Annotated in this window: 63 protein-coding genes and 1 tRNA gene (2 of these 64 only partly in view); 21 read left to right on the top strand and 43 right to left on the bottom strand. The window is 56.0% G+C overall.

The genetic code is table 11. From position 1 onward, the window contains the following. On the top strand, positions 1 to 139 hold the end of the coding sequence (locus N7220_RS18155; protein ID WP_283148938.1) for an NAD(P)-dependent oxidoreductase. It extends 746 nt beyond the left edge of the window; the window shows 139 of its 885 coding nt (coding positions 747–885); its start codon lies off the left edge, out of view; it ends in the stop codon at positions 137 to 139. A gap of 256 nt (positions 140 to 395) precedes the next feature. Here the strand turns inward: N7220_RS18155 and N7220_RS18160 are convergent, their stop codons facing one another. Together N7220_RS18160 and N7220_RS18165 are read right to left on the bottom strand one after the other, a co-directional pair. Further along, positions 396 to 884, bottom strand: coding sequence for an AtaL-like protein (locus N7220_RS18160; protein WP_283148939.1), 489 nt, complete (start codon positions 882 to 884; stop codon positions 396 to 398). Positions 885 to 977: 93 nt separating this feature from the next. Further along, entirely contained in the window at positions 978 to 1559 is a 582-nt protein-coding gene (locus N7220_RS18165; RefSeq protein WP_283148940.1) for a TetR/AcrR family transcriptional regulator, read from the bottom strand. Positions 1560 to 1701: 142 nt separating this feature from the next. On the opposite strand from N7220_RS18165, the gene N7220_RS18170 reads away from it, so the two are divergent. Continuing rightward, positions 1702 to 2646 carry an NAD-dependent epimerase/dehydratase family protein gene (locus N7220_RS18170; protein ID WP_283148941.1) on the top strand — a complete coding sequence of 315 codons (945 nt, stop codon included), beginning with the start codon at positions 1702 to 1704 and terminating at the stop codon, positions 2644 to 2646. A gap of 15 nt (positions 2647 to 2661) precedes the next feature. On the opposite strand, the gene N7220_RS18175 is transcribed toward N7220_RS18170, so the two are convergent. The 12 genes from N7220_RS18175 to N7220_RS18230 form a co-directional block, all read right to left on the bottom strand. After that, on the bottom strand, positions 2662 to 5040 hold the full coding sequence (locus tag N7220_RS18175) for an autotransporter family protein (protein WP_283148942.1): 2379 nt from the start codon (positions 5038 to 5040) through the stop codon (positions 2662 to 2664). Between the two features lie 108 nt (positions 5041 to 5148). Continuing rightward, positions 5149 to 5580: a hypothetical protein gene (locus tag N7220_RS18180; RefSeq protein ID WP_283148943.1), complete on the bottom strand. Its 432-nt coding sequence runs from the start codon at positions 5578 to 5580 to the stop codon at positions 5149 to 5151. 245 nt (positions 5581 to 5825) lie between these two features. Beyond that, the gene (locus tag N7220_RS18185) at positions 5826 to 6575 is read right to left on the bottom strand and encodes a YdcF family protein (RefSeq protein ID WP_283148944.1); all 750 of its coding nucleotides are present in this window, start codon (positions 6573 to 6575) and stop codon (positions 5826 to 5828) included. Between the two features lie 119 nt (positions 6576 to 6694). Then, on the bottom strand, positions 6695 to 7411 hold the full coding sequence (locus tag N7220_RS18190; protein WP_283148945.1) for an ABC transporter ATP-binding protein: 717 nt from the start codon (positions 7409 to 7411) through the stop codon (positions 6695 to 6697). Then, complete coding sequence (locus tag N7220_RS18195; RefSeq protein ID WP_283148946.1) at positions 7408 to 8178, bottom strand: ABC transporter ATP-binding protein; 771 nt, start codon at positions 8176 to 8178, stop codon at positions 7408 to 7410. Before N7220_RS18195 ends, N7220_RS18190 begins: the two co-directional genes overlap by 4 nt. After that, positions 8171 to 9322, bottom strand: coding sequence for an ABC transporter permease subunit (locus N7220_RS18200; RefSeq protein WP_283148947.1), 1152 nt, complete (start codon positions 9320 to 9322; stop codon positions 8171 to 8173). The genes N7220_RS18195 and N7220_RS18200 overlap by 8 nt, the downstream gene beginning before the upstream one ends. Before the next feature lie 120 nt (positions 9323 to 9442). Further along, the gene (locus tag N7220_RS18205; protein WP_283148948.1) at positions 9443 to 10372 is read right to left on the bottom strand and encodes a branched-chain amino acid ABC transporter permease; all 930 of its coding nucleotides are present in this window, start codon (positions 10370 to 10372) and stop codon (positions 9443 to 9445) included. 828 nt (positions 10373 to 11200) lie between these two features. After that, positions 11201 to 12685, bottom strand: coding sequence for an efflux transporter outer membrane subunit (locus tag N7220_RS18210; protein ID WP_283148949.1), 1485 nt, complete (start codon positions 12683 to 12685; stop codon positions 11201 to 11203). Further along, positions 12678 to 15830, bottom strand: a complete 3153-nt coding sequence (locus N7220_RS18215) for an efflux RND transporter permease subunit (RefSeq protein WP_283148950.1) — start codon at positions 15828 to 15830, stop codon at positions 12678 to 12680. Before N7220_RS18215 ends, N7220_RS18210 begins: the two co-directional genes overlap by 8 nt. 9 nt (positions 15831 to 15839) lie before the next feature. Beyond that, the gene (locus N7220_RS18220; RefSeq protein ID WP_283148951.1) at positions 15840 to 17045 is read right to left on the bottom strand and encodes an efflux RND transporter periplasmic adaptor subunit; all 1206 of its coding nucleotides are present in this window, start codon (positions 17043 to 17045) and stop codon (positions 15840 to 15842) included. Between the two features lie 199 nt (positions 17046 to 17244). Continuing rightward, positions 17245 to 18240 carry a ChbG/HpnK family deacetylase gene (locus N7220_RS18225; protein ID WP_283148952.1) on the bottom strand — a complete coding sequence of 332 codons (996 nt, stop codon included), beginning with the start codon at positions 18238 to 18240 and terminating at the stop codon, positions 17245 to 17247. A gap of 199 nt (positions 18241 to 18439) precedes the next feature. Continuing rightward, positions 18440 to 21250, bottom strand: coding sequence for a hybrid sensor histidine kinase/response regulator (locus tag N7220_RS18230; RefSeq protein ID WP_283148953.1), 2811 nt, complete (start codon positions 21248 to 21250; stop codon positions 18440 to 18442). A 274-nt stretch (positions 21251 to 21524) separates the two neighbouring features. Here N7220_RS18230 and N7220_RS18235 point away from each other — a divergent pair, with 274 nt between their 5' ends. From N7220_RS18235 to mscL, 4 genes are all read left to right on the top strand, one after another. Beyond that, on the top strand, positions 21525 to 22700 hold the full coding sequence (locus N7220_RS18235; RefSeq protein WP_283148954.1) for an oxygenase MpaB family protein: 1176 nt from the start codon (positions 21525 to 21527) through the stop codon (positions 22698 to 22700). Between the two features lie 46 nt (positions 22701 to 22746). After that, positions 22747 to 23472 carry a transmembrane-type terpene cyclase gene (locus tag N7220_RS18240; protein ID WP_283148955.1) on the top strand — a complete coding sequence of 242 codons (726 nt, stop codon included), beginning with the start codon at positions 22747 to 22749 and terminating at the stop codon, positions 23470 to 23472. A 492-nt stretch (positions 23473 to 23964) separates the two neighbouring features. Beyond that, entirely contained in the window at positions 23965 to 25014 is a 1050-nt protein-coding gene (rlmM, locus tag N7220_RS18245) for a 23S rRNA (cytidine(2498)-2'-O)-methyltransferase RlmM (RefSeq protein ID WP_283148956.1), read from the top strand. Positions 25015 to 25118: 104 nt separating this feature from the next. After that, entirely contained in the window at positions 25119 to 25550 is a 432-nt protein-coding gene (mscL, locus tag N7220_RS18250) for a large conductance mechanosensitive channel protein MscL (protein WP_283148957.1), read from the top strand. 74 nt (positions 25551 to 25624) lie between these two features. On the opposite strand, the gene N7220_RS18255 is transcribed toward mscL, so the two are convergent. Beyond that, positions 25625 to 25942 (bottom strand): nucleotide pyrophosphohydrolase, encoded by a 318-nt coding sequence (locus N7220_RS18255; protein ID WP_283148958.1) that lies wholly within the window; start codon positions 25940 to 25942, stop codon positions 25625 to 25627. Between the two features lie 122 nt (positions 25943 to 26064). Between N7220_RS18255 and ribA the strand changes: the two genes are divergently transcribed. After that, positions 26065 to 26733 (top strand): GTP cyclohydrolase II, encoded by a 669-nt coding sequence (gene ribA / locus N7220_RS18260; protein WP_283148959.1) that lies wholly within the window; start codon positions 26065 to 26067, stop codon positions 26731 to 26733. 200 nt (positions 26734 to 26933) lie between these two features. After that, complete coding sequence (locus N7220_RS18265; protein WP_283148960.1) at positions 26934 to 28454, top strand: fumarate hydratase; 1521 nt, start codon at positions 26934 to 26936, stop codon at positions 28452 to 28454. A gap of 77 nt (positions 28455 to 28531) precedes the next feature. Here the strand turns inward: N7220_RS18265 and N7220_RS18270 are convergent, their stop codons facing one another. The 9 genes from N7220_RS18270 to rbsK all read right to left on the bottom strand — a co-directional run bounded on the left by N7220_RS18270 (position 28532) and on the right by rbsK (position 38142). Then, positions 28532 to 30055 (bottom strand): pepsin/retropepsin-like aspartic protease family protein, encoded by a 1524-nt coding sequence (locus tag N7220_RS18270; protein WP_283148961.1) that lies wholly within the window; start codon positions 30053 to 30055, stop codon positions 28532 to 28534. Positions 30056 to 30343: 288 nt separating this feature from the next. Next, positions 30344 to 30733 carry a lysozyme inhibitor LprI family protein gene (locus N7220_RS18275; RefSeq protein WP_283148962.1) on the bottom strand — a complete coding sequence of 130 codons (390 nt, stop codon included), beginning with the start codon at positions 30731 to 30733 and terminating at the stop codon, positions 30344 to 30346. 220 nt (positions 30734 to 30953) lie between these two features. Continuing rightward, on the bottom strand, positions 30954 to 31931 hold the full coding sequence (locus N7220_RS18280) for a gluconeogenesis factor YvcK family protein (protein WP_283148963.1): 978 nt from the start codon (positions 31929 to 31931) through the stop codon (positions 30954 to 30956). Positions 31932 to 32051: 120 nt separating this feature from the next. Continuing rightward, on the bottom strand, positions 32052 to 33074 hold the full coding sequence (locus N7220_RS18285; RefSeq protein WP_283148964.1) for a substrate-binding domain-containing protein: 1023 nt from the start codon (positions 33072 to 33074) through the stop codon (positions 32052 to 32054). 173 nt (positions 33075 to 33247) lie between these two features. After that, a complete protein-coding gene (rbsB, locus tag N7220_RS18290) occupies positions 33248 to 34195 on the bottom strand; it encodes a ribose ABC transporter substrate-binding protein RbsB (RefSeq protein WP_283148965.1) in 948 nt (315 codons plus the stop codon). A gap of 134 nt (positions 34196 to 34329) precedes the next feature. After that, positions 34330 to 35268, bottom strand: a complete 939-nt coding sequence (locus N7220_RS18295; protein ID WP_283148966.1) for an ABC transporter permease — start codon at positions 35266 to 35268, stop codon at positions 34330 to 34332. A 66-nt stretch (positions 35269 to 35334) separates the two neighbouring features. After that, positions 35335 to 36846, bottom strand: a complete 1512-nt coding sequence (locus N7220_RS18300; protein WP_283148967.1) for a sugar ABC transporter ATP-binding protein — start codon at positions 36844 to 36846, stop codon at positions 35335 to 35337. A 10-nt stretch (positions 36847 to 36856) separates the two neighbouring features. Beyond that, positions 36857 to 37255 carry a D-ribose pyranase gene (gene rbsD, locus N7220_RS18305; RefSeq protein ID WP_283148968.1) on the bottom strand — a complete coding sequence of 133 codons (399 nt, stop codon included), beginning with the start codon at positions 37253 to 37255 and terminating at the stop codon, positions 36857 to 36859. Beyond that, complete coding sequence (gene rbsK / locus N7220_RS18310; protein WP_283148969.1) at positions 37252 to 38142, bottom strand: ribokinase; 891 nt, start codon at positions 38140 to 38142, stop codon at positions 37252 to 37254. Before rbsK ends, rbsD begins: the two co-directional genes overlap by 4 nt. Before the next feature lie 454 nt (positions 38143 to 38596). On the opposite strand from rbsK, the gene N7220_RS18315 reads away from it, so the two are divergent. Beyond that, positions 38597 to 38687 (top strand) — tRNA-Ser (locus N7220_RS18315). A 24-nt stretch (positions 38688 to 38711) separates the two neighbouring features. On the opposite strand, the gene N7220_RS18320 is transcribed toward N7220_RS18315, so the two are convergent. From N7220_RS18320 to N7220_RS18335, 4 genes are all read right to left on the bottom strand, one after another. After that, a complete protein-coding gene (locus N7220_RS18320; RefSeq protein WP_283148970.1) occupies positions 38712 to 39815 on the bottom strand; it encodes a tyrosine-type recombinase/integrase in 1104 nt (367 codons plus the stop codon). An 11-nt stretch (positions 39816 to 39826) separates the two neighbouring features. Next, a complete protein-coding gene (locus N7220_RS18325) occupies positions 39827 to 40063 on the bottom strand; it encodes an excisionase (RefSeq protein WP_283148971.1) in 237 nt (78 codons plus the stop codon). A 108-nt stretch (positions 40064 to 40171) separates the two neighbouring features. Then, positions 40172 to 40555, bottom strand: coding sequence for a hypothetical protein (locus tag N7220_RS18330; RefSeq protein WP_283148972.1), 384 nt, complete (start codon positions 40553 to 40555; stop codon positions 40172 to 40174). Then, complete coding sequence (locus tag N7220_RS18335) at positions 40556 to 40771, bottom strand: hypothetical protein (protein ID WP_283148973.1); 216 nt, start codon at positions 40769 to 40771, stop codon at positions 40556 to 40558. It abuts the gene before it with no gap. A gap of 502 nt (positions 40772 to 41273) precedes the next feature. Here N7220_RS18335 and N7220_RS18340 point away from each other — a divergent pair. After that, the gene (locus N7220_RS18340; protein WP_283148974.1) at positions 41274 to 42113 is read left to right on the top strand and encodes a DUF2971 domain-containing protein; all 840 of its coding nucleotides are present in this window, start codon (positions 41274 to 41276) and stop codon (positions 42111 to 42113) included. A 287-nt stretch (positions 42114 to 42400) separates the two neighbouring features. Here the strand turns inward: N7220_RS18340 and N7220_RS18345 are convergent, their stop codons facing one another. Then, the gene (locus N7220_RS18345) at positions 42401 to 42613 is read right to left on the bottom strand and encodes a hypothetical protein (RefSeq protein WP_283148975.1); all 213 of its coding nucleotides are present in this window, start codon (positions 42611 to 42613) and stop codon (positions 42401 to 42403) included. Positions 42614 to 42725: 112 nt separating this feature from the next. On the opposite strand from N7220_RS18345, the gene N7220_RS18350 reads away from it, so the two are divergent. Next, positions 42726 to 43052 (top strand): hypothetical protein, encoded by a 327-nt coding sequence (locus tag N7220_RS18350; RefSeq protein WP_283148976.1) that lies wholly within the window; start codon positions 42726 to 42728, stop codon positions 43050 to 43052. Here N7220_RS18350 and N7220_RS18355 read toward each other — a convergent pair. Genes N7220_RS18355 through N7220_RS18365 form a run of 3 tightly spaced genes read right to left on the bottom strand, consistent with a single transcriptional unit; the run spans position 43046 to position 44492 of the window. Next, positions 43046 to 43216, bottom strand: a complete 171-nt coding sequence (locus N7220_RS18355) for a hypothetical protein (protein ID WP_283148977.1) — start codon at positions 43214 to 43216, stop codon at positions 43046 to 43048. The genes N7220_RS18350 and N7220_RS18355 overlap by 7 nt on opposite strands. After that, a complete protein-coding gene (locus tag N7220_RS18360) occupies positions 43213 to 43536 on the bottom strand; it encodes a DUF4406 domain-containing protein (protein WP_283148978.1) in 324 nt (107 codons plus the stop codon). The genes N7220_RS18355 and N7220_RS18360 overlap by 4 nt, the downstream gene beginning before the upstream one ends. Before the next feature lie 5 nt (positions 43537 to 43541). Beyond that, positions 43542 to 44492 (bottom strand): phosphoadenosine phosphosulfate reductase domain-containing protein, encoded by a 951-nt coding sequence (locus N7220_RS18365; protein ID WP_283148979.1) that lies wholly within the window; start codon positions 44490 to 44492, stop codon positions 43542 to 43544. A gap of 117 nt (positions 44493 to 44609) precedes the next feature. Between N7220_RS18365 and N7220_RS18370 the strand changes: the two genes are divergently transcribed. Next, a complete protein-coding gene (locus N7220_RS18370) occupies positions 44610 to 45218 on the top strand; it encodes a hypothetical protein (RefSeq protein ID WP_283148980.1) in 609 nt (202 codons plus the stop codon). Positions 45219 to 45282: 64 nt separating this feature from the next. On the opposite strand, the gene N7220_RS18375 is transcribed toward N7220_RS18370, so the two are convergent. The 11 genes from N7220_RS18375 to N7220_RS18420 all read right to left on the bottom strand — a co-directional run bounded on the left by N7220_RS18375 (position 45283) and on the right by N7220_RS18420 (position 51987). Beyond that, entirely contained in the window at positions 45283 to 46218 is a 936-nt protein-coding gene (locus N7220_RS18375) for a flotillin family protein (protein ID WP_283148981.1), read from the bottom strand. 42 nt (positions 46219 to 46260) lie between these two features. Continuing rightward, positions 46261 to 46803, bottom strand: a complete 543-nt coding sequence (locus N7220_RS18380; RefSeq protein WP_283148982.1) for a single-stranded DNA-binding protein — start codon at positions 46801 to 46803, stop codon at positions 46261 to 46263. Continuing rightward, a complete protein-coding gene (locus N7220_RS18385; protein ID WP_283148983.1) occupies positions 46803 to 47417 on the bottom strand; it encodes a lambda exonuclease family protein in 615 nt (204 codons plus the stop codon). Before N7220_RS18385 ends, N7220_RS18380 begins: the two co-directional genes overlap by 1 nt. Continuing rightward, positions 47417 to 48199: a phage recombination protein Bet gene (gene bet / locus N7220_RS18390; RefSeq protein WP_283148984.1), complete on the bottom strand. Its 783-nt coding sequence runs from the start codon at positions 48197 to 48199 to the stop codon at positions 47417 to 47419. Before bet ends, N7220_RS18385 begins: the two co-directional genes overlap by 1 nt. Next, positions 48196 to 48438 (bottom strand): hypothetical protein, encoded by a 243-nt coding sequence (locus N7220_RS18395; protein ID WP_283148985.1) that lies wholly within the window; start codon positions 48436 to 48438, stop codon positions 48196 to 48198. The genes bet and N7220_RS18395 overlap by 4 nt, the downstream gene beginning before the upstream one ends. Beyond that, positions 48435 to 48587, bottom strand: a complete 153-nt coding sequence (locus N7220_RS18400) for a hypothetical protein (RefSeq protein ID WP_283148986.1) — start codon at positions 48585 to 48587, stop codon at positions 48435 to 48437. Before N7220_RS18400 ends, N7220_RS18395 begins: the two co-directional genes overlap by 4 nt. A gap of 20 nt (positions 48588 to 48607) precedes the next feature. After that, on the bottom strand, positions 48608 to 48742 hold the full coding sequence (locus N7220_RS18405; protein ID WP_283148987.1) for a hypothetical protein: 135 nt from the start codon (positions 48740 to 48742) through the stop codon (positions 48608 to 48610). 946 nt (positions 48743 to 49688) lie between these two features. Then, positions 49689 to 50201, bottom strand: coding sequence for a hypothetical protein (locus N7220_RS18410; RefSeq protein WP_283148988.1), 513 nt, complete (start codon positions 50199 to 50201; stop codon positions 49689 to 49691). Then, positions 50198 to 50713, bottom strand: coding sequence for a type II toxin-antitoxin system HicB family antitoxin (locus N7220_RS18415; protein ID WP_283148989.1), 516 nt, complete (start codon positions 50711 to 50713; stop codon positions 50198 to 50200). Before N7220_RS18415 ends, N7220_RS18410 begins: the two co-directional genes overlap by 4 nt. Positions 50714 to 50721: 8 nt before the next feature. Beyond that, complete coding sequence (locus N7220_RS20810) at positions 50722 to 50976, bottom strand: type II toxin-antitoxin system HicA family toxin (RefSeq protein WP_390901523.1); 255 nt, start codon at positions 50974 to 50976, stop codon at positions 50722 to 50724. 282 nt (positions 50977 to 51258) lie between these two features. Then, a complete protein-coding gene (locus N7220_RS18420) occupies positions 51259 to 51987 on the bottom strand; it encodes a S24 family peptidase (protein ID WP_283148990.1) in 729 nt (242 codons plus the stop codon). Between the two features lie 72 nt (positions 51988 to 52059). Between N7220_RS18420 and N7220_RS18425 the strand changes: the two genes are divergently transcribed. The 9 genes from N7220_RS18425 to N7220_RS18465 all read left to right on the top strand — a co-directional run. Further along, complete coding sequence (locus tag N7220_RS18425) at positions 52060 to 52305, top strand: hypothetical protein (protein ID WP_283148991.1); 246 nt, start codon at positions 52060 to 52062, stop codon at positions 52303 to 52305. Further along, on the top strand, positions 52302 to 52601 hold the full coding sequence (locus tag N7220_RS18430; RefSeq protein WP_283148992.1) for a CII family transcriptional regulator: 300 nt from the start codon (positions 52302 to 52304) through the stop codon (positions 52599 to 52601). Before N7220_RS18425 ends, N7220_RS18430 begins: the two co-directional genes overlap by 4 nt. Then, a complete protein-coding gene (locus N7220_RS18435) occupies positions 52598 to 52747 on the top strand; it encodes a hypothetical protein (protein WP_283148993.1) in 150 nt (49 codons plus the stop codon). The genes N7220_RS18430 and N7220_RS18435 overlap by 4 nt, the downstream gene beginning before the upstream one ends. 138 nt (positions 52748 to 52885) lie before the next feature. Continuing rightward, entirely contained in the window at positions 52886 to 53680 is a 795-nt protein-coding gene (locus tag N7220_RS18440; protein ID WP_283148994.1) for a replication protein, read from the top strand. After that, a complete protein-coding gene (locus N7220_RS18445) occupies positions 53643 to 54404 on the top strand; it encodes a hypothetical protein (RefSeq protein WP_283148995.1) in 762 nt (253 codons plus the stop codon). The genes N7220_RS18440 and N7220_RS18445 overlap by 38 nt, the downstream gene beginning before the upstream one ends. Continuing rightward, positions 54401 to 54829, top strand: a complete 429-nt coding sequence (locus tag N7220_RS18450) for a recombination protein NinB (RefSeq protein WP_283148996.1) — start codon at positions 54401 to 54403, stop codon at positions 54827 to 54829. The genes N7220_RS18445 and N7220_RS18450 overlap by 4 nt, the downstream gene beginning before the upstream one ends. Beyond that, entirely contained in the window at positions 54826 to 55191 is a 366-nt protein-coding gene (locus N7220_RS18455; RefSeq protein ID WP_283148997.1) for a Ref family recombination enhancement nuclease, read from the top strand. The genes N7220_RS18450 and N7220_RS18455 overlap by 4 nt, the downstream gene beginning before the upstream one ends. Next, positions 55188 to 55556 (top strand): RusA family crossover junction endodeoxyribonuclease, encoded by a 369-nt coding sequence (locus N7220_RS18460; RefSeq protein ID WP_283148998.1) that lies wholly within the window; start codon positions 55188 to 55190, stop codon positions 55554 to 55556. Before N7220_RS18455 ends, N7220_RS18460 begins: the two co-directional genes overlap by 4 nt. Positions 55557 to 55761: 205 nt before the next feature. Beyond that, positions 55762 to 56095 carry the 5' portion of a hypothetical protein gene (locus tag N7220_RS18465; RefSeq protein WP_283148999.1) on the top strand. It continues 134 nt past the right edge of the window, so the window shows 334 of its 468 coding nt (coding positions 1–334); its start codon is at positions 55762 to 55764; its stop codon lies beyond the right edge, outside the window.

Genomic DNA, 56095 nt, shown 5'->3' on the forward strand with positions numbered 1-56095 from the left:
AGAAGGGTTGAATGTGCCGCTGCCGTTTGCCAGCATCGTGCGGGATCGTTTTGTGCGAGCCAATGCGCAAGGCTTGGCTGGCGCAGATTGGTCGGCGATTGCCAGCTTGTCGCGGCAGGATGCGGGTTTGTCGGATTGACCGGAGTCAGATCATCGGTGAGGGCCGACTCGTAGCCCGGATGAGGCCGAAGGCGAGCATCCGGGATGCAATCGTGGCGGGCTCCAATGCAGTTGATCCGTTGACGTATTGTTACCCCGGATTCTCGCTCCGCTGCATCCGGGCTACGGTGCTTGGGTTGCTGGTTTTCTCTCTGGCTGAAACATCGGCAACCGGGTGTCAGATACTAAAAAGCCAAGGAGTAACCCGCCTGCCGGAGGATGAACTGGCCCAACGCTCAATGCCCCAGCGAGCCCTGGGCAGCCAGTTCACGAATGCGGCGTACGGTATCGATATCAGCCTCGTGGTAAGCCGACTTCACATAGGACGAGAAATACGCATCGCTGGCGTCATCGCTTCCTGCCGCCACGGTATCGGCCAGCGGGGTGTTGTAGGTGAAGCGTACAAATAACTGCGCTTCATCTGGCGTTTCTATGGCGATGGTCAGAATGCCGCCGTTGTGTTCGTCATTGGGCTGGGTATGAAAATGAATAGTGCGGCCTTCATCCCACTCGATATTGTCGCGCACATGCAGATTGCCCAGCCGGAACGAGCGCACCATGTAATCGTCGCCGCGCTCGTGGATTTTCACTTCAGACACGTCATCCTGAAAGTCTTGCGGTTTCTCGGCGCGCCACAGCAACGCTTGCCATACCTGTTGCGCGCTTAGCGGCGTCAGCAGCGGGTTCAGCGGGTCGTTGATCTGGACCAGATGTTCAAAATGCACAAGTAGCTCCTTTGGCCTTGGTGATCGGGCCAGCGCGATGTTGCTGCGCGCTGCTTCAATCGTGTTTTATCAAATATTGAGTCAATTATAGGCTCAGGCGGGTTTGAGCAAACCATGCAGCTGGGCGTCCAGCATTTGTTGGCCCTGTTCCTGGGCCGTGGCACTGGTAAAAAGCGGGCAGGTGAGTTTCAGGCTGACAACCCCATGTAAACCCGCCCACAACAACTCGGCCAGCGCCTGGCTGGGCAAGGCACTGGCCAGCTTGCCGGATGCGCGCAGCGCCTCAAACGCATTGATTAGCGCCATAAACACTTGCATGCCCGCGCTCTCTTCATCGTTGCCTTCGGTGACGGCGTTGGCGTATTCAGGTTTGGTCATGAAGATCAGCCGGTAAGTCTCCGGGTGATCCAGCCCAAACTGTATATAGCCCTCACTGAGCACCCGCAACTGTGCCACCGGCTCGGATTCGGTAGCCACCGCAGGCAGCAGTTCACGTGCGAATTCAGCATAACCACGCGTACATAACTGGTAGGCGATCGCGTCCCGGCTCTCGAAATGCAGATAGAGCGTGGCGGGAGAGTATTCAATCGCATCGGCGATTTTGCGCATGCTCAGCTCAGCAAAGCCCTCACGCACCACGATATCGAGTGCGGCTTGCAGAATGAGCTCACGCAATTCTGCCTTCTGTCGTTCTTTTCGGTCGGAAATAGCCATACCGCAATTTTGGACTTGACGACTTGAAGCGTCAATATAAAATGAACGATGTTCAGTAAACACCGTTTAGTAAATTTACATACGTTCACGGAGATGGCAAAATATGGAAAAAATCGCATTGGTCGGTGCCACTGGCGCCATTGGCAACAGCATCGCCCACGCCTTGCAGATAGAAGGGCGGCCGTGGCGTGCTATTGCCCGCTCGCAACCTGCTTTGCAGCAACAGTTTGGCGCCGATCGCAATGCTGAACTGATGACCTGGAATCCAGACAACGAACAATCCATTGAAGCCGCGCTGCAAGGCATCGATACCGTGGTGTACATGGTTGGCGTCAACTACTGGCAATTTGAACTGCATCCAGTTCTGCTGGGGCGCACGGTGGAAGCGGCAATTCGCGCTGGCGTCAAACACTTCGTGCTGATTGGTACGGTGTATCCATACGGTCTGCCGCAAACCGAACGTGTGCGCGAGGATCATCCACGCCAACCAAACTCGGTTAAAGGTGCACACCGTAAAGCGCAGGAAGACCTGTTATTGGCCGCGCACGCAGCCGGGCGCATTCAGGGCACCGTGCTACGTTTGCCGGACTTTTACGGCCCGGGCGTCGACAAGAGCTTGCTGGATGGCGTGTTCAAAGCGGCCGTTGCAGGTAAAACCGCCGACATGATCGGCCCGATTGAAACCGACCACGAATTTGTGTTCGTCCCCGACGTCGGCCCGGTAGTGCTGAAACTGATCGCTGAACCCCAAGCCTTTGGCCGAGTCTGGCATTTTGCCGGGGCCGGCGTCACCAGCCAACGGGCGATGGCGGAACAGATTTTTGCCACCGCAGGCCACAAGCTACGTACCCGGGCGATCGGTAAAACCGCCTTACGGGTAATGGGCTGGTTCAACCCGTTCATGCGCGAACTGGTGGAAATGCATTATCTGCAAACACAACCGGTCATCATGGACGACAGCGCATTGCAGGCCTTGATTGGGCCACTGCACAAGACCTCATATCAGGATGGTATCCGGCTGACTGTGCAGGCAATGACCAGAAGCTGAAGCTGGGTCCGCACTTTAGAATTGGTAGCGCAGCCCGGCTTGGGCAGAAAGCTGTTTTTCATCGTCACCATACAATGCGCCCAGTTGCAGATTCAGTGTCCATTGCGCGGTCAGGTTCTGGTTGAGGCCCGCTTTGACACCCACCTGGTTGCTGGCTCGATCCAGCGTGACGCTCCGATTGTTCATGGTCAGCGTGGTTTCGCCCCACCCATGACGCCAGTCAAGGCTTATAAAAGGGGAGGGTGACCCGGCTGGAGTGAGCGGATTAACCCCACCCAGACGCACCCCCAGCCGGCTGCTGAAGCCTCGCGGATCGCCGGTGTTCACGTGGGTGTTGGTGTCTTTTTCAAACACGTCACCGCCAAAGTAGCGGTTCCAGATGACTTGGGCGAACGGAGTGACCGAGGCTTGCGGATTATCGAACGGGTTCAGTGTATAGCCGCTTTCAATCGAGACGGTGGCGGCACCGGAGTTGTAATTCTGCGTAGACAAATAATCGGCACTGATCTGGTTGCGTTGCCAGCCATAAAGTAACCAGCTATCAACATAAGCACCCTGGCGATCCGTGTCATTCTGGAACCACGTCCCGTAAAGCCCGGCTGCGTAATTATCCAGGCTGCCCGTGGCGCGATTAGGGTTGCCGTTTGCTTGAGCCCAGGTGTCAACGTGCCCGTACCCAGCCATGACACCGAGGTGCAATTGTCCGGTGGCACTGGTAGCCCGATCAGCCAACTCTGTACCGCCATGGATCAGCCACTGGTGCGATTGGAATTGCACCTGGTTTTGCACCGCGCTGGCATTGCTGCGGGCACCTTCCAGCCTGATCCAGCTGGAACAGCGGTCATTACCTGCGCCGGTCACGGCATTGTCCGCGGTATTGCAGCCGACATTGTTCAGACGATCATGCAAATCGTGGTTGAAAAGGGTGGCTGCGGCATAAGCGTTGCCGATATAGGAGCCGATTTCTGGTCGATAGCGCGGCGTAAGACCAGGTACTGGCGGTATGGGCGCAGGAGCGGGCGCTGGCACAGGGGTTGGTGCTGGAGTTGGTGGCGGCACAGGTGTTGGCGTTGGCGCGGGAGTTGGTGCAGGCGCCGGTGTTGGCGCGGGAGTCGGTGGCGGGGCTGGCGGAGTGACCGTAGATTGTAGATACCACTGTTCAGTGAATGGATCGTGCACCAGGCCATATTCATACAACCCGGCCACGGCGCGCCCAGCCAGTGCAAATGAAGTGGTTGCCGACGCTGCACCATTTTGCAGTGCAACAACCAGAATACCCTGCCGTGTGATATCTCCGGTTCCACCGACGTTACTGACACGGACTGAGGTCTGACCGGTCGCCAGCGCGATGCCTTGAGCACCGTCCAACACCAGTTGGTCAGAGGCAGAACTGTCGCCGCCCAACGCTGTATTCAACAGCAAAGATCCCTGACCGTTCAAACTGCCAATTAGATGCAGTTGATTGCCTGGCGTTTGTCCACGCAGATTTATGGTGCCGTTATTAGTCAGTAAACCAGTCAGCGTGAGTGCACCGCGTCCCTCGACATCCAGTGCGGGCGCTGCATCTGCCACGTCGATGTGTCCCTGATTGGTCACATTTGCATTGATTTGGCCATAACCGCCCAAAGTGCCGTTGTTGATGATTCCCAACGGGCTGTTCAAAGTTGCCTGTGGTCTTGCTGCTGCGCCAATCAATAGCGTGGCACCAGGGTCAATCCGGGTACCGGAACCTTGCAACGTACTAACGAGCTGCAATGTACCGCTTTGCACATGCAATGCGTCAAGCGAGCTTGCCCCCAAGGTGACGGGGCCAGACAAAGTCCATGCCTCACCATTCATGATCAAATGATCAAACCCCGAAATGGGGGCATTTTCGGTTCCAAAATCGGTCAATTGCACGGTGTTATTGTTGCCGATACTGACCAGATTGCCGGTGACGCGCGAACCTCGACCCGTTACATCAATACCCAAAGTGGGGAAAGACACATGCGAGCCCAGCACGACAGTGTTGTTATCCCCGGTGAACTGCAGGGCAGTGGCACCCGATAAAGCGCCCAGGTTGTATACGCTATTGCCATTCCCGGCCAGTAACATGGCGGTACCGCCTGCAGAAATACTCCCGGCATTGACGAGGATGTTCTGATCAGCGCTGGACTGAATGGCGTTACCGGTTGTAGGGTTTTGAATCAGGCCATAATTGATCATCAGGCTTTGGGCTGCGGCGGTAAACAGCGCAGTGGCATCGCTGGCATTACCCCCGGTAATTACTCCGGTCGCTGTGTTGAGCAGCGAGTAAATGCCTCCGCCAAAGAACCAGAGTGCCCTGCCCGTGGTTGATATTGTGCCGTCATTTTCGATCGTGATCGCGTAGGCACCGTTGGAAACAATCCCCATCCTGCCAGTGATTGTGCCGCCTTGAAGGTTTTCGACCAAAGCGCCACGGCCCGAATAAATTGCAGACGATTGGGTCGAATTGATCTGGCCCGAGTTATAAACCTCAATTTAGCCGTTATCGGTATGTATGCCGTCCGGGCCCGAGATCACTGCGCCTACGTAGTTGTAAACGACACCACCATTGGTGAACTGGATGCCAGATGGCCCGCCACTATTAGCGGCATTTGACTGGATGGTGCCGTAGTTATCCACCCTGGTTGTCACGCCGCCGGTAATCCGGTCAAGGCTCCCCAGTTGCAGTGCCGAGGCTTGGATCGTGGCGTTATTCAAAACGCTGCCGTAATTGATGAATTGCCAGTCCTGTGTGTTGTCACCAGAGACTGCGATGCCCGCGTTGACAATACTGGTGGTCGGCCCAACCGCAAAACTGGCCTGCCCCGGATAGTTGTTATCCAGGTCGACGGTGGCACCGCTGCTGCTGGGCAAAAGCACTTGGGCCTGGGCAAGCAGGCTGGAGAATACTGGCCCCAGTGCCAACATGGACAATCTGATGCGGGGGGCACCACCGCAATGTTTATTGACGCACATCTTGACTCCCCCCGTTTGTTACTACGGTCTGCCAAGGGCTGTTGGCGAAAGGGCGAGCTCTGCGCACATCAAAAGGTGACCGTTGCAACCTGCTCGACCAGGGTTTATATGCCTAGTCTAGTGCGCGGACCGGCGAAAGCCAGGGCACACCGGCGAAAGCAAACACGTCATGTAACGGAGAATATCGGGCAGAACACTTACCGGCTGTACCACAGCATGCCGACTCGCTCGTGAAGCGCCCAGTAACTGGCAGTGAGCGATGGTGCGTCGGGCAGCAATTCCAGCAGCGTGAACGGGCGTTGGGTCTGGTATGACGTTGGCGCCAGCGTCACCATGAATCCAGCCTTGGTGAACACTTGCGCAGCGCGCGGCAAATGCCAGGCGCTGGATACCAGGGCGATTCGGCGATATTGCGGCAGCATCTTTTTGGCGAGGAATACCGCGTTGTCACTGGTGTCGGCGGCCTGGCTTTCTATCCAGACTGGCGTCATGCCGTAATCCTGTCGCAGTACGCGCGCCATCAATTCGCCTTCGCTCAGCGCTTCCTGGAACACCGCGCCACCGGTCACGGCCAGCGGTTTGCCAGTGCTGCGAGCCAGGCGCGCGGCGTAACGCACACGTTCGGCGGTGGTGCCATTAACGTCGCGTTCGTCCGGGTTTTGCAGTGCGCCAAACAAGGTGCCACCGCCCAGGCACACGATCGCATCCACTTGGGCCAGTGCGGCGGGGGAGATTGGCGGCGGTTCCAGCGATGCCGTTAATGCTTTGCTGACCACGGGTGTGGAAATGGCCCACAGTACCAGCAGATTCGCCGCCAGCAAGCCACGCGCCAGACGTGGGCGACGATGCCACAGCCACAGGCTGACCAGCCCGAGCAGGATAATGCAGCCCGGTGGCAACATCAGCGCAGCAAGACTGTTTTTGATCAGGAATGCGGGGTTGGTCATGGCGAGATCGGGTTGGTGGTGCAAAGTGGGCAAAGCATGCCGTGAGGCAAGCCGCAAAGCAAACGGGCCGCATGATGCGACCCGTTCAGGCTTGTGGCAATGACCACGCCTGTTACCAGCTACTCGCCCAGATAAGCGTGCTGGATACTCTCGTTGGCCAGCAGATTCTGTGCGGTATCAGCCAGGGTGATCTTGCCCGATTCCATGACATAGCCACGATTGGCGGTTTGCAGCGCGAGCTTGGCGTTTTGCTCCACCAGCAGCATGGTTACCCCTTCGGCCGCGATCATGCGGATGATCTCGAAAATCTTCTGCACGATGATCGGTGCCAAACCCATCGAGGGCTCATCCAGCAACAGCAATTTGGGGCGGCTCATGATGGCGCGGCCCATCGCCACCATCTGTTGTTCGCCACCAGATAACGTTCCCGCCAGCTGTTTCTGCCGCTCTTTCAGGCGCGGAAATAGCCCGTAGACTTTCTCCAGATCAGTAGCGATCTCGGGTTTGTCGTTGCGGGTATAGGCTCCCATTTGCAGGTTTTCTTCGACCGTGAGCCGCGAGAAGATCCCGCGACCTTCCGGCACCATCGCCAGGCCATGTTTCACGTAGGCAAACGACGGCAGTTTGAGCGTCGGCTGGCCGTCATAAATAATCTGGCCACCCGCAGGCTTGAGCATGCCGACCAGGGTTTTGAGCGTGGTGGTTTTGCCAGCGCCGTTGGCACCAATCAGCGCCACCAGTTCGCCCTTGTTGATTTCCAGATCAATGCCTTTCACGGCCTGGATGCCGCCGTAGGCCACTTTCAGGTCTTTCACTTGCAACAGCGGGGTGGTCATTCCGGGGCTACTCCAAGATATGCTTCGACCACGCGCGGGTTGCTTTTGACTTCTGCCGGCACGCCTTCGGCGATCTTTTTGCCGTAATCGAGCACGGCAATACGATCACACAGCCCCATCATCAGTTTTACATCGTGTTCGATCAGCAGCACGGTAATGCCGTCGCCACGGATTTTCTCCAGCAGCGCTTTCAATGCCACGGTTTCTTTCGGGTTCATGCCGGCGGCGGGTTCGTCCAGTGCCAGCAGGGTAGGGTTGGTGCCCAGCGCGCGGGCAATTTCCAGCCGCCGCTGATCGCCATAAGACAAGTTGCGCGCGGTTTCATCGGCGTGTTTGTCAATGCCCACATAGCGCAACAATTCTTGCGCCCGTGCTTTGATCGACGCTTCTTCCGCTCGCGTTTTCGGGCCACGGAACACCGCGCCAAACACGCCGGATTTTGTCCGTACGTGTTGACCGACCATGACGTTTTCCAGCGCGGTCATATTGGCAAACAGCCGAATATTCTGGAAGGTACGCGCAATGCCGCTTTCCACCACCACATAGGGTTTCTGGCGGAACAGATCGATCCCGTTAAAAGTGAATTTGCCTTCATCCGGTTGATACAGGCCGGTGAGCACGTTGAACAGCGTGGTTTTGCCCGCGCCATTCGGCCCGATCAGCCCGTAAATTTCGCCCTTGTTGATGGTCAGGCCCACATCGTTCAGTGCATGCAAGCCGCCAAAGCGTTTGTGAATGCCTTCAATACTCAGCAGTGTTTCAGCCATGAGCGTGCTCCGCGTCCTGTAAATCGGACTTCTCTTGTTCAGCAATTTCGGCCGTCGGGTGCAGCTCGGCGCGACGGCGGCGTGATGGCCACAAGCCTTCCGGGCGGATCAGCATGATGATGATCATGGCCAAACCGAACAGCAGCATGCGCAGGTTTTCCGGGTCGACGATGCGGCGGCCAAACAAGCCTTCCTGCAGCGGGTTGATCACATCTCGCAGGATTTCCGGCACGATCGACACCAGAATCGCCCCCAGAATCACACCGGGGATATTGCCCATGCCGCCCAGCACCACCATGCACAACACCATGATGGATTCCATCAGCACGAACGATTCCGGGCTGACAAAGCCCTGGAAGCTGGCAAACAGCGCGCCAGACACGCCACCAAACGACGCGCCCATCGCAAACGCCAGCAACTTCACATTGCGGGTGTTGATGCCCATGGCGTTGGCGGCAATTTCGTCTTCGCGAATCGCCACCCAGGCCCGGCCAATGCGCGAATGCTGCAACCGGCTGGTGACAAAGATGATCAGGCAGCAGAACGCCAGGATCAGGTAGTAGTACGAGTACACCATCTCGAAGCGCACACCGAGAAAATCAATCGGCTTGCCCAGCGTGTAGCCAAAGAAGTGCACTGGATCGATATTGTTGATGCCTTGCGGGCCGTTGGTGATGTTGATCGGGCGGTCCAGGTTATTCATGAAGATCCGCACGATCTCGCCAAAACCCAGCGTCACAATCGCCAGATAATCGCCGCGCAGTTTGAGCGTTGGCGTACCCAGGATAAAGCCGAACACGCACGCCACCACGCCGCAAATCACGATCATGATCAGAAACGGCGGATGCTGTAGCCACAGCGGCATCACTGCCTGCAACTGCGGAGAATTGAAGATGGCATACATATAGGCGCCCACCGCATAAAACGCGATATAGCCCAAGTCCAGCAGCCCGGCAAAACCCACCACAATGTTCAGGCCCAGCGCCAGCATGATGTACAGCAGCGCGAAGTCCACCGCGCGTATCCACGATTTGCCGCTGGTAAAGCTGACGCCGAGTATCCACGGCAGCACCAGCAAAAACGCCACAAAAATGAACAGCGCAATTTGCCGTTGGCGGGGTGTTTTTAGAAAAGCAAAAGCCATATCCAATATCCTTAATGGCCGCGTAGGGTTTGCATGCTTTGCATGCGAACGCGTTCAATGCCGATAAATGTTTATCTTGCTGGGGCCATCGGTGCGCACAAGTGCGCACCCTACGTAAAGTTACGCGCGTTCTGCGACGCGCTCGCCCAGCAGGCCGGACGGACGGAATACCAGCACCAGGATCAGCACCAGGAAGGCAAAGATGTCCTTATAGTTACTGCCGAGGAACCCGCCAGTAAGGTCACCCAGATAACCCGAGCCCAGACTTTCGATAATGCCAAGGGTGATGCCACCCAATACCGCGCCCTGCAGATTGCCGATCCCGCCCAGCACGGCTGCGGTAAACGCTTTCAAGCCAATCAAAAAGCCCATATAAGGGTGAGCCTGATCGTAATTGGCGGCGACCATTACGCCAGCCACCGCGCCGAGCGCCGAGCCGGTGATAAAGGTCATCGAAATAATGCTGTTGATGTTCACGCCCATCAGCCCGGCGACTTCCGGGTTCTGCGCTGTAGCCCGCATGGCGCGGCCCAGCTTGGTGCGCTCGATCATGAAGAACAGCCCACCCATCAATACAATGGCCAGAATGATGATGGCCACTTGCAGATCGGTAATCGCGGCGCCGTAAAAGTCATGCACGGTTTGCGGCAGGATTTCCGGGAAAGGGCGGTAGCTGCGGCCCCAGATCAGGCTGGCCACCTGCTGCAGCACAATCGACACGCCAATGGCGGTAATCAACGGAGCCAGCCGTGGCGCGCGGCGCAAGGGCCGGTAGGCGATGCGTTCCACTGCAAACCCCAGCAGCATGGAAACCGGAATCGCCATCAAAAGGCCCGCCAGTAACATCAGCGGGCCTGGTAAATGAATGTTGTGACCAACCAGCACGTTAATGCAGGTAATGGTGACCATGGCGCCGAACATCACAATCTCGCCGTGAGCAAAATTGATCAGTTGCATGATGCCGTACACCATCGTGTAACCCAGCGCGATCAAGGCATAGATGCTGCCGATCACCAGGCCATTGATGATTTGTTGTAAAAAAATGTCCACTTTGTTTCATCTCCGATGACTGCTTGGGCTTGCTGGCAAAACTTGCGAATGAACCTGTGGACCTGGCGCTTATGGAGCCGCTGGCGAAATGGCCGGTCCGTCGCTTGTGGCGTTGGAGTTCGGGTTTCGATGCGATCCCACGGTGGTTGCCTTCGTGAAAAGGGTGCAGTCAGTTACGAAATCAACCATAACAGTTGCTGCGGTCAACCTTACCTGTGTCAGTTTTTAGCGAACACCTGCTGCTTTCCCTTACAGTCAAGTCTTTAGTTATGCCTTTGTGACATATTCCCCGAGCCGCGCGCAAACTTGCTGCGGCTCGGTGTGGGGTGTGGTTCACAGAATTGGTGCAAGGCCGGGTTGGGCGAGGATAAACAGCAGCGGTAAGGATTGTTGGTGAGATTGCTGCTGAAAGATAACGAAGCAGGATGTGTGCCTGATACAGGGCACATCCAGGTGAACGGGGAGCGAGAGAGTTTGCTGAACTGAACGATCCGCGCACAGAGGGAGCGACGCCGCAATCTATGGGCACCACGCATCATCGGGTTCCTGGCTTGTGTCTGTTCAGCTTCGCCCGGCAGGTCGCTTTGCGGATCCGGCGACGGGTTTGCGCAGCCCGCAACTGCCCAACTTCATGTTAACGGCGCGGAAATCCGTTCAATAGATAGCCAGGGCGCATCGTTAATTGCGGTTGTTTGCACCAAACAAGGGCGCGACTTCAAACCCTGCAAAACAAAAAATCCGGCCAGCCGGGTAGCCATACAAACACCCACTGTTTGTATGGCACGCCGACAGCCGGATTCCTCACTTGCACGCAAACAACACTTTCAACTACGGCGTAGCCGGGGCTTTCTCGGTGTTGCTGGCCACCGGAGTGCCGCCACTGGCTTGAATCTGCCAGCCGCCACCCACCGCTTTGTACAACGCGACCCGGTCATTCAGCTCGGCCAGTTGCGCCTGTACCAGCGAGAGCCGGGCATCGAACAGATTGCGTTCGGTGTCCAGGACGTCCAGATAGCTGGAATAACCGTTGTCGTACCGCAAAGTAGCCAAGTGCAGCTGGCGGGTCAGGGCGATCACTTTCGCATTCTGTGCTTGGGTCACCTTCGCCGCCTGGTTGTTCACCACTAACGCACCACGCACGTCGCCAAAGGCGTTTTGCACAGCACCGCGATATCCGGCAAGCGCTTCACGCTCCACGGCTCGGGCTTGATCTACCTGTGCCGCCGTTAACCCACCGTTGAACAAAGGCATGGCCAGGTCGCCTGCAAACGACCAGGTCTTGGCGGCACCCGTAAACAAATTGCCAAACGCCAGGCTTTCCACCCCCGCTAAACCGGTCAGGCTCACCGTCGGGAAATACCCCGCCCGCGCTGCTTCGACCCGCGCGCGCGCCGCGATCAAACTCGCCTCGGCTTGCTGAATGTCGGGACGACGCAGTAGCAGGTCAGATGGCAAGCCAGCGGGGATCGTCGGTGGATGGCCGATCTCCTCGATCCGTTTGCCACGTGGCGGCAGCGTCTGCACGATGTCTTTGGGGCTTTGACCCAACAACACCGCCAGCGCCGATTCAGTCTGGGCAATTTCTCCGACCAGATTAGGCTCGGTGGCCTGCGCGGTATTCAACTCGGCCTCGGACTGGCGCACATCCAGTTCTGAAATCAGACCACCCTTGAAGCGCTTGGTCTGCAGGTCGTAGCTCTCAACGCGCGAATGAATGGTGTCGCGGGCAATTTGCAACTGGCCATCCAGAGCCAGCAAGTTGAAATACGTCTGCGCGACTTCTGCATCCAGCGCCAGAATCACGGCATCCTGGTTGTATTGCGCGGCCAGCAGATCACGCCTGGCGGCCTCCGTCTGATTGGCCAGACGGCCCCACAAATCGATCTCCCAACTGGCAGAAGCGGCCACTTGGTAGTCGTTGTACGTCCCAAGCGCAAATGATGGGCCTCTATCTGAGGCTTTTTGCCGTGAACCACCCGCAGCAGCATTCAATTGCGGTAACTGCGCTGACGAGTTGATACCGACCACCGCGCGCGCCTGATCAACCCGTGCCGCGGCTTGCGCCAGGTTCTGGTTGTTCTGACGCGCCGTGGTGATCAATTGCTCCAGTAGCGGGTCACCAAACTGGTTCCACCAATGTTGGTCGATCCAGCTGTTGTCTTGCTGCATTGCGCTGTCGGCTGGCAGCTCGGAAACCGGGGTCGATTTGTCTGGCTGGAAGAAGGCGCAGCCGGGCAGGGCGGTGGCGATCAGCGCACCCAGCAGGGCAGTGCGCAAAGGTTTGGTTAACAACACGAGGGAGGGCTTATTCATGATCCACCCCATGGCTTTCGAGTGCAGGTGTGGCCGGTTCTGCCTTCTTTTTCTTGCTCCCCAAACCCATGATCAGCCGGAAGAACAGCGGAACGAAGAAGGTCGCAAGGCATGTCGCTGCCAGCATCCCGCCAATCACCCCGGTACCAATCGAGTGCCGGCTGGCCGAGCCGGCGCCCGTTGAAGTTACCAATGGCACGCAACCCAGAATGAAGGCGAGCGAGGTCATTACAATTGGCCGGAACCGTAATCGCGCGGATTCAAGCGCAGCATCCAGCAAGCTCATGCCCTCCTGATGTTTCTCTACCGCAAACTCGACAATCAAGATGGCGTTCTTCGCCGACAGGCCGATCAGCGTCACCAAGCCAATCTGGAAGTACACGTCGTTGGTCAAGCCGGTCGCCCACACCGCGATCAGTGCGCCAAACAGCCCGAACGGCACAGCTGTGATCACCGCAATCGGCAAGGTCCAGCGTTCATACTGCGCGGCCAGGATCAGGAACACCATGATGATCCCGAAGATAAACGCTTGCGCCGAGGTGCCGCCCGCCAGTTTTTCCTGGTAAGCACTACCCATCCAGGCAAGCGAATAATCGCCGCTCAGCGTTTGCGCGGCTATTTCTTCAGCCGCTGCAATGGCCTGACCGCTGGAAACACCGGGCGCTGGCGTCAGCATGACCTTACCGGCGGAAAAGACGTTGAAACGCTCAACCAGTTCTGGCCCGACAATCGGACGCACTTTGACCAGTGAACTGAGCGGAATCATCTCGCCACTAGCGGAGCGCACAAAGACGTTCCGAATGTCGTCTGGCTGCGAGCGGAAGTCTGCCTCAGACTGCAACTGCACTTTGTAAGTCCGGCCAAACAGGTTGAAGTCATTAACGTATTGCGAGCCGAAAGTCGCCGCCAAAGTGTTGAATACCTGGTTAACCGGCACACCCAGTGTCTTGGCTTTGTCGCGATCCAGATCAAAGAACATTTGCGGCACGGTGGCGCGATACGTGGTGCTGACCGTGGCAAATTCCGGCCGTTTCTTCGCTGCCTCCAGATAGGCCTGAATGGTTTGCTCAATCGCTGCCGGATCAGTGGTGCCGCGACTCTGGATATACGCCTCCAGGCCACCGGTAGTGGACATGCCGGTAATGGGAGGAGGGTTGAACGCCAACACGATGGCGTCTTTGATGCGTGCGCCAGCGAACATCACTTTGCGTGCCAGCGAGAACGAATCTTCACCTTTCCCTTCACGTTCTTTCCAGTCTTTCAGTGTCACAAAGCTGGTTGCGGCGTTGGAGCGATATGTACCCGAGATAACGTCAAAGCCACTGAAGGTAAGTGCCTCGGCGACTGATTTATCTTTCAACAGGGCGGTATCCAACTGCTTGGTCACTGTCTCGGTGCGCGACAGCGATGCGGCATCAGGCATGATTGGTACCACCATCAGGTAGCCTTGATCTTCGTCTGGGACCAAACCGCCAGGAACCGTTTTGAACAGCACCAACAGCAGAACGATCATCGCACCAAAGATGAGGAAAGCCACGCCAACACGCCGGTTTAGAAACGCCACGCCCCCCACGTAGCTATTGGTCACCTTATCAAAGTTGCGGTTAAACCAGCGGAAGAAGCGGTTCGGCTCATGGTGGGTGGGTTTAAGAATCAGCGCGCACAAAGCAGGGGTGAGCGTCAGCGCCACAATGCCGGAAATGACCACCGATACGGCGATTGTCACTGCGAACTGTTTGTACATCACGCCGGTCATGCCACCCATGAAGGCCACGGGCAAGAACACCGAGCACAGCACCAGCACAATGGCGACCACCGGGCCAGAGACCTCATCCATGGCCTTGATGGCGGCATCTTTTGGCGAGAGCTTCTCGGTGGTCATGATACGTTCGACGTTTTCGAGCACCACGATCGCGTCATCCACCACGATACCGATCGCCAGCACCATCCCGAACAAGGTTAACAAGTTGATCGAGAAACCAAACGCGGCCATCCCGGCGCAGGTACCAATCAACGACACCGGCACCGCCAGACAAGGAATCAAGGTGGCGCGGGCGTTCTGCAAGAAGATGTACACCACCACAAATACCAGCACGATGGCTTCAAATAGCGTGTGGAGCACTTCTTCAATCGAGATCTTCACAAACTTGGTGGTGTCATAAGGGATGTCGTAGCTCATCCCTTGCGGAAAGCGGCTCTTGAGCTCGTCCATCTTTTTGCGGATGGATTCAATCACCGACAACGCATTGGCACCTGGCTGCAGGTAAACCGCCATACCCACCGAAGGCTTGCCATTGTGGTTCGCCACCACGTCGTAAGCGTTGGAGCCCAGTTCGACGCGGGCAACGTCTTTGACGCGAGTTTGCGAACCGTCTGGATTGGCCCGCACGATGATGTTGCCAAACTCTTCAACGCTTTCCAGTCGGCCTTTAGCCGAAGCGGTATAGGTAAATTCTTGCGGGCTGGTTGACGGCTCCGCGCCGATTTTACCTGCGGCAAACTGCTGGTTCTGTTCCTGGATTGCGTTCAGCACATCGGCTGGCGTCAGTCCCAATTGGGCCACTTTGTCCGGGCGCAACCAAATGCGCATGGCGTAGTCGCCCGAGCCAATGATCGATACGTCACCCACACCAGACAGGCGCTTGATTTCGTCCACCACGTTCAACGTGGCGTAGTTGGACAGGAACGAGGCGTCCTGATTACCGCCTTTGGAATCGAGCGTCACAAAACCCAGAATGGACGTGGATTTCTTTTTAACGGTCAAACCCTGGCGCTGGACCTCTTGCGGTAGCTGGGCAATCGCAGCTTGCACCCGGTTGTTGACGTTAATGGTGGCCAGGTCAGGGTCTGTGCCCACTGCAAAGTACACGTTCAGGTTCATGGCGCCGTTGGAAGCGGCGGACGACTGCATGTAAAGCATGCTTTCCACACCGTTGACTTGCTGCTCGATCGGTGCGGCAACGGTTTCGGCAATAACTTGCGGAGAAGCGCCAGGGTAATTGGCACTGACTGAAACGACGGCAGGAACAATTTGCGGGTATTGCTCGATCGGCAGCGACTTCATGGCCGCAAGGCCACCCAGCACGATGATGATGGAGATAACGCTGGCAAAGACCGGCCGTTCAATAAAGAACTTCGAGAACATGACCGCTCCTTACTTGTCGGTGGAAGCGTTGGATACGGCAGCAGCAGCAGGAGCATCGGCCGCTGCAACAGCACTGGCATCCACCGGTTCAACCGGTGAGCCCGGTCGCGCCTTGAGTACACCCTCCACAACGATGCGTTCGTTGCCTTTCAATCCAGAGGCGACGATAAAGTCTGTGCCATAGGCATTGCCCAGCTGTACTACTCGTGACTCCACCACGTTCTTGTCATTGACCACCAACACCGCTTTGTCAGCCTGAATCTGTACTACGGCGCGTTGCGGAATCAGGATGGCGTTCTTGCGCATGATGCCGCCAATCAACACGCGGACAAACTGCCCCGGTAACAAGGTGCCGCTGGGGTTAGGGATGATGGCGCGGCCACTGATGGTGCCGGTGGTAGGGTCAACCTTGCTGTCAGCAAAATCGATCAGTCCGGAGTGGTCGTAAAGGGTACCGTCAGAGAGCCGAAGTTTTACCGGGTAGCGTTGGTTCTGCGGCAACACCACATCGCCGCGTTTTTCGGCCTGCTGCAAAGCGAGCTTGTCGGTTTCGGAAATCGAGAAATTGGCATACAGCGGATCAAGCTGGTCGATGGTGGTCAGCAGGCCGCCGTTGCTGGTGGCTGGTGATACCAGACTGCCTTCAGAGAAATTGATTTTGCTGGCCATGCCGCCAATGGGCGCGACCACGTTGGTGTAGCCCAAGTTGATGCGGGCTTCTTCCGATTTGGCTTTGGAAGAATCCAGATTGGCCTTGGCTGAATCATATGCAGCCATGGCGTCATCGTAATCTTTGCGGGAAACCGCGTTTTCTTTGTATAGCGGAATAATCCGGTCGCGGTCAGCGGTGGCTTTATCCAGTGCGGCCTTGGTCTGCGCTTCCACACCGAGAGCTTGATCCAGTGTGGCTTTGTAGGTGGCTGGGTCGATCTGGAACATCAATTGACCGGCTTTAACCGGCTTGCCTTCCGTGTAATCGCGCTTCAGCAAGATACCCTCAACGCGGGCGCGAACCTGAATCTGCCGGTAGCCTGCGGTCTGGCCCACTGTTTCATAGGTGGTTTCCAGCGTCCGTGGTTGCAATTGCAGCACGGTAACTTTGGGCGGCGGTTGCTTTGGCGCTTCGGCCTTTTTGTCGCAGGCGCTTAGCGCGAAAGCCAGGGTAAGGGAAACAGCAAGAGGTACAGCAAGTGGTAGAGCGCGACCGGATGACACGAAGTTTCCCCTGGCAGGGCAATGCCGGTATCTCGAAGGCTATGTGTGGTCTAAAGCCTTATGCAAGACAGGCACTGCGTAGTTTGTATGTAAGGCACTAAATACACCTCCGTTATATATAGGCCAGGGAAAACACAATTGCGCAGTGGGTCAGGGGAAATCTTGTATCGCTACGACATGGGTTGTGTTGATACAACAATTACCGGTTGATGGCTTGGGCCAGACATTCATCGGTATCGGCGTTGATCTTGTCTTGTAAAGACTGCATTGCCGCAAAATTGGAAAAGCGGATTCGGTTTTGCAATGCAGTTTTGGTAATGTCCCCGTTGCTCCAGATGGCAAAGTCTGACGTTCGCAATGGCAAGTCACTCAGTGCGGTACGCGCCGCCACGCTGCTCTGTGCCGGGTAAATGCTGAGTAGATTGATCCCTGCGGGCAAGGAGCGTAGCAGACGTCCATAGTCGTCAAACCGTTCACCTGGCTTATCGGTTGTGACGTCGAACAGCGAGCTGGCGGTGTCCGGCGTAACAATGCCCGCGCGCTGCCCATTACGATTCAGGGCCAGTTGTTTATCTAAAGGCATTTCGCTGAGCGAGGTCACCACCGGGTAGCCGGTTTGCTGTGCGAGCGACAAATACAGCCTGGTCAGCATGGGGCTGGCGCGCCAGAATGCATTGCGTGATTCCAGATGCGTAATCTTGACGCCACTTTCTTTTACCCTGGCAATCTGTGCCAGCAATTCCTGGCGAGCATCTTCTTCGGTAGCGTGCAGCGCCAGTTCTGCCGGGGTACGCCACAAATTGCCCTGACTGTTATAAAGCGACGGCACACTCTGGACGGGCAGTACCCCGCGCCAGGGTAGTTTGTCTTGCCATTCGTTGGTCAATGCCAGCGATACGCCCACGCCCAGATCACGGGCTTTGGCGCGGCGTAGTGCCATGTCTGATTCGTTTCCCACCGGCATGATTGCCAGCGTCTGGATGGTGCCCGTTTCAATCAAGCGAAAGGCCGCAGCGTCGATATCTGGCTGCATGCCAACGTCGGCCGCTTCAACAATCAATACTTTGTCCCGAGGTTTGAAGCCCAGACAACTGCTAAGCGGAGTGGCGATTGCGGTGGTGGCAAATAACAGGCCCGCGCAGAAGGGCAGAAACTGACGAACAAGCGTCCGGGATGGTGCAAACAACAAGGGCATGGCGGCGGGTCCGTTGGGGTACAACGTTGGAGCGGGTTCCTTGGCAGTGTGCGTGGCTGCGGGAACCGTCTATTTCACTTCTGTTCAACGCTTCAATGGGCAGGAGGATAACAACAACTTGCACAAGGCAGTATTTGCTGCGGGCCAAGTGTTGTGAATGGCGCAAGAGCGGACCAACGCTGCGCCGGTGGGCGGGGATTTAACTGATTTCGTCGTTTAGCGACTCGGTCGCCAATTGCCGGGCACGCCGCGCAAGGATGGCGCTGGCGGCGGCCAGCTCCAGTTGCGCCACGGCCAGTTGCATGGCTTCAGGCGCTTGTTCCAGCGCATCCAGCGCGCGCATCAGCTTGAGCATGCCAATCTGCCCGGCAATGCCTTTGGCGCTGTGGGCATGGCGGCTACGCTCGGATAACTGTTCTTGTTCAGCCAGTTCTTGCAATAGCACGCCAATGCGGTCGAGCCCGCGCTGGGCAAACGGAACGGCTTTTTCCATGCTGTAGCCAAGGGCGGCCGCGGCTTCTTCCAGTGATGCCGGAATGGCGTGCTGGGGCTTGACCAAGGTTTTTTCTACCAGCGTGCGCAGCAACTGGTCACGGGTGAAGGGTTTGGTCACCCAACCATCCACACCAGCCGCAGCCAGTTCGGTCGCATCAGGTGAATGCCCGGCGCTGACCAGATAAAACTGCCCGGCAAAGCCGAGTTTGCGCAGGCTTTGGGCCAGCCGGATGCCGTTCATGAAGGGCATGTGAAAGTCCGCGAGGATGGTGTCGATATGCGGCTGGCCGCGCCACACACCCATCGCGTCTATGCCGTCTTCAGCGCTGAGCACAGTCGCACCGGCGCGATTCAGGATTTCGCTCAGCAAATCCCGATTGAGCGGTTGGTCTTCGGCAATCATTATAGTGCGACCAGTGAGCGCGCCTTGCCAATCGGTACGGGTGCTTTCGTGGGCTGGCTGGGCCGGAGTTACCGGCACATGCACGGTAAACGTAGTGCCCTGGCCTGGCGTGCTATCCAGTTCGATATGGCCCCCCATCAAATGGGTGAAGTCACGGCAAATGGACAAGCCCAAACCGGCGCCACCGGCACGACGCCCGGCCGCAGCTTGCTCAAACGGGGTGAAGATGACTTGCGAATCCTGATTGGCAATGCCCGGTCCGGTATCAATGACTTTGGCGACCAGCCAATGGCCATTATTGCCGCGTGCCTCATGTGCCAGATGAATCGCTACTTTGCCTTCTTCAGTCAGTTTGATGGCGTTGCCAATCAGGTTGACCAGAATCTGGCGCCACTTGCCCGCATCCAAGCGGAACCAACCGTTGTCAGGTGCCACAATCTCGAAAGCCACGCCTTTGCGGGCCGCTTGCTCATGAAACAGCCCATGCAACTGGCGCACCAGTCCGGCCATCGACATCGGCGTCTCATACAGCTTGATATGGCCCGCTTCCAGCTTGCTCACGTCCAGTACGTTGCCAATCAGACTCAGCAAGTATTCGCCGCTGTCCTGAATGTGCGAGAGCCACTGCGTTTGCGGCGAACTCAAATCACGTTCATCCGAGAAACGCTCGACGTACCCCAAGATGGCGGTCAGCGGGGTGCGGATTTCGTGGCTGACATGGGCCAGGAAAGTGGTTTTGGCGTGATTGGCGGTTTCGGCCTGGCTGCGGGCGGTTTCCAGTTCGGCGGTGCGCTGCGTGACCAGCGATTCCAGCCGCTCTGCTTCAGCAATCAGATGAAACCGGTAGGCTGATTCGGCAGCTTCTTTACGTCGCCGCAGTTCGCGCACGCGCAACGCCATCGCCACGCTGAACAGCATGATTTCAATGACAATGCCGACGAAGATAAAGCGGTAACTGAACGAGTCGTGCTCAATCAAACCGTAGTCGCGCAAGCCCCAAGTTACCGTGAGCGAGACTGAATACGTGGCCCACGCCAGCAAAAATAGCTTTGCACCAGGCACGCGATTGCGGATCGCCATTACGCTGGCGGCGATGTAGATCAGAAAACCAATCCCGCCGATATTGAGGGCTTCTAGCGCAAACTGTTCCTGCCCAACCAGCGCTGCGACGCTGCTGATGCCACCAATGGCAACAATGGAGAGCAGGGCTTTATCCAGCCATGGACTAAAGCGGGAAACGTGCAGGTAATGGCGCACAAATTGCGCCGCGCAGATGAAGTAAATGCCGCTACAAAAGAACAATAGCTTGAGGCTGAAATGGCCGTTCCAGAGCAGCAGCGGCCAGACGCCCGTTGCACTGTGGAACGATATCGTCAGCATCAGCAGGTTAAGACCGTAGTACAGGAACGCTTTATCGCGGGTGGCGGCAAAGCCGGTCAATGCGCCAAAGGCCACCAGCAGCATGATGCCGATCATGCCGCCAATCATGAACATTTCATGCGAATTGGCGCGGAAAAACGGTTGCTCGCCCCAGACGCGCAAATCCGAATAAATCGGCCCGGACATATCGGCGTGCTCGTTAAACAGCACGCGCACCATGACATCCTCGCTGACGCCAGCGGCTACTGGCTCACGAAATACCGGACGGATAGTCGCCAACGGGCGGGCGTCTTCCGTCTGGCCACCGCGAAAAGCCTGGCGCTTCCAGGGCTCATTGCTGCCAGCCGGGCGCGTGTAGAGCGTGACGCTGTCAATCAGACCGTCGGTGTACTCGATATAACTGTTGAGTTTGGCCGGGGAAGGGTTGCGCAATTCAAAGCGGAACCACCAGGCATCGCGGCTATAACCACGCGAACGTTGTAGACCATGTGGCGAGGTGAACTGGCCTTGGGCAGCGGCATTGGCGGCCTGGTCAATACTGGCGTTGCGACTGGGATCGCGCCAGAGTTTCAGTTCGTGATCCAGTTCCACGCCGGGTGTATCAGGCGTGACGACGATTGCGCTGGCGGGCAACGCGGTCAGCAGCAGAGCGAACAGACACAGGGCCTGCAACAGCAAGCGTAGCGCCGCGGGCCGACGCAAATGCGTGGCGTGTGCTTGCCCTGTGGTCATCTGTGGTCTCTGAATCCTGTTGTTCAGGCTGAAGCTGCACGAATTGTAAGCTGTGGCTGAATATGGCCGCTGGCATTTTTCTGCAGGCAATCGCGCAGTATCCTGCCATCTGCGCGTTTTGTCGTATCCAGGGCGTATCCATGCGCCAAAAGAGATACAAAATCGCAAAATATGTCTCTTTTGACCCAGGTTGTTAGTGTAACTTCATGATTCTGCTGCCAGCTTGAAAAATGATAATTATGATCTGGCGCTTTGTTACCGTGTCAGGATTGCCATGCAAGACTGGAGTGACTCGTTCCTTGACGGACTCAAGCGCACTGCCGACCCGCTCGCCGACGATTGCATCCGGCAGTTGATCGAGCAGGGCGATATCGCTAGCGCCAATAAAGTCCTCGCCCGCCTCGAAAGCAACGAGCCCTGGCCGGACGATACGCCACCCCTGCTGGCGCAATACCTGAGCGCCACCGCGCAGTTGCCTGCAGACGTTGATATGCAGCGCATCCATCGCGCGCAGCAGTTTTTTACCACATTCGGATTGCAGTTCGGCGTCAGCTTGTTATGTCGCTCGTTGCCCGTGTTGTATGCCGGCAAGCAGGGCGGCGCGCAGGTGCTGGCGTCTACCGGCCAGCTAACCAGTCACTTTGAACGCCGCGCTTCAGAAACCCTGCGCTTTATTCTTAACGCTGCCGAACCGGGCGGGCTGGATGCGGGCGGCAAAGGTCTGCTGACTATCCGCAAAGTGCGGCTGATGCACGCAGCGATCCGCCACTTTGCTCTGGCCGCCCGTGGCTGGCCGCAAAACGCTTGGCCGGAACAATGGGGCATGCCGATCAATCAGGAAGAACTCGCTGGCACCATGCTGGCGTTTTCCATGGAAGCGGTCGCGGGCTTGCGGGTGCTGGGCGTAAACGTCTCGGCACAGGACGAAGAAGACCAGTTGTATCTGTGGAAAACCATCGGCGCCGTGCTGGGCATTGTGCCCCAAGCCATGCCGGACGACGCAGCCAGCGCAGCCGTGTTCTGGAAGGCGCTGGATCGGCGCAATTTTGGTCCATCCAAAGCCGGGCAATTATTGACACAGGCCCACGTTCAATTTTTGCAGCAAAACCTGCCGGAAATCGCTGGCGGGCTGGTGCCTGATCTGATGGCCGTGCTGCTCGGCCGCCGCGCCGCTGGTTATCTCGGCCTGCGCGAAACACATTGGTGGAGTTGGGCGATTGATCTGATGCGTTGGGTGTTCCGCATCAAAACCCGGCTGGCGCACAGCTCGCATACCGCTGAAAGTTTTATGGGCGAATACGGCAAGGCGTTAATGGAAGCTTTGCAACATTACTGGGCTGGCCCCAATCCGGGCACGCCATTCCGGATTCCGGATCGCCCGCTGGAACCGGTCGGTGCGAAAGACGCGGCACCGGCAGTGGAACAGATGTCGCCCGCAAGTCAGGCTTGAAGTTCCGGTTTTTCCCACCAATCACAGCAAGACGCAAGGAGCAACCATGCAGTTTTCCATTGCCAGCGGCGCCAATGATCCGGCCGCGTTGTTCAATAGTGTCAGTGTGGATGGCAGCATCTACACCACGCCTCAGTTGATCATCTTTGCCGCGGGTTGCTTGTTGTGGGTGGTGGCCTATGCCTTTGTGTTCTTGCAGGCCAAACGCAACCACGTGGTGGAAATGGCCGTGCTGGCAGGGGCGAGCAATCTGGCTTGGGAGTTTGTCTGGGGCGTGCCGCTACGCACCGATATGGGTGTTTTTCTGGTCTGGACTTACCGCGCGTGGTTGTTCTTTGATCTGTTCATTTTCTGGCAGGTGCTGCGGGTGGGGCGTAACCAGTTTGATACGGACTTTTTCAAGCGCCATTACTACGCCGTGGTGTGCTCGTCGGTGGTGTTCTTTGTGGCGCTGTATTGGGGGATGACACTGTCAGGCATTGATTCGCCCATTGGTGCGCGCTCGGCTTATGTCTGCCAGTTCATCATCAGCATTCTGTGTCTGGTGCTGCTGATCCGTCAGCCATCCATGATTGGTTATGCGTGGACGATTACCTGGCTGCGCAGCCTGGGCACCTTGCTGGTATCGGTGTTTATGGTGATGCATTACCCCCAAGACGTGTTCTTGATGGTGCTATGCGCGGGTTCGACGCTGCTGGATGCTTGTTACTGCGCATATTTTCTGCGCCTGCGCAGTGGTCAGGTGTTGGCGCCAGTGCAACAAGCCATTTGACTGCTAGGGCGGCTGCAACCCGCCGTTGCGGCCTTGATTTGCTTTGTTATGCCTTCGGCACGGGTGTTAAAGGCGTTTGATGCCCCGGGGTGCCGGGGAGCACGACACCTTTCTTTGCTTCGCCAAATAAAGGTGTCCCAAAGTCCCGTCAAGCCGGGATAGCAAAAGGCGACCCGGGACGCGAGCGTCCAACGGGGCTCAAAGTCAAAAGCCGAAACAAACAGACTGTTTGCCAGTTGCCTTTACGCGCATCCTGCGTCCCCTCGGTCGGCGTGTTCAGCGATATTGTTTGCCGGCACCACAACCAAATCAAATCACTGCAACCTGGGTTGCGTCGTATGGATTTGAAGCAAACTGCCATAGGGTGGGTTGGCCGACAGGCGTAACCCACCAAACAGCCTGGATTAAACCCTCACTTCGTCAGCAGTTTTCGCTTTCATCAAGCACTCAGGTATCCTGCGCCTTTGAATGATTTGATTAGAAAGCGATTCCATGCGTCACGCGTTACTGTTTTACTGCCGGGCCGGGTTTGAAAATGATTGCCGCCAGGAGTGGGAAGCCCGCTCTGGTCAGACTGGCGGCTGGGAGTCCGAACCCGGTTTTGCCCTGTTCAAACCAGGCAAAGGCGGCGAAGCCGACCCGAATCCGCCTGAACCCAAAGAGCTGATCTTTGCCCGGCAAACGCTGCACGTGCTGGCTGATGTGCAATTGGGTGAGAAAGATCGCCTGACGCCGATTCTGGATGCGCTCAAATCCAGCAAAATCAGCGCGTTTAACGGTGTGTGGCTGGAACATCCCGATAGCGATGCCGGCAAGCCGTTGTCTGGTTTTACCCGCCGCTTTACCGACATCGTCGAAAAAGCGCTGAACGAGCGTAACTTGATCGACCCCAAGGCGCGCTTTCGTCTGCATTTGTTCTTTCCGTCGATGACGCGTGCGCTGGTGTGTTCTGTTGATCCGGAAGTCGCCGCCAGCCCATGGTTGATGGGCATTCCGCGTGTGCGTATGCCGTCCGAAGCGCCGAGCCGTTCTACGCTCAAATTGTCCGAAGCGTTCATGACGCTGGTGCCGGACGCCGACCAGTTACTTAAATCCGGCATGACCGGTGTGGATCTGGGCGCGGCACCCGGCGGCTGGACATTTCAGTTGGTCGCGCGCGGTCTGAAAGTGTTTGCTGTGGATAACGGCCCGATGAAGGGCGACATGGCCATTCACCCGCACGTTAAACACATGCGCGAAGACGGTTTCAAATACAAACCGCAACATCCGGTGGATTGGCTGGTGTGCGATATGGTCGAACAACCGGCACGTATTGCCCAATTGATCGCCAAATGGCTGGCCAGTGGTACGGCGCGCCATGCCGTGTTCAACCTGAAATTGCCGATGAAAAAACGCTGGGCAGAAATCGAACGCTGCTTTGAGTTGATCGACCAGACCATGAACGCCGCCCACGTCCGTTACGCACTGACGGCAAAGCATCTTTATCACGATCGCGAAGAGGTCACCTGCTATCTGACCCGCCTGAAAGCACCGCGTCGCTAATCTGACGCGGGCAAAGGTTAAAGGCGCGAGATTTGACAGGCTTGCGCCTTACTGACTAACCTTTATGCCATATTCATGTCAGAGCAAATCAGGGGTAGGCACTCATGTTGAAAGAATTCAAAGAATTTGCCATGCGTGGCAATGTGGTCGATCTGGCCGTCGGTGTGATCATCGGTGCCGCTTTCGGCAAGATTGTCGACTCGCTGGTCAAAGACATCATCATGCCGCCGATTGGTCTGATTCTGGGCAAGGTGGATTTCGCCAATCTGTATGTGCTGTTGAAAGAAAGCGATAAAGTGCCCGGCCCGTATCCAACGCTGGAAGCCGCGCAAAAGGCCGGGGCGGTGACACTCAATTACGGCAACTTCATTAACGTTGCAATCAGCTTTGTGATCGTGGCATTTGCGGTGTTTTTGCTGGTGAAGGGCCTGAACAGCATGAAGCGCGCGCAGGATGCTGCGGCGGCTGCACCGGCTCCCACCCCAGAAGATGTGCAATTGCTGCGTGAGATTCGTGATTTGCTGCAGAAAAAGTAATCCGTTCAGATTGATGGACACGAAAAAAACCGGCTGCGATTGCCGGTTTTTTATGCGCGGCCAAAGTAATCCGATCACGGCAACGGCGGATGTTTTTGTGCATTCAGCACCAGTTTGCGCTGGATTGCAGCTTCGATATCCACCTGCATGACATCTGCCAGTTGCAGCATATACAGCATCACGTCGGCCATTTCCTGCTCGACCAGATCGCGCCTGGCATCATCACTGGCCAAAGCTTGCGACTCTTCCGGGGTTAGCCACTGAAAGTGCTCAACCAGCTCTGCCATCTCCACCGACATGGCCATAACCAGGTTTTTGGGCGTGTGATAACGCGCCCAGTCGCGAGCCTGAACGAAGTCCCTCAATTGTTGCTGCAGCGCGGCTAAATCCATAAATCATCCTTATCAATTCGTACTTCTCAAGTTCTGTAACGGTGCTGGTGGTATTGAATATCCGCAGGATGGCACCATCATGTTATTTGACTAATAACAGACTCTGCCTGTCGGACTATTCCATGCCCAATTCTCATGCCAGCGCGGCCCTTGAAGGCGCGACCCGTCTGGTCGACGCTGTTGCCACTTCCCGTTTACCCACGCGGCATGGCGAGTTTACCGCCCATGTTTATCACTCGCGCCGCGATGGTGTCGAGCACGTTGCGCTGGTTGCTGGCGAAGTCACTGGCCATGAAGCGGTGTTGGTGCGTTTGCATTCCGAATGTCTGACTGGCGATGTGTTTGGTTCTTTGCGTTGCGACTGCGGCGAACAACTGGATATGGCGCTGGAGCGCATCGCCAAGAAGGGCACCGGTGTGTTGCTGTACTTGCGTGGTCAGGAAGGTCGCGGTATCGGGCTGGCGCACAAAATCCAGGCCTATGCTTTGCAGGATCAGGGCATGGATACGGTCGATGCCAATGTGGCGCAAGGGTTACCGATTGATTCGCGCAGCTACGAAGCCGCCGCACAAATTCTGCAGGACCTTGGCATCAAGTCGGTGCGCCTGATGAGCAATAATCCGAAAAAGCTGGCCGCGCTGGAAGCGGCAGGTGTGCCAGTGGTAGAACGGTTGGTGCATCAAGTCGTACCCAATGCCGAGAATCGCCATTACCTGGAAACCAAGCGGGTCAGAATGGGCCATATGCTGGCACCGGATACACATCTGAACTACCGCTCGCATAACGAATAAACGTTACCTGCCACCCAACAAAAAGTCCGGACCAAGATCGAATTTTCGACTTGCCCCGGGCTTTTTGCATTCCAGGTATACCGCGTAAGCCCGCCGCCTCGAACACACTTTCCATCGATATACGTGTAACCCGCGCCAACACGACTACAGAGTGTTTGGTAAAATCATCGTTTTCCTTCCCCTGCACCACGGAGCACGTCATGACCGTCATCCGCCAGGACGACTTGATCGAGAGCATTGCCGACAGTCTGCAATACATCAGCTATTACCATCCGGCCGATTACATCAAGGCGCTGGGCAAAGCCTATGAACGGGAAGAAAGTCCGGCGGCGAAGGATGCCATTGCGCAGATTCTGACCAACAGCCGCATGTGCGCTGAAGGGAAACGGCCTATTTGCCAGGACACCGGTATCGTTACCTGTTTTGTGCGCGTCGGCATGAATGTGCAGTGGGCCGGCGCGACGATGTCTGTCACTGACATGATCAACGAAGGCGTGCGCCAGGCGTATCTGCATCCGGATAACAAGCTGCGTGCGTCGATCCTGCAAGACCCGGCGGGCGGGCGCAAGAACACCAAAGACAACACACCGGCAGTAATCCATTACGAGATCGTGCCCGGCGATACGGTAGAGATCGATATCGCGGCCAAGGGCGGCGGTTCGGAAAACAAATCCAAGTTTGTGATGCTCAACCCATCCGATTCGATTGTGGATTGGGTCATCAAAACCGTGCCATTGATGGGCGCGGGCTGGTGTCCGCCAGGCATGCTGGGTATCGGCATTGGCGGCACAGCAGAAAAAGCCATGCTGCTGGCCAAAGAGTCGCTCATGGAAGAAATCGATATCCATGAACTGATCGCCCGCGGCCCCAGCAATCGCGTCGAAGAACTGCGCCTTGAGTTGTACGAAAAAGTGAATGCGCTGGGTATTGGCGCGCAAGGTCTGGGTGGCTTGGCCACGGTGCTAGATGTGAAGATCAAAGACTACCCAACCCACGCTGCCAGCTTGCCGGTGGCGATGATCCCGAACTGTGCTGCTACGCGTCACGTGCATTTCATCCTGGACGGCTCCGGCCCGGCGCAGCTGGAAGCCCCCAAGCTGGAAGACTGGCCGGATGTGACTTGGACACCATCCGCTGCCGCTGTGCGTGTTGATCTGAACAACATCACCCCGGCCGAAGTGGCGACCTGGCTGCCCGGCCAGACTTTGTTGTTGAATGGCAAACTGCTGACCGGCCGCGACGCTGCACACAAACGCATGATCGACATGCTGAACAAGGGCGAGCAACTGCCAGTCGATTTCACCAACCGCTTTATCTATTACGTTGGCCCGGTTGATCCAGTCCGCGACGAAGTGGTTGGCCCGGCAGGCCCGACTACCGCCACCCGCATGGACAAGTTCACCCGTCAGATGCTGGAAACCACCGGTTTGCTGGGCATGGTTGGCAAGGCTGAACGTGGCCCGACCGCCATTGACGCCATCAAAGACAACAAAGCGGTTTACTTGATGGCAGTAGGTGGCGCGGCGTACCTGGTATCCAAAGCCATCAAGGGCAGCAAAGTAGTTGCGTTTGCCGATCTGGGCATGGAAGCCATTTACGAGTTTGATGTAGTGGATATGCCGGTAACCGTGGCGGTGGATTCGACCGGTATTTCGGTGCACGCGGTGGCGCCGAAAGAATGGCAGGCGAAGATTGGCTTGATTCCGGTCACGGCAAGCTGAGGTGTCTTCGTAACAAATAAAAAAGCAGCGGTTACGCTGCTTTTTTATTTGTTCGTCCACCGAGTACTGACCCGCTCTCAGAGCAATTCGTTCATATGCACCGGCGAAGTGTCGGCATCGCGCATATGCGAGTTTGGCTCCATATATACCGTGTTGTTGTTCAAATCGAGGGTCAGATTAAAACGGCGCAGCACGCCCAGACCCAAAACCCCATCGGTGGCTTCGCTGGCGAGCATGCCTTTACGCATGCTGGTCAGATCAGCGCCGAATGTAGGCACTGTGACTCCTGCAATGCTGAGCGTTTCAATCGAAGCGCGGCGGCCGAAGATCCAGCCGCCAAATCCGCTGCCAATGGGCCGTTCACGAGTACAGCGTAGGCGATTGAAAAGATTGTGGCTGCGCACGTAGGGTGCGCTCAACACCATGTTCATGCTGGTGCCGGTATCAAGCAGCAAATTGGCCTTGTCACCTTCAAGTTGCGTTGCCACTACAAAGCGCCCGCCCATGACCTTGGCTGGCAAGGGCTGGGCATTGCCCTTGTAATGATAGCTATCTCGCGGATAAAGGGTCATTTCATTACGATCAAAGTCGATATGGACCACGAACCGTGTCATCAATTCGGTGCCAATCATTCCGGCAAAATCCGGAATCTTTTCCGGATTACGTGCGACCAGATCAGACATGGATGTCGTTAGCGCGCGTCGCTGTGTCAGTTCCAGTGTTCCCAGGCGAAGATCAAGCGGCGGGGTGATGCCACTTTTTTCAGTACCGGACCCCATCCCTGAAATATGCCACCAAGGTTCGCTTGCAATGTGCAACCGGTTCAGCGCGGATTTGTCCAGAATGAAATCTGCACCCGTATCAAATATCAACTCCTGCTCAGGTTGTCCATTGAAGCTGGCGCGCAGCACGATCCTGTCTTCAACCAGCCGGAACGCAATTGTGGCGTGATCCGCGCCGTCGACAATGCGCCAGTTAACAGGTGCGGTGGGTATTTTCCAGCTAGATACTGACTGCAGTGGCAATATCTCGTACGTATTGCTGGCATGAGCCTCTACATCGTTGAACTCGGTTATCTGATGCTGCGGCAACAATACGTCACCCACCTTCACCCAATCGATAAACGTAAGACGGTAGTTCCATTCGCCAGCCTTGGTACTGGGCACTTGCGCACGGTCGGGCAAGTGATTGTCGCGGCGGAACCAGACTTCGCTGCCGCTGCTTTGATGGCCTTTGGTCACCAGCACGTCGCATTGCGTATTGCCACAAGGTTCAGTGCGGGCCCAGTGATAATCGGCGGACAATCGAGTACTCGCTGGAATGCCTGCTCCGCTGAACATGAAGCTGTTCAGTAGCAGCCAGTTACCCGCAGTGCGGCTGGTATCGCCATTTACGCTGCCATACCAGCTGCCCTGGCTATCCACACCCACACTTTGTAACTGACCTCGTTCATGGATGGCGGTTTCGAAATAACCGCTGCCGGTGTCTACCCGGCTGATCCATTGGTCACGGGTTGGATCAAGCTGGTAGCCGGTGTCGGTGCCGCTCACTGTTGCGGTGACAAGATACGACGGGAGATTGGCAATGGCTGACATCCCCATTGATTGTTCCGCAGCGTCAAGGATTGTGTCGGCATCTGGCGTCGTTTGGGCCTGCGCTGCCGCTGCACATAGAATCAATATACTTACAATATAATTTTTCAATTTTTTGTCTGGTGTCAGAAAAATCGAAAGCATAGAGTGCCTTGCGGTTTGTGGCGATCCTGAGTTGCCGCGGTGTTGTGCGGGATCAACACCTTGTTGGAATCGGAAAACAGGGCGAGATTATGAGATTGCAGCCCAAATATAAACGCCGCTGAAAAGCGGCGTTTTTTTTGGATTATTTGTTCGTTATTGCTGAGACAGCTTGCCCGCCTCACAACCCGTGCTGCTGCATTCGCGCTGGCGCTCTTTCAGGAAGTCCAGACGGGTTTGGGTCATGGTCACCGCGCAATCCAGATTCACGAAGTAGCCGGTACTGTCTTCGCGGCTGCATTGTTCGTCGCGGCTTTTGATCCAGGCCAGTTGCGATTGCTTGAGTGTATTTTGTTGATCTGGCGTCAATTGTTTGCGCAGTTCGCCATAAGTCTGGTTAAGCGATTTGTCGGTTTGCGAGAACAGATTGCCAGCACAGTACACCGTATCGAAAGCATTACGTGGTTTGCCACAACCCGCTGCTTGCGCGCCACCAGCCAGCAGGCAAGCCATCATTGCAACGCCACCGAGCAGTTTCTTGTTCATCAGTTTTAGTCCCGAAATCGATAGGCCCTAAGGGCACTTGAAATAAAAAATGGGCTCATGTTTTGCCCATGATCCGGCACGGCCGGTTGGTTATTGCACCGGCGCAATGGTAATCCGGCTCGCATTATATGCATTCAGTTCGGGAATTTCGAAAAAATCTGATACGAAACTGACAGTGTGCTTTGGTCGGCTACTGGTTTACCAGAAACCGGTTATGTTGTCAGACCTTACCCAAAGCAATGGCATACACCGCTGCGGCCAGCTTGATTGGATCGTGACGCACAGTGCCATCGCGCAGGTCAGCAATCCGGGATGGAATCACTTCAATGCCCATATCGGCGAGTTTGGCAAAATCGTTGTCTACCGGCTGCGCCTCTTCTTCGGCGTAGCGCTGCAACGCATCTTCCGGAATGGCTTCGTCGTTGACGATCACCTTGGACACCTTGCTAATGCCGTGGTCGAGAATGGCCTGTATATGCTGCGAAGCCGTCATGCCATCGGTCTCACCATGCTCGGTCATCAAGTTGCAGATATAGACTTTGTCTGCATGCTCGTTGCGATTCACCGCGTCAGCGATTTCGGGCAGCAACAGATTAGGCAGTACGCTGGTAAACAAACTGCCCGGGCCAAGCACAATGAGATCGGCCTGTTCTATGGCGTGCACTGCTTGCGGTTCGGCATGCGTATCGTGGTCGAAAAACACCCGCCGGATGCGGGAACCCTGAAAAGCCAGTTGCGATTCGCCGGTAACCAGCCGACCGTCTTCCAGTTCGGCGTGCAATATGGCCGCAGTCGGGCAGGCGGGGTAAACGCGGCCCTTGATATTGAGCACCTTGCCCATGTTTTCCACTGCTTTGACAAAATTGCCGTCGGTGAGGGAAAACATCGCGGTGAGCAATAAATTGCCCATGGAATGTCCGTCCAGATAATGATGGCCTTCATCACTACTGAAACGAAATTGCAGCAGGTCGCGGAACAAGCCCTCGGCGCCGCTCAAGGCGACCAGCACATTGCGGATGTCTCCGGGCGGCGGTACTTTGAGTTCGCGGTGCAGAATGCCGGACGAACCGCCATCGTCAGCCACTGTGACAATGGCCGAAATATCTACCGGAAAATGCTTCAGACCGCGTAGCAGTGAAGACAATCCGGTGCCGCCACCAAGGGCAGCTACTTTGGGGTAGGTCGGAGAAACGGGCATAAATGGTACGGCCAACCTGCGAGTCAAGACGAAACCCAGAGTTTAGCCTTAGATCCTGCGCGGTACAGTCTGAATTTGCACAAGTCTGATCTGGCTGTGCAACCTGCGCCACGCGGTGACTTACAAGGCGCTCCCACGCGGGCGCCGGTAATGGATGTAAGCGGGGACGAGCATTGATGCGGGTGTTGCGGCGCCTTCCAGCATGGCGATGACTTGAGCCAGACTTTGCTCGGCCAGTTGGCGGCTGTCCTGGACAATGGCATCAATGGCCATGGGCAGGCAATCCAGTAGCTGGTGATCATCGAAAGTCAGCAAACGCCCTGGCGCCTGGGTGAGTTGGTGAGCTTCGTTGATAAACGACAACACGCCTTCCAGCAGCGTAATCGACCCGGCAAACAAGGCTTGTGGATAACGGCCATGCGCTTCGAACCATTGCTTCATCAGCAGGTAACCGGATTCACGCTGGTAATCCCGCTCAAACACCCAATCGTTCTGTTCGGTCAGCTGATGCGCTGCCAAGGCTTGGCGATAACCCGCCAGACGATCACGGCTGGCAGATACTTCCGGCTGGCCGCCAAAGTAGACCACTTCCGTCGCGCCTTGGGCGAGCGCATCTCCCACCAGACTGGCCACCGTTTCGGTGGCATCGGTTACTACCGAAGGAATGTCGGCATCATCAAGTCGACGGTCAGCAAACACAAACGGCAGCCGCTTGACCCATTTCTGGTAACGCTTGGCATCGGCGGAGCAGGGCACGACCACCACGCCGTCCACCTGACGGGCGACCAGATGCGCAATGCCTTCTGTTTCACGAACCGGGTCTTCGTCGCTAGTCACCATCACCATCTGATAACCGCGCTCGCGGCAGAGCGATTCCAGCGCTTGTGCCAGTGCCGAATGCGCCGAGTTGGTTAAGTCCGGAATGACCAGGCCAATGGTGTTGCTGCGCCGCGAGCGCAAAGAGCGCGCGGATTGCGACGGGCTGAAGTGATGCTCCGCCGCCACTTGCTGCACCCGTTCAACTGTGGCTTTGGAAATGCGATAACGCTCGGCATAGCCATTCAACACCATGCTCGCGGTGGTGCGGGAGACATTCGCCAGCCGCGCGATGTCGTCGATGGTCAGGCGCTCGAATTGGCTCACTGCGATTTCCTGGTGTGCTGGCTCAGCTTGGCGGGACTACCGGCAAGATAGCTCAACACACCGTGTCATTGGTTACAAAAAACGGCCCCCGGACAAACACTGTCGCGGGGGCCGGAGTCTCTGCGTTGATGTCGGTGTCAGCGCTGGATTGTATTACGTCATTACTGCGGATGTTATTGCTTGATCAGATTGAGCGGCACTGGAATGAATTTATCCACGGGCTGACCATCGATCAGCTTCTTGGCCGCTTGAACGCCAAACTGGCCAATCAACTCCGGTTGTTGCTGCACAGTAGCCGCCATATTGCCGGATTTCACTGCAGCGATGGCATCTGGCGTGGCATCAAACCCAACCACCACCACGTTCTTCAGACCAGCAGCTTGCAGCGCTTTGACTGCACCCAGCGCCATTTCATCGTTATGGGCAAACAGGCCTTGCACATTCTTGTTGCCCTGAATGATGTTCTCAGTCACCGACAAACCCTTGGCACGGTCAAAATCAGCCGGTTGTTTGGCAACCAGTTTGATATCAGCCTTGCCATCGATCACCGAGTGGAAACCCTGACCGCGTTCACGCGCGGCGGAAGAACCGGCAATGCCTTCCAGTTCGATCACATTGCCTTTGTTGCCCAGCTTGTCCAGCAGGAATTCGGCCGCCATTTTGCCGCCAGCCACGTTGTCCGAAGCAATGTGTGCGCTGACTTCAGCGCCGTTCACGCTGCGATCCAGCGAGATCACCTTGATACCTTTATCGGTGGCTTCTTTCACCACATTGGCTACGGCGGCGGAGTCGGTCGGGTTGATCAGGATCACGCTTACTTTTTTCTGGATCAGGTCTTCCACGCTGGCTTGTTGCTTGGCGGGGTCGTCCTGCGCATCCACGGTAATCAGCGTGATGCCTTCTTTCTTGGCTTCGTCTTCTGCGCCTTTACGCAGCGCCACAAAGAACGGATTGTTCAATGTGGAAATCGACAAGCCCACGCTGGTGTTGCCGCTGGCAGTTGCGGCTGCGGACGCTGGTGCGCTGGCCGCGGTGCTGGCCGAATCCGGGCCTTGTTTGGAACAAGCCACGATGCCAACGGCAAGCAGGCTAAGCAGCAGCGGGGAAATAATACGTTTCATGATCGAACTCCTAAGTCCTGTACAGCGTTTTTGTTTACGGGTTGCAAGCTACTTCTTGTGAGTTTTTGACTGCTCTTGCGCATACACGCCGGGCCGGTGACTACTCGCAAGCGGATCGTCCGGCACGCTGGCGTTTACTTCTTGTTGCCACGGTCGATCAGCACGGCCAGCAAAATCACCGCCCCTTTGATGACCTGTTGGTAAAACGACGAGACGCCCATCAGGTTCAAGCCGTTGTTCAATACGCCGATCAGCAGCGCGCCAACCAGCGTGCCGAAAATCCAGCCACGGCCACCGGTCAGGCTGGTGCCGCCCAGCACGACGGCGGCGATGGCGTCCAGTTCATAGCCGGTGCCGGCAGTGGGTTGAGCCGAGTTCAGGCGCGAGGTGAGCACCACGCCGGCCATGGCCGACATCGCCCCGGAAATCGTGTACACCCAAATCTTGATGCGGTCAGTCTTTACACCCGACAACCGTGCCGATTCTTCATTGCCGCCAGTGGCATACACATGGCGACCAAACACGGTTTTCTTCAGCACAAACCAGAACACGCCAAACATGATCAACATGCCCACCACCGGAATCGGGATTAGCCCCGCCACGTAGCCGCCACCCAGCATCGAGAAAAAGTCACTGTTAAAACCAGTAATCGGGCTGCCGTTAGAGAACACCAGCGACAAGCCACGCAGCACGGTCATGGAGCCCAGCGTGGCAATAAATGGCGCAACCTTGCCTTTGCTGATGATCAAGCCATTGGCCAGACCCATTAACCCGCCTGCCAGAATGCCGAGCGCAGTGGCCAGCGCCGGGTTCAGTCCCATTTGCATAAAGCTGGCAATGGCGACCGAAGACAACGCCAGAATCGAGCCCACCGAGAGGTCGATTCCGCCCAGCAAAATGACCAGCGTCATGCCAAAGGCAATGAGCGCGTTGATCGAGACCTGGCGCATTACGTTCAACAGATTGCCGACGGTGAGGAAGTCGCTGCTCATGATCGAAAGACCGATCGCAACGACCAGCAGGGCAATAAACGGCCCCAGCTTTTGTAATGTGGCTTTGGTTTTGGGTGTCATGATGAATTGCTCGTTGGTGTCTGTCGTTGATTTGCGGTGTCTGGTTGGATAGAGATAGATAACTGTTTATGCCGGGATGGCTGCGGTCAGTGGCGACGTTTGCCCACCGGTTGCCGCCGTCATGATGCTTTCCTGAGTGGCGCTGGCGGCATCAAAGATCCCGTTCTGACGGCCTTGATGCATGACCAGAATGCGGTCGCTCATGGCCATGACTTCAGGCAGTTCGGAAGACACCATCACGATGGCCACGCCTGCGGCAGCGAGTTGATTGATGATGTGATAAATCTCGGCCTTGCCGCCCACGTCGACGCCACGGGTCGGCTCATCCAGTAGCAGCACTTTGGGCGGCACGGCCAGCCATTTGGCGAAGACCACTTTTTGCTGGTTACCACCGGAAAGCGACTTCACGTCCAGTTCGGCATCGCGAGTGCGGATGCTCAGTTGTTTGATGAGGTCGGCCACGGCGGCGCTTTCGGCCCGCTCGCTGACGACGCCCAATTTGGCAAAGTGATCCAGATGCACCAGCGTGGCGTTTTCGCGCACTGACATGCCCAGCACCAGCCCTTGTGCCTTGCGGTCTTCGGTCACAAAACCTATTCCCGCGCCGATAGCATCGCTGGCATGGCGGATATGCAAAGTCTGGCCATCCAGCCGTACCTCGCCACTGGTTTGGCGATTGACCCCGAACAGTGTTTTGAGGATTTCGCTGCGCCCGGCGCCCATCAAACCGGCAATGCCCAGCACTTCGCCAGCGCGCACTTCAAAGTTGATGCCGGCGATATTTCCGACGTCAGCCAGGTTGGAAACCTGCAAGCGCACATCACCGACCTTGGCAGAACGCTTGGGGAAGCGGTCGCCAATTTCGCGGCCCACCATTAGACGCACCACTTCATCGAAGCCGGTTTTGGCAATTTCACGCTCGCCGACAAATTGGCCATCGCGCAGCACGCTGATCTTGTCGCAAATACGGAAGATTTCTTCCATGCGGTGCGAAACATACACAATCGCCACACCGCGTGACTTCAGATCCAGCATGATTTTGAACAGTGACTCGATTTCGCGATCGGTGAGGGCGGCAGTGGGTTCATCCATCACCAATACCTGAGCGTTGAGCGACAACGCTTTGGCAATTTCCACCATTTGCTGTTGGCCAATCGATAGCTGACCGGCTTCCATATCGGTATCGATATGCCCGGCACCCAACAAATCCAGATACGTATGCGCCTGCTTGCGCATGGTCGCCGTATCTATCACGCCAAAGCGGCGTGGTTCGCGGCCCAGAAACAGGTTCTCCATGACCGACAATTGCGGAATCAGATTGAGTTCCTGGTGGATGATGGCAATGCCAAGGTGCTCGGCATCGGTGGTGCTCCGGATATTTACCACGGAGCCATCAACCAGAATCTCGCCGGCATCCGCTTGATACACGCCACACAGAATCTTCATCAGCGTGGATTTGCCCGCGCCGTTTTCGCCCATCAAGGCGTGGATTTCGCCTGCGGCCAGGCTCAGGTCAACGCTTTCGAGCACCTTGACCGGTCCAAAAGCCTTGCTGATACCGCGCATATTGATTTGCATGCCCGGCTCCTTAGAAGATCACGCCGGAATGCAGAATGACATTCGCGTAGGGGCTGCATTCACCGGTGCGAATCACGGCTTTGGCTTGCTTGCAGCGCTGCTTGAATTCGTCATGGGTGACGTAATCAATGCCAACGCCCGTCACCGCCATTTGTGCAGCCCGTGAAGCAACCGCTGCGTTTTGCGTGAGGCATTCGCTGGCAAACACGGCGCGTTCGACTTTGAAATCAGCCAGCAGGGTGTCGAGCACTTCCATAAACCCCGGCGTGCCCAGCTTGAGCGACACATCAATGCATTCCACGCCATCCGGAATCGGTAAACCGCAATCGGCAATCACGATGCTGTCGGTATGGCCCATGCGCGAGAGAACACGGGTGATGTCCCGGTTCAGGTGCCCGAGTTTTTTCATGATTGTTCTTCCAGAAAAGTGTCTAGTTCAGCCAGCGTCGGCATGCCGCCTTGCGCGCCCGGCTTGGTCACTGATAGCGCACCTGCTGCATTGGCGCGGCGTACGGCCTCAGCAGCACCCAGATGCCAGAACGCCGCCAGTGCCCCATTAAAGGTATCGCCCGCGCCGGTGGTATCTACCGCAGTAACTTTGAAACCCGCTTGATGCTGAACATCGCCATTAGCTGCGGTGTAATAAGCGCCGTGCTTGCCATTGGTCATCACCAGGCGCCCTGGAAGGCATTTGAGAAGCGCTTTCCAGTCCGCACCCGGCGCATTCAGCGCGACGGAAAGTTCATATTCATTGGGGGTTAACAGTGTGATCAGATCGAGCAACGAATCGGGCAGGGCGGTGGCCGGGGCCGGATTCAGAAAGAACGGTTTGCCATGTTTGCGGGCCAGTTCGGCAGCGTGTTCAACCGTGGCGACCGGAACTTCCAGCTGCGCCAGAACGACGTCGGCCTGCGCAAAGGCAGCATCGGCTGCATCCAGATCGGCCGGGGTGAGCGCATGGTTGGCACCGGGCACCACCACAATGGCGTTATCGCCAGCAGACAAGGTAATCGCCGCCACGCCGGTGGCCACGTCACTGTCGCTAATCCAGCGCGTATCAATGCCTTCTTGCTGCAACACTGTTTTCAACTGCGCACCAAACGCATCGCGACCTACGCGGCCAATCATGGTGACCTGCGCGCCCAGCCTTGCAGCGGCCACAGCCTGGTTCGCACCTTTGCCACCGGGGTAGGTGGCAAAACGATTGCCAAACAAAGTCTCGCCCAAACGCGGAAAAGTATCGGTCTGCACGACCAGATCCATATTGATACTGCCAACCACCAAAACCCGTGCCATTGCGACCTCCGTAACTGCTCGCACCCGAATTTGCCCAGGTACAAAATCTTTCTGATTTGCTAAAACGTAATCAGCATGGATCGAATTTATACCAGAGCGCTGTAGTGGCGGGAAGTGGAACTACGGGATTTGCCTTAGATTTGGCGGACGAACGGAGGGGGAGGAAAGGGCTGAGCACAGATTGTATTCAGCACAACTTGATGAAAATCAATGGATTAATTGGTAATTTCAAGAGTTGTGAGAGTGCTTCCGCATTCTGGTCATCGGCAGTAGTTCGTGTGTTTTACGAAAAAACATGAATTATTACGTAACTTAACTACATTTTGGGTGTGGGTATTCAACGTCAGACTAACCATGCACAACACAAACATGAGGCCGGTATCAGCACATCAAGGATATGTGTAAACAGGCTTGGCAAGCTCAAACAGATCAAGTATAGTTCGGCCTCTTCCGCGGAGAGATGGATGAGTGGTTTAAGTCGCACGCCTGGAAAGCGTGTATAGGTTAATAGCCTATCGGGGGTTCGAATCCCCCTCTCTCCGCCAGCAGAATTCAAGAACGGCGCGGCCTCAGGCTTGCGCCGTTTTTATTTGGCACACATTTGGCACAGAAAGCAGTGTTTCAAGCTTGTTCCGCTCTCTGCTCCGGTCCGCCATGTCGATCCACCGTGAGTAGACCTCCAACAGCATTTTCATGCTGGTGTGCCCCATCTGCCGACTGACCCACATCGGGTTTGCTCCGGCCATCAAGTTCAAAGTCGCAAACGTGTGCCGTGTCTGATACGGTTTGCGATACCTGATCCCGGTTTTCTTCATCACCTGAGTCCAGACTTTCCAGAGTACCTGCGGAAAGCTGTAGGCGATCCCGGTATTTGGATTGGTGAATACCTCCAGCCCCCTGAGATAGGATTGCTCTTTCTGGCGTTGCAGCGCCTGGAGTGCACGGCTGTTCAGTTCCACGTCCCGAATATTCCCGGTTTTTGTTCCCTTCACCTCTGAACCGACCTTTGCCCGTTTGACGCGGGCGAGGCCGAGGTTCCAGTCAATATCCTCCCAACATAAACCCATCAGTTCCGATGTCCGCATTCCCGTGAAGAAAGCAAACTCGTAGTAATTGGCATGTGCCGGTGACAATTCCTGAAACCGGGTGATGATCTGGTTTGCCTCGTCCAGCGTGAATGGATCTGGCGGCTCTTTCTGGCTTTTCACGTTCCTCAGTCGTGCGGCCGGGTTGATTTCAATCAGTCCATCGATAAAGGCCAAGTCAAACGGCTGCCGGATTACTGTTGCGGTGTTGTTCCGGCTTTTCATGCTGCCCCATTCGATGTTGCCGAGCAGGGCGGCCAGGTCGCTGTACTTGATGTCCTTGATCAGCTTTTCGCCGATCACGGGCAGTACATGGTGGTTCAATCGCTTGCGGTAATCCTCCAGCGTGGATGTGGCCAGGTGGGAATTTCCGGACATCCATTGTTGCGATACCTCCCGAAATGTTGGGCCGCCGCTTTCCTTGGCTTGCGCCACGGCTTCCTTGCTCTCCGGAAAGAACTCAGCGTAATCAAACTGGCCGATGGCAATGCGTGTCTTTACTTCCTCCCGCAACTTCGACGCATTTTTCAGGTTGGCTGGGGTGGGCGCCATTTGCAGCGTTTCCCACCGGCGCGAGCCTTTCCACATAAACCAGATTCTTATGCTGCTTTCGCGCGCGACAACGCCTGGGAAGCGTACCGTTGTCCCTCTACCCATTTTTCATATCCCTCCAGGTCAATTAAAACGTGTCTGTCTGGAGCGCGCCGGTAGTGGACGCCCTCGATCCAGACCCCCTCGTGAATCTTGCTGCGAACAGCCCGATCAGTGTATCCCGTCATCGCGCAAAACTGGTCGATCTGGACATAGCGGACAGGGCGGGTGATCACTGCTTCCATGCAGTTCTCCAAAAAAAGAAGCCGCTCACTTGGAGCAGCGTTTGTCGTGGAATCGAGCCAGCCGGCGCTGTCGCTGCGCGGTGGCGAATCGTTGGGGTAGGGTGCGTCTCATGGGCGACTGTCTGCCCCGCAGTGAGGGCAAGTCCCTTCCCACATGGCTTTTTCAGTCATAAAACGACCGCATCCCTGACATTTAAAGGTTTCACGCTTTGCAGCAGGTGCTTGGCGTTTCAGAATTATTCCGGTTCCGTAAAGTGCTTCACCTTTCGATACGTACTGCATGTCCACTGCAGGTCGCGTCCGGGCTTCGATATAGGGACAAGGCCATGGAATGTCAGTGTCTCGGAGATTGTTTTGCGCCATGGCAGCTTCTTTGGTGTATTTCTGGGCCTTGTTCAGGTCGGTGGTATATCCCTTGTTTTCAATCGCCCAGAACACCATGTCATTGCCGATGTAGGTTCTGCTGTCTTGCAGGTAAAAGAGGTCCGGCATTTAATTCCCCTCCGGGCAAAAAGAAACCGCCTCGGGGGCGGTCTGTTTGATTCGATAAGCGATAATGTCGCTGGGCATGTTTCGGTGTAGCCAGTCCAGCTCGTCGAGGTGCGTGGTTGCGAAAGCGGTTTGCCCATCGCGCATCTGAAACTCGATAGCGATACCTCGGGCGACAGGGGCGAACTGGCCGCCGTGCCAGATGATCCACTCGGTCATAAAGTCTCTTCCTGTTTGCACAATAAAAAACGCCGCCCAGTTTCTCCTGGCGCGGCGTGGACTTAGGTGATCTACCCAAAGGCTTATCCACAGATATTGTGGACAACTTGGGCAGTATGAGACTTGGAGGTTAGCTAACCACTTTGCGGTGGGATAGTCCCGTGGTGTAGATTTATACAATGGGCAAAGAGCTCACGCGGAGGGCGGAAAATTGAGATTTCGACAAGGACAGATGTTCAGAGGCGAAGATATCTGGGGCTGGAATTATTTGTTTAAGGTCTACGATAACGATGTTGTGAAGGTACTCGTCAAATCCCCTACGAAAATGGAAAAAAGTTACGACACGAACTACGCTGGCCTAAAAACCGCAATTGATATCAATGATTGGAAATGTTTTGAACAGATCGCTTTTGGCGATCTTGGCCTTTATTTTTAGTCCAATGTTATTGGCTCCCCAGAGTACCAATATCGCACTTAAAACATACAGCGACAACTTTGCCCCATGACTACACTAAAAGTAGGAAATAGCCTGCAGGACAGCGACGTCCTGTGGCGGTATATAACGCTAGAAAAATTCATTGACCTTGTTGAGTCAAAGTCGCTGCATTTTTCACCATTGGACTCTTACCGCAAATCAGATCCTTTTGAAGGATATTTGCCGCAGATCGCAATGGAAGCATTTGCGCGTGTTTCCAAGCTTACCCAAGATAAAGCACTGGCCGCCATTGATGGTCTGGGAAAACGACCCCCTCTAACTACATATCAAAAGCAGGAGATTAGTGTAACTGCCGAAGCTCATATGCAAAAAATGAAGGCTCTGCACCAGAACATTGCAGCTTGCGTGGCGGTCAGTTGCTGGAACCGAAACGCTCACGAGTCGGAAGGTATGTGGGGCCTGTATGCCAGAAATGGCATTGCCATCAGAACCAGCGTAAAGGCACTGAAATCAGCAATCAAGGATAGCGGAGACGGCCCAACAATCTACGCCGGAGCCGTCAAATATCTTGACTTTGCCAATCCCAATTTGAAGGCTCCAGACTGTGTAACAGAAGACGGCCAAATGATCGGAATGCTGAAGCGTATCGCCTACGCCCACGAGAATGAAGTCCGCATGTACATTTCACCCCAGCGCTCAGGTTTAGAGCTTCGAACTCCCATTCCCATCAAAGTTCCGGTGGACGTCAATCAGCTCCTAGAGCAGATCGTGATTTCACCATTTGCCGGGGAGGCGATTGAGCGTAGTGTCCGCGCGATCTGTCGGTGGGGTGGCGTAAATGATATCTTGATATCCAGATCTACCTTGCTGGATAACTGCGAATACCTGTTGGATGTTTACAAATAGTCATCCCCCGAATCGGCTTTAGATTCACCGATGTCCATCCGCTTGTGCAGGTCCACCTGTACCCGCGAAAATGCGCTGTGGCGGAACTTGGCATGAACATCAGCCAAAGCCACTAGGTTGTGGCAGCATGTCAGTACAAAGCGGGTATCGCGGGTGATTTTCAAGTGGCTGCTCTGAATAAATAAACAAAGTTGCCAGTGGGACTTTATGCAAGTGACGACGGGTCGAATAGCCTTTTGTGTACGCGCAATATCTCTAAACCTACCCGTGTTGTTTATTGTCTTCACTCATACCGCCTCCAATTGCTCCGGCCCGTAGTAGCCAGCGCTGACAAAATGCATCTGACCCAGGCGCTTCATCACCTCGGCCGGCGAGATGTCCACCGACACGAAGTTGACCGCCTGGAAGTTTCCGCACATGGCACCAGCGATGCCGATCTGGCCTGCGCGGTTCGGGCAGTTGGTGACGCGCACCGGCCGCCCGGATGGAAAATTGGTCATAGGCTGCTCCAAAGAAATAGGCCGCTCATTGGCGGCCTTTTGCCTATTTCGGTTACGATCAAACTTGGGATGCTGCAATTGGATGGCATCGAACAAACCTATCGAGGTTCTAATGGCGGTTAAAACAGAATACATTTTTTCGACAACCAACCCGGCCAACCGGGGAAAAGTGGTTGTTGTCCGATATGCTGAATACGCCGATGTGGTAATCAGGACCGCTGGACAATCTAACGCTGGCGATTTGGACGGGTTTCGTGCGATTGGTGTTACCAACCATAGTCACAATTTTTCCAATGAAGAGCTCGCTAAAATCGCAATAACGCAAGCCATTCATGGCGGGTACTTGCAGCAAGACCCCGAGTTGCCGAGTGGATATAGTGTTCTGAATACAGAAATTTCGAGTGCTAGCGATATCTATCTGGAGCTCAGCGATCAGTAATCGGCCCTGTTGATGTCGCGCATCTCACGCACAAACTGGTGAATGTTCCGGCGCTTCGTCGTTCGCGCCATTCGCGCTTGCCGCTTTGCCTTCACTTCGGAATCGGCATCACGCGTGGCGCGGTCGCGGATCAGCTCTGCGGCTTTGGTGGGTGGGAGTTTCATGCGGCCACCAACAGGTCAGAGCCATCAAACTCATGCGCTGGCGCGCAGCGCAGGCCCAGTGAGGCCGCGATGTACCGTTCCAGCGAAGCGCCTCGCGAATGCTGCCAGCCAGGCAGCAGGGCAATTGCATCGCACGTCACCAGCTGCGCGATATCGGCACGCATGCAGTCCGTCCATGCGTCGGCTGGGTCAGGGTTGATTTCGGCCGGGTTGATTGCGACGTAACCAAGCGAGCGTAGCCGAGTTGCTTCGGCGTGGAAGGCGGGAAAATTCAGATCGGCCAGCCCGGTCATGGGGCCAGCTACATAAATACGTTTCATTGGATTTACTCGCAAAGGCCGTAAATTGAAGAGCACAGCGGGCCGTCATCCAGCACGCGGAAGGCGTCGAACTGCTTGCCGCCGCGACTGGTCTGCGCCCACTCCACAAATTTGTGGACGTTGGCCTGATCCAAGACGCTGCTGTCGTTGTCCGTGATACCAAGATTGGCGGCAGCGAAGAACGTCGAGCTGCCGCGCTTGCTGGCCTGCGAGACGATCTGCTCCCACTCGGCAATACGTGAAATTTCTTCGGGGAACCGCTTGCTGATGGCCAGCAGCTCATCCTTGCGGCAGTTGATGCAGGGCATGCAGCCGACGCGGCCCATGCCTTGCTCGTACAGAGGGTTGTGTTCGACGCCGTGCTTGCGGTGCATGGCAAAGCACTCGTCGGCAGTCCAGCGCAGGATCGGGCGGACGTTCCAAAGCTCGCCACCGGCACCGCTCTTGCGGACGAATTCCAGTTCGGTCAGCAACGCACGGCGCGGTGATTCATCGGCACGAACACCCTGCCATGACATCACGTCGTCGCCGGCATCCAGCAGCGGGTTTTGCACCTGCTTCTGGATCGGGTTGCGCTTGAGTTCTTCCGAACAGAATGCGGCCTGGCTGGAAGGGAACCGGCCTTTCCAGATACACAGGTCGAGAAACGGATTGCCGGTCGGTTGCAGGACGGCCAGTGCGCGCTGCACCTGGTCATCTGGCACGTCCATCGCGGGCCACTTCTCCGCGACAAACTTGCGCTTGCCTTCCATCTGCCGCGAAAAATCCGCCTTTACCCAGCGAATCGGAACCCCTGTCACTTCTGATAGGTAGCGCACGTAGTCATAGGTCTGGGGGTGCTCGTTGCCGGTGTCGGCAAAGACCGCTTGCAGGTTTTCTGGCTGGCGCTCAAGAGCGAGAAGTAGCAGCGCTGTGCTGTCCTTCCCGCCCGACACGCTGATGACGTTGTGCTCCATCTTGGCTCCAGAAATAGAAAAACCCGCCGAAGCCGGTTGTATGGGTTGATAGTGGTTAGCTGAAATGAAAAAAGCCCCGAGGCGTGATAGATTCACAGCCAAAATGGGGGCTATTAAATGAAGAAAATATGGGTTTCGCTTGATGCGATGGGAAGACTAGGGTTTTGGGCGATGCTAGTCGCGGCTTTATTGGTAGGGTTCCTGCTTGCATCATTACTGGTTAGCGGCGAAGCCTCCCAAACTATTGCTGCATGGGCGCAGTTTTTTGCCGCGTTGGTTGGTCTCTTCGCTGTCTTCGCGGTCGCTAGGTTTTCAGCGGATGAGAACAGAAAGCTCGTTATTCAGTTGCAGAACGAAAAAGAGCAGATAGCTGTAAAAAAAATCATGGCTTTTCACAATCTGATATCTCTTCAAGTTTTCTCAATCAAAACCTCCGTAAAGGGTATTGCGTCGCTATCAGCAGAGAATCGGAAAAATTGGAAGGAAACCTTCCAAGCGTACGCAAGTGGCCTTGAAGACTTCAAATGCCCAGACATGCCAGAGGCAGATTCAGCGGTCGCCTTGGTTGGGCTTAAAAATTGTGTAAGGACATTGATTTCCAATATGGAATTTGACATTCACTTTGATTTGGTTGGAGTGCATAAAAAATTCATTGATGACTTAGAATGGTCAAGTACGCATTTGATATATTTGAAGGATCAGTTTTCCCGTGCGATAGACGCCTGATTAGGCGGAGGGTGTTCTGCACTGAAACAGGTCCGCAGAAGCGAGTAGAGCAGGTTCAAGGGGGTTAGTAGCTGATCGCTACATGGCGCACTTTCTTGCAGGCGATGGCAATCACGGCCAACTTGGCATCATCGGCAGAAAGGCCTGCTGCAATGAAATCATCAAGCGCGGCGCTGTTGATTGCACCCTTGTGCTTCTTGTCAGCCTCGCGCGCCAGGCGCTCATCTTCAATCCGCTTGGCTTCAGCTTCTTGCTTGCGCTTCTCGTCTGCAATGGCCTGCTTACGGGCGTTTTCTTCACGCTCGGCTGAATCCTTGCGTTCTTGTTCGGCTCGCTCTTCTGCATCCCGGGCGCGCTGTTCTGCCTCGGCTTTCTCGCGTTCCGCCCGTTCCTGGGCCAGTTTGGCCTCAATCTCACGGCGCTGCGCCGCTTCCTGCTCGGCTTTGGCTTTGTCTTGCTCTTCTTGCCGGGCGCGGGCCGCTGATTCTTCTGCAATCTTGCGCTCACGCTCGATGCGTTCTTCATCGGCCTTGCGCAGGGCATCGGCGCGCTGGCGGTCAAACTCGGCATTCATCAGCAATGCAACTTCGTGATCGTGTCCGACCTTCAACGCCAAGGCCGCAGCTTCCTCGGCTGCTTTTCGCTCGGCCTCGATCCGGGATTGCTCGGCTTCCCAATCAGTCAGTGGTTTACGCACTTCATCGCGCAGGGCGTCACAGTTACCGACAAACTCGCGCAACTCAGCCTCAACAGGCTTGACCTGCTCTTTCAGAAATTTGAGGTATTCGCGGCCCGGTTGTTCAACAGCTACTTTGCTGCGCGATACCTGCGCCGCCAGTGAAGCGATCCTGGTGCGGCCCTTGGCGGTGCTCACGTCAGGCACTTCATTAACGCTGGCTTTGATGTGGTCAAAGTAGCGATCCAGCCCCTTGCCGGTGTAAACGGCAGGCGCGTTCTTGGCATCAATCTCAAGCGTCACTACTTCCATGGTTTCGCTCACGTCTCTCTCCAATTGAAAAACCCGGCGCGGGGCCGGGTCTGGTTATTCGGTGAATGTGTGCCGCTTGAACAGTGGATCGTGCCAGGCGCAACCGGAGAGGAATGGGATATCGTCCTCAAAGTCGTCGAAGTTGCGCGCTGGCCCCGGCTTGTTCTGCGGTCGGTTCGAATGCTGATTGGCAGCAGGCTTGTGGTTCTCATAGCCATCATCCGGGGGCGCTTGTTCGTCATGCTGCTCGCCACCCGCGCCACCACGGCCGGAGAGCATCTGCATCTGGTCAGCAATGATCTCGGTCGTGTAGCGATCAGCGCCGGTCTGCTTGTCCTGCCACTTTCGGGTTTGAATGCGGCCTTCAATGTAAACCGAGCTACCTTTTTTCAGGTACTGACCGGCGATCTCTGCCAGTCGCCGGTACATCGTGATGTTGTGCCACTCGGTTTTTTCCTGCTGCTGCCCCTGTTTGTCTTTCCAGCGGTCAGTGGTCGCAATACTGAAGTTGCAAACCGCATCACCGGCCGGTGTATAGCGCACCTCGGGGTCACGGCCGAGATTGCCGATCAACAGCACTTTGTTGAGGGAAGCCATCACGCAGCCTTCAAATTGAGTTGATGAACCGTAGCATTCAGGTCACTCAGAAACAGCCGGATTTCGCCCATCATTTCCGCGATGAATGCATCGTCGCGTTCAACACGAGTCTGGAAGTAAGCTAGCTCTTCCGGTAACCGGTCATCAAACGAAACAAAGTCGCACCATTGGCGCCCAGTGCAGGCCATTTGAGCCTGCATCTGGATCACGTATTCCTTTTTGATTTCGCCGGTGCGGATCGTTTCGATGTGGGTCCAGGTTTGTGGGCATTTGATTTCCAGTAGCCCATCGCTGCCAATCAGGCCATCTGGTGAAATGCCAAAGTCTTCCGGCAGTTCCGGGTGCACCACAAAGCCTTCTTCAAGGACCAGCTCGCCGCTGCGGAGCATGTAAATGGCCCGCGCTTCCGGTTCTTTCTCAGTGCCCCGCGCCATGGCGGCGTTGACGAATTTATCTTCGCGGCAGCCGGTCAAACGCTCGCAAAGCAGTTCGGCCATGTAGTTCTGGCGGCTGGCGGCATAGCCCTTGGCGGTGCGCGCCATGATGTCAGCCACGCGGCTGGCGGTAACCTTGCCCAAGCGGGCGGCAAACCATTCAGGTGAACGCTGCTCCATCACACTACCTCCTCAAAAGGGACATCAATTGGGGTGTTTGCCTTTTCGGCGATTGCTACCGCCTCGGCGCCCAGCTTTGCCATTTCATCCGTGCCGATAATTGCGCGTTCTTCCGGAGTCAAATTCCGGAAGTGGGTACGCAAGTTGTCGACATTGCCTTCCATGGCCAGATTGCGGGCCGCTTCCAGCAGAATGTCGCGGCGTGGGTCATCGGCTTTGCCGTTTGCTGCTTGTTTGCCAATGGCCTGCGGAGCAGGGGTGATATCGCGCTCGGCGATCCGTTCAGCTTCATCCTGGTCAAAGATGCCGCCATAGCCAAAGGCAAGCCGGGCGCACTGGATCATCGCCTTGTGACGCAGCATGCGTTTGGGATGGCTTTGCCAAGGACCCACGTTCGCCCGTTTGCATTCGCTCATCCATTCTGTGACCGATGTTGCGTGAGAACGATCCTTGCGAAATATCCGGCAGGTGCAACTTTCGCTGTCCTGGTCGAATTCAATGCCATCGAATTGTGGGTGGCCATTGATGATCCGCGACCAGCCATCCACGCCAACGACCGGAACGATGCCGTTGTTTTTGTCAGGAAAAGCGTATATTTCCTTGGTCCACGGATTCAGGCCGTACTGGTTCGCAACGACCAGTAGCGCGGTCATCTGCGCGTCGGAGACTTGGCCCTTGAAGGCAGTCGCTTTCAACGTTTCAACCAGTTGGGCACCGTCGCCCATATTGAGCTTGGTGGCCAGAGTTTGTGTCAGGGTGGTAAGTGCGTTACCCGTACTCATGCTGCTTTCCTTGTGTCCAATTGCTGGTGCACCAGGGCAACCAGACGATCATTGATGAATTCAACCAGGGGGCTGATGTCGACACGCTCCCGGCGAGAAACCCCCGCAATCACGCGACGCTCGCCCAAGGCGTGCGCGCTCTGGATCGTGTCCACCTGATCCTCGAAAAAGGTAACGGCCAGCTCGATATCGACGCCTTCGAGTTCGACCGTCACCGCGTACTCTTCAACGCGCATCATTGCCCCCAAGGCAGCATCACAGCCGACAGTGCCAGCACACCGGCGCAGAACCAGCCGACATGCTTGTGTTCAAAAACAAAAAAGGCCGCAATGGCGACCTGGATACGATGCGCTTTCAGCCAGCGCTGTCTGGGCATGTGGTCGACCATCGCGGTCTCCTTCACGGTTGTTAGATGGCCATGGGCCGGGATGTTTCGCTACTGATATCGCCAAGGATCGCGTCGATATTGCGAATCACTGCAGCGAGATACGGGTCTTGCAGATCAGAAACCGGTGGCGCAGGTCGCGTGATGCTGACGCGCAACCTTGCGGGCGCCTGCCTTTCCGGCAACGCGCTCGGCACAAACGAGATTGCTATCAGGCGTTGGGCCGGTTGTGATGCGGACCCACTTGCCGGATTTGGTCTGCAGGTAATGTGCATGCATGCTTGCTCCAAAAAAAATGCCCGGGGGTTAGCCGGGCAGAAGAGGGTATTTATCAGTGCACACGCACTGGGCAGCGCCCTGACGGTGGTCAGAACAATCGGCATGATTTCAGACGGGTATGGATGCCAAGGCGCTGCCCGCTGCATGCGGGGCTTGCCGGTTACGTATCCGGCGCGGGATTTAACCGACGTCTTTCCAGTGCCGTTGTCGCATCAACGGTGAGGTGTGGTGCGTATGGCAACCCACATGAGAGCGGGCCGGGCTTGATTCCGGCTACAGGGGCATGGCCAGCCTTTCGGCGCGTCGGTCATACACAAACGTGCATCGCCCTGTCAGTCTCCGTCTTGGCGTGTCCTTCCACGCCGCCGCTCTCATGTGCCGGCTGTTTCCAACCGGCGCCATCAACACTCCCCGCAATTCGATCTCCGCGACTGGTCAGTACCATCAGCAAGTTAAACCCAGCGGGCGTTCATGCTGCGCGACGACACAGAGAGTGTTGTCTTCCCCATCGGCCACGTGCTGAGTTAACAGGCGGTGCCGTCATTTGCGCCTCTCGGGTGAGGCGATTTCCCGTAGGCCGAAGCTGGAAGGGACTGGAGCAGATTGTTAAGGAGCGGTGCGCGGTGTGTTGCGCTGGGGTGAGGTAAATGTAAACCATGGTTAGTATTTATGGCAAGTGTGGTTAGCTAAATAATGTGAACCATGGTTAGCATTTCAGACGAGCGGCAGTTTGGTGTTTAGTGGAGAGTTGCAGGCGGACGTGAAAAAGCCCGCGAATGCGGGCTAGATATGAAAAGCCCCGCCGGAGCGGGGTTGATTTTTGCTTCAAACCTCATTGATTGTTGCTTGGGGTTTCTTTTTCGAGTTGCCACGCTTTGTGCCAGATTTTGGTCGACCAGATGCTGTGCGCCATGGAAAGTCCATTGGGATTGGGACATTTAGTCTAAATGACTGCAATATGCTTTCTATTTCTCTGGCCACCATTGGGCTCGCAATACTCGTAAGATAAGCCGCGAATGACTCTGACTTTGCCAGTTCTGCCGCCTGTTCTTTCGTCAATTCTGTCTGAATCGGGTAGTAGGAAGCTAAAAATTTCGATAACAGAGTGAACTGGCGTACAGAAGCTTCCCCATCTTCCGGGATGCTTGTCGCCTCGCAACGCACAGTCAAACGAAGCAGGAAGCGCCCCTCGCCCGAGATCTCCACCTCTGCTTCTTGGTTTAGCGAAAAATTACCCTGTGAAGACGTGGTTGAATTCTTTTCTACACGGTCCCCCTCGACGGAAAGCAATGTGAATCGCTTCATCGCGCAGAGTGGAATAGAGATAGTGTCGCTCATTGAATATTGATCCTTGGCGTAGCTATGCGAACAAGGTTCGATTCAAAAGAAAAATGTTCCCCGAAGGTATCTTGAGGGCCGAGTTGATAACTCGTATCGTAGGTCTGTTTCGCAGGAAGAGAAGACAACCCCTTGATTGACTCAAGGATTTTTGCACTCTCGCGTTCTGTGTGCTCGCCGTAATCCAGGAACTGAACTAATGCTTTGACCATTAGGTCATTCAGTGTTGTTTTGTGACGCGCTGCGCATGTAGCAGCTTTGCGATGGACTTCTGGCGTCACCCTAACCTGGAAAACCCCTTTAAACGGTTTTTTGGGTTCGCGTCCAAGGGCTTTACAAGTGGCGAGGTAGTCTTCCACAGCCTCTTCAAACTCCCGCTGAATTCCGCCACCTAGATCGGACGACTCAAAGGTCACCAAATCTTCAATGTAAAGAATTTTCCCGCGAACTCTTGTCATGTCGTCGCTTAGTTCGGCGACAGCTTCAAAATCTTTGTATTTTAAAATAGCCATGGCTAGTCTCAGATGAGATCGTGTTCGTGCAGATGGTCCAGAATGTCGACAACACAACCTTTGTCTACATTCGGGCTAGGATGCGGTTCGTGACAACTGATCAGCAAATCTAGATCCTTGTTGTAAAATTTGCGACGAGAACCCGAACCATTGAGCACCTCGTAGCCAATGTGCCGCATTGCCGAAACCAAATCGCTCCACTTCAAATCTGAAGGGGGCGGTTTTCTTCGCATCTTGTCGAACGTGTTTTTATGTTTGGACATCAAATATACCGACGCTTGCGCCGTTTGTAACTAGAAAATAGTTACGGCAAGTCAAAAGGGCAAGTGCGTTCGTCGTAAAAACACGATGAATCACCGCTAAAATTACTGGGGGCTTGTAGGTCCAGCGACTTACATTCCGCACCGATTGCAAGCATTTGCTGCATTTCGACCAACAGTGACCTTGTTTTACTCTCCAAGCGGCCCGGCCTAAATCTCGCCACTCACGCCAACCACTCGCCCGATCACGAGCAGAATCCCCGCACATCAGCCGACACGTGCCGATCAAATATTAAATGACACCGATACCACGAGCCCTACCAGATGCACGGTATCCAGCTCATCGGCCGGAATCACCACATCCTTGTACGCCGCCTGGTTGTCCGAACGCACAAGCAGCGATCCGTCGAACTGCTTGATCAGGCGCTTCACATAGCATTCGCCATCGCGACAAATCACATGCACCTTGCCGCTCAAAATCTGAGACTGCTTGTGAACGATCACACTAGCGCCCTCGGGGATGGTAGGCATCATGCTGTCGCCGACGACCACGATCGAAAATAAATCGGCCGGATTAAGACCTTCGCGCTTGGCCCACCCCGCACGGCAGTAGTTAGGCTGCCCCAATTCATCGACAGCGAACACTATCTGGCCGGTCCCGGCCGACGCCTTTAGCGTATAGCGTGGCACTTCAAATATGTCGTGCTCTGCTTCGTCCAGGTTATTGATGGTGCGCACCGGCCGGAAAGGCGTTTGAATCGCAGGACCGAAATCTTCCTTTAGCATTTCTCCCTTCCCACTGGCGAGCCATGCTGCAGAGACCCCAAGGGCCGCTGCCGCCTTGATCAAATTCTCTCCCTCAAGGCTCCGGGTTCCATCATTGAACCATTTAGTTATGCCAGCAGAGCTGATTCCCACTTGGCGGGATAACCAAGCCTGATTGATTCGTTCTGTCGGTCGACGTTCTGCGGCCGATTTAAGCGCAAGGCGCAAGCGTTCAGATAGGGAGCTCATGCGAACTGAGGTTAACAAACCGTTCGCTAGCTGTGGCTTGCATATAGTGCTAACCATGGTTACTATATCTCCATGAAGACGCTAACCGTAATTAAATTCTTTGGTGGTGATCGTGGCGCGCAGGCAAAGATTGCCCGTGAGCTGCAGATATCGACCGCCGCAGTTGCGAAGTGGCCCAAGGACGGAGACGTCCCTGGTAGCAGTCTCGGCTCGCTTTTCCTGAAGTTCCCCGAGCTTTACAGGATGGAACTGGAAAAACAATCAACCTCAACAACCACAACCCCCGCCGCCACATCGGCGACCGGAGAAATCCAATGAGTGCATCTTTACCGAAGAGTGATGAAACGACACGCAAGTTAGAAGCCCAGCTCTTGCGCAGCCTTGCCGAGGTCGGTCAGGTCGAAGTGTCAGCGCGCATGGGCGTGAGCGAATCAACCCTGTCACGCATGAAGGGCGAGGACCTGCAACGCATTGCAAGTCTGGTTTCAGCGCTCGGTTTGAAGCTGGTGCGAACAGATGCATTGACGGTGGATCGCGCGGACTTCATTGCGGTAAAGCGCATGGCCCGGAACTGGCTTGATGCCGATCTGGCAAGCCTGGGGGAGGAGTTGTGACACAGATCATTAAAGCCTGGCTATACCGCGAATGGTGCTGGCTGAAGTTCAGCTACGCATGGAACCACGGCACGGTGATGGCGCCGCTTTACGAGTTTGAACTGCGCTTGGCGACTGAGCGTTACCAGCGTCTGACATCCAAATAGAAAAAGCCCCTTAGACCGGACAGTCGAGTAGGGGCTTTAGCACATCGGGAAATCAAGGAAATCATGGCACAAGCCGCGCAAGTTATCAATCTGGAGTCGAGACGGCCCCAGGTTACCTCACCGATTCAGAGGCCACGCATGCAGGACGGTTTCGTGGCGATCCCCAACGACGTCTACGACGCGCTGTTGTGCTCGCCCATCTCGCAGCGTCAGGAGCGTGTGTATCTCGCCATCCTGCGCAAGACAGCGGGCTACGGCAAGGATACTGATTGCCTGGCCACCAATCAGATATCGGCCATGACCGGCATTGCGGATTCACACGTACGGGCAGCGCTGACCCAGCTTGAAGCGCTTGGGATGCTTATTCGTGGTCGACGCACTGTCCAGGGGGTATTTCTGACCCCGGTTATCGATCCTTCTCAGTGGAAGTACGAACGTACCGATTCGGTACGAACAGAGGTACGAACGGACCAAATCGGTACGTCTAAACGTACCGAATCGGTGACCCACAATAGACAACTACAACAGAAAGAAGAACAAAACCCTTTTACCGCAACAACGCCGGAAAGTCCGGAAGCCAAGCCTAAGCAAAAACGGGCAAACCAACTGCCAGCCGATTTTGCTCCCTCTGAATCCCACTCGGCACTTGCCCTCGAGCTTGGCGTAAACCTGCTGGCCGAGTTTCCAGGCTTCGTCGACTACCACCGGGCCAAGGGCTCGACGATGAAGGACTGGAATTCCGCGCTGAACACCTGGCTGCGCAACGCCAAGAAATTTGGCCGCACTAGCGCTGCTCCATCGGCGAAGTCCACTGCATTCCAAGCTCGTGAAGACAACCGCCGCGCTGCTGCCCGCAGCATTTTTGGAAATGCCATGCAGCAGGGAGGGGCAAACAATGAACACGCTATCGACGCCGAATTCACCCGCATCTGAACCCCTGCCAATGGCCTGGATTGAACGCCTTTTCCAGCGGATGCACGGTCAGTACGGCAACGTCTGGCTGGACAAGTGGCGGGTAGGCGAGGCTGGTGCCAATGGGCAAGACTTGGGCGTCGAGAACGCCAAGCGTACGTGGGCTGAAGACCTGGCCGATATGCAGGGCACTGAGATTGCCGTCGGCATTGCGACCTGCAAGAACCTGAAATTCCCGCCGAGCCTGCCAGAGTTCCGCAACCTGTGTCGCCAGGAAGACGACATTGAGGCGCTATTCCACAAGGCCGTGGGCGAGATGGGCAAGCGCCGGAAGCGTCAGCAAGAGTCGTGGCCTTCAAACCGGCTGTTCTGGGCTGCACAGCGTATCGGTAACGACTTGCTGATTTATCCGTACCGCGATTTGGCCGGCCGCTGGAAATTTGCCTGGAACGAGAGTGTGGTCGATCAGGGCAAGGCAATCCCGGTTGTGGCGCCGAACGTAAACCTGCTCGAAAACTCGTCCACATTTAACCGCGCTGAAGCCAGCAAACGTGTGGGTGAGCTGAACATCAAAACCGCGCAAGGTGGACCGCGTAAGTGGGCCTACGACATCGCCAAAGAACCAAAGGGGAAATCGCTGATGCAAATTCAGATGGCCTGCAACGCGCTTATCGCGTTTGGTGAGGATCTGGGGCAGTGGCCTGAGTTGGTTGAACGCATGCCAACGCGGCGGGAGGCAGCATGAATCGATTTTTCTTGCGTACCGAAGACATACGTTTCAATGCTCTGGCCGCTATCCACGCTTTGCAACTGGACGCCAATCGCCCACTCGTCGTCGAGATCAAGGAAATGACGCGCAACCTGGATCAGAACGCCAAGATGTGGGCCGTCCTGACCGACATCGCAACGCAGGTCGACTGGTATGGCCAGCGCCTGAGCAAAGAAGACTGGAAGCACATGTTCACCGCCCAACTGCAAAAGCTGCGGGTTGTACCGTCCATTGAGGGCGGCGGCTTCGTGGCGCTTGGCCAGTCCACTAGCAAGATGACCGTGCGCGAAATGGCTGACCTGATTGAGCTGGCCCAGGCCTTCGGTAGCGAGCGCGGTGTCAAGTGGGGAGATGAGTCTCGCATTGCCCAGCAATGGGCAGAAAGCAGGAGGGCTGCATGATGAGTACAGCGCGCCCCAGCAAGACCGTTCCGCGTCCAGGTGATGTTCCGCCAGCGGTAATGCGCCATACGGCAGCATCTATCGAGAAATCGCACAAAACGCGTGTGGCCGCGCTGGGCTGCATTCTCTGTCATGAGCTTGCGCAGCATCAAAACGGCGATACATACCTCCATCATGTCAGAAGCGATCAAGGCCTATCGCAGCGCGCCAGCGATTTCCTCGTGATCCCGCTTTGTCACGAACACCACCAGGGCGCATCTGGCATACATGGCCTCGGCACGCGCATGTTCTACACGCGGTACCAACTGACCGAACTGGATTTGCTAGCCATGGTGATTGGCCGGCTGGAGGGTGAGCTTTGACCACAATCACGCTGCCATGGCCGCCAAGCCTGAACAAATACTGGCGCCATCCAACCAGCGGGAAGCTGGCGGGGCGACACATGATCAGCGCGGAAGGGCGTGCATACCGGGTCGCTGTGCAGGCCGAATGCCTGGTGAATCGTATCAAGCCAGCAGTGGGGCGCCTGAATGTTGAAATCACCGCATTCCCGCCAGACAAGCGCACGCGTGATCTCGACAATCTCACCAAGGCGCTCCTCGATGGCCTGACCCATGGCGGCGCATGGGGCGATGACGGCCAGATCGACCGCTTGGTGATCGAGCGCGCTGGCGTGGTCAGCAATGGCTGCGTCGTAGTGAGGATTTCCCAGCGAGGTGCTTTGTGACATTGCCCAGTTACTACTACGGCCGCGACCCAGCTGAAAACATCGATCGCATACGCGCCGAAGAGCGCCGCGATCAGGAACGATTAAAAAGGCTGCGCCCCATGAAGGCACGCCGGATACAGCACCTCACACGACTGGCCATGCAAGGGAGATTGAAATAATGAAGTTCTCAACGATTCGTGCGTGCGTAGGCTGGGCATTCCAGATGAGCCAGACCGTAAACGTGAAGACGGCCAAATATGGGGAGCAAAGCGCATCGGCTTATGGGGACGAATCAAAGGGCGATCAGATCATGACCGCCGTCAATATCCTGAACAAGGTTGCCGGGCTCCCTGAGGCCGAGCGCGCAGTGATCGTTGCCTACTACACCTGCGAAGTTGCTGCGATCAATGAGGCAGCGTTATCGCTTCCAATGGGCTGGCCAACGGCATTGCGCCGGATGCTTGCTCGGAGCTGGGCGGGGGATCGTGGGCTGGAGATGAGCCAGGACGACATTGCCACGGCATACAGCTTTAGCCAGCAAACGGCCAGTCGGCGCT

Origin of the sequence: Silvimonas soli, assembly GCF_030035605.1 — a bacterium.
GTDB lineage: Bacteria > Pseudomonadota > Gammaproteobacteria > Burkholderiales > Chitinibacteraceae > Silvimonas > Silvimonas soli.

Coding starts and splice junctions, on each gene's coding strand:
- N7220_RS18170 (WP_283148941.1), top strand. CDS start 1,702: ATGGAAAAAATCGCATTGGTCGGTGCCACTGGCGCCATTGGCAACAGC.
- N7220_RS18175 (WP_283148942.1), bottom strand. CDS start 5,040: ATGGGGATTGTTTCCAACGGTGCCTACGCGATCACGATCGAAAATGAC.
- N7220_RS18180 (WP_283148943.1), bottom strand. CDS start 5,580: ATGTTGGCACTGGGGCCAGTATTCTCCAGCCTGCTTGCCCAGGCCCAA.
- N7220_RS18185 (WP_283148944.1), bottom strand. CDS start 6,575: ATGACCAACCCCGCATTCCTGATCAAAAACAGTCTTGCTGCGCTGATG.
- N7220_RS18190 (WP_283148945.1), bottom strand. CDS start 7,411: ATGACCACCCCGCTGTTGCAAGTGAAAGACCTGAAAGTGGCCTACGGC.
- N7220_RS18195 (WP_283148946.1), bottom strand. CDS start 8,178: ATGGCTGAAACACTGCTGAGTATTGAAGGCATTCACAAACGCTTTGGC.
- N7220_RS18200 (WP_283148947.1), bottom strand. CDS start 9,322: ATGGCTTTTGCTTTTCTAAAAACACCCCGCCAACGGCAAATTGCGCTG.
- N7220_RS18210 (WP_283148949.1), bottom strand. CDS start 12,685: ATGAATAAGCCCTCCCTCGTGTTGTTAACCAAACCTTTGCGCACTGCC.
- N7220_RS18215 (WP_283148950.1), bottom strand. CDS start 15,830: ATGTTCTCGAAGTTCTTTATTGAACGGCCGGTCTTTGCCAGCGTTATC.
- N7220_RS18225 (WP_283148952.1), bottom strand. CDS start 18,240: ATGCCCTTGTTGTTTGCACCATCCCGGACGCTTGTTCGTCAGTTTCTG.
- N7220_RS18230 (WP_283148953.1), bottom strand. CDS start 21,250: ATGACCACAGGGCAAGCACACGCCACGCATTTGCGTCGGCCCGCGGCG.
- N7220_RS18235 (WP_283148954.1), top strand. CDS start 21,525: ATGCAAGACTGGAGTGACTCGTTCCTTGACGGACTCAAGCGCACTGCC.
- N7220_RS18240 (WP_283148955.1), top strand. CDS start 22,747: ATGCAGTTTTCCATTGCCAGCGGCGCCAATGATCCGGCCGCGTTGTTC.
- rlmM (WP_283148956.1), top strand. CDS start 23,965: ATGCGTCACGCGTTACTGTTTTACTGCCGGGCCGGGTTTGAAAATGAT.
- mscL (WP_283148957.1), top strand. CDS start 25,119: ATGTTGAAAGAATTCAAAGAATTTGCCATGCGTGGCAATGTGGTCGAT.
- N7220_RS18255 (WP_283148958.1), bottom strand. CDS start 25,942: ATGGATTTAGCCGCGCTGCAGCAACAATTGAGGGACTTCGTTCAGGCT.
- ribA (WP_283148959.1), top strand. CDS start 26,065: ATGCCCAATTCTCATGCCAGCGCGGCCCTTGAAGGCGCGACCCGTCTG.
- N7220_RS18265 (WP_283148960.1), top strand. CDS start 26,934: ATGACCGTCATCCGCCAGGACGACTTGATCGAGAGCATTGCCGACAGT.
- N7220_RS18270 (WP_283148961.1), bottom strand. CDS start 30,055: ATGGGGATGTCAGCCATTGCCAATCTCCCGTCGTATCTTGTCACCGCA.
- N7220_RS18275 (WP_283148962.1), bottom strand. CDS start 30,733: ATGAACAAGAAACTGCTCGGTGGCGTTGCAATGATGGCTTGCCTGCTG.
- N7220_RS18280 (WP_283148963.1), bottom strand. CDS start 31,931: ATGCCCGTTTCTCCGACCTACCCCAAAGTAGCTGCCCTTGGTGGCGGC.
- rbsB (WP_283148965.1), bottom strand. CDS start 34,195: ATGAAACGTATTATTTCCCCGCTGCTGCTTAGCCTGCTTGCCGTTGGC.
- N7220_RS18295 (WP_283148966.1), bottom strand. CDS start 35,268: ATGACACCCAAAACCAAAGCCACATTACAAAAGCTGGGGCCGTTTATT.
- N7220_RS18300 (WP_283148967.1), bottom strand. CDS start 36,846: ATGCAAATCAATATGCGCGGTATCAGCAAGGCTTTTGGACCGGTCAAG.
- rbsD (WP_283148968.1), bottom strand. CDS start 37,255: ATGAAAAAACTCGGGCACCTGAACCGGGACATCACCCGTGTTCTCTCG.
- rbsK (WP_283148969.1), bottom strand. CDS start 38,142: ATGGCACGGGTTTTGGTGGTTGGCAGTATCAATATGGATCTGGTCGTG.
- N7220_RS18320 (WP_283148970.1), bottom strand. CDS start 39,815: ATGTGGAAAGGCTCGCGCCGGTGGGAAACGCTGCAAATGGCGCCCACC.
- N7220_RS18325 (WP_283148971.1), bottom strand. CDS start 40,063: ATGGAAGCAGTGATCACCCGCCCTGTCCGCTATGTCCAGATCGACCAG.
- N7220_RS18330 (WP_283148972.1), bottom strand. CDS start 40,555: ATGCCGGACCTCTTTTACCTGCAAGACAGCAGAACCTACATCGGCAAT.
- N7220_RS18335 (WP_283148973.1), bottom strand. CDS start 40,771: ATGACCGAGTGGATCATCTGGCACGGCGGCCAGTTCGCCCCTGTCGCC.
- N7220_RS18340 (WP_283148974.1), top strand. CDS start 41,274: ATGACTACACTAAAAGTAGGAAATAGCCTGCAGGACAGCGACGTCCTG.
- N7220_RS18345 (WP_283148975.1), bottom strand. CDS start 42,613: ATGACCAATTTTCCATCCGGGCGGCCGGTGCGCGTCACCAACTGCCCG.
- N7220_RS18350 (WP_283148976.1), top strand. CDS start 42,726: ATGGCGGTTAAAACAGAATACATTTTTTCGACAACCAACCCGGCCAAC.
- N7220_RS18355 (WP_283148977.1), bottom strand. CDS start 43,216: ATGAAACTCCCACCCACCAAAGCCGCAGAGCTGATCCGCGACCGCGCC.
- N7220_RS18360 (WP_283148978.1), bottom strand. CDS start 43,536: ATGAAACGTATTTATGTAGCTGGCCCCATGACCGGGCTGGCCGATCTG.
- N7220_RS18365 (WP_283148979.1), bottom strand. CDS start 44,492: ATGGAGCACAACGTCATCAGCGTGTCGGGCGGGAAGGACAGCACAGCG.
- N7220_RS18370 (WP_283148980.1), top strand. CDS start 44,610: ATGAAGAAAATATGGGTTTCGCTTGATGCGATGGGAAGACTAGGGTTT.
- N7220_RS18380 (WP_283148982.1), bottom strand. CDS start 46,803: ATGGCTTCCCTCAACAAAGTGCTGTTGATCGGCAATCTCGGCCGTGAC.
- N7220_RS18385 (WP_283148983.1), bottom strand. CDS start 47,417: ATGGAGCAGCGTTCACCTGAATGGTTTGCCGCCCGCTTGGGCAAGGTT.
- bet (WP_283148984.1), bottom strand. CDS start 48,199: ATGAGTACGGGTAACGCACTTACCACCCTGACACAAACTCTGGCCACC.
- N7220_RS18395 (WP_283148985.1), bottom strand. CDS start 48,438: ATGATGCGCGTTGAAGAGTACGCGGTGACGGTCGAACTCGAAGGCGTC.
- N7220_RS18400 (WP_283148986.1), bottom strand. CDS start 48,587: ATGGTCGACCACATGCCCAGACAGCGCTGGCTGAAAGCGCATCGTATC.
- N7220_RS18410 (WP_283148988.1), bottom strand. CDS start 50,201: ATGAGCGACACTATCTCTATTCCACTCTGCGCGATGAAGCGATTCACA.
- N7220_RS18415 (WP_283148989.1), bottom strand. CDS start 50,713: ATGGCTATTTTAAAATACAAAGATTTTGAAGCTGTCGCCGAACTAAGC.
- N7220_RS20810 (WP_390901523.1), bottom strand. CDS start 50,976: ATGTCCAAACATAAAAACACGTTCGACAAGATGCGAAGAAAACCGCCC.
- N7220_RS18420 (WP_283148990.1), bottom strand. CDS start 51,987: ATGAGCTCCCTATCTGAACGCTTGCGCCTTGCGCTTAAATCGGCCGCA.
- N7220_RS18425 (WP_283148991.1), top strand. CDS start 52,060: ATGAAGACGCTAACCGTAATTAAATTCTTTGGTGGTGATCGTGGCGCG.
- N7220_RS18430 (WP_283148992.1), top strand. CDS start 52,302: ATGAGTGCATCTTTACCGAAGAGTGATGAAACGACACGCAAGTTAGAA.
- N7220_RS18440 (WP_283148994.1), top strand. CDS start 52,886: ATGCAGGACGGTTTCGTGGCGATCCCCAACGACGTCTACGACGCGCTG.
- N7220_RS18445 (WP_283148995.1), top strand. CDS start 53,643: ATGAACACGCTATCGACGCCGAATTCACCCGCATCTGAACCCCTGCCA.
- N7220_RS18450 (WP_283148996.1), top strand. CDS start 54,401: ATGAATCGATTTTTCTTGCGTACCGAAGACATACGTTTCAATGCTCTG.
- N7220_RS18455 (WP_283148997.1), top strand. CDS start 54,826: ATGATGAGTACAGCGCGCCCCAGCAAGACCGTTCCGCGTCCAGGTGAT.